General features: G+C 73.9%; 45 protein-coding genes and 1 rRNA gene. 20 read left to right on the top strand and 26 right to left on the bottom strand.

The genetic code is table 11. The features are described from left to right. Window positions 1–2,491: 2,491 nt before the first annotated feature. Window positions 2,492–2,926 (bottom strand): MarR family winged helix-turn-helix transcriptional regulator, encoded by a 435-nt coding sequence (locus FZ103_RS22640; RefSeq protein ID WP_156003997.1) that lies wholly within the window; start codon window positions 2,924–2,926, stop codon window positions 2,492–2,494. A gap of 85 nt (window positions 2,927–3,011) precedes the next feature. Here FZ103_RS22640 and FZ103_RS22635 point away from each other — a divergent pair, with 85 nt between their 5' ends. Further along, on the top strand, window positions 3,012–4,178 hold the full coding sequence (locus FZ103_RS22635) for an MFS transporter (RefSeq protein WP_156003995.1): 1,167 nt from the start codon (window positions 3,012–3,014) through the stop codon (window positions 4,176–4,178). A 36-nt stretch (window positions 4,179–4,214) separates the two neighbouring features. Here the strand turns inward: FZ103_RS22635 and FZ103_RS22630 are convergent, their stop codons facing one another. After that, window positions 4,215–4,622, bottom strand: a complete 408-nt coding sequence (locus FZ103_RS22630) for a RidA family protein (RefSeq protein WP_156003993.1) — start codon at window positions 4,620–4,622, stop codon at window positions 4,215–4,217. Window positions 4,623–4,727: 105 nt separating this feature from the next. Then, window positions 4,728–6,023, bottom strand: a complete 1,296-nt coding sequence (locus FZ103_RS22625) for an FAD-dependent oxidoreductase (RefSeq protein WP_156003991.1) — start codon at window positions 6,021–6,023, stop codon at window positions 4,728–4,730. Between the two features lie 200 nt (window positions 6,024–6,223). Between FZ103_RS22625 and FZ103_RS22620 the strand changes: the two genes are divergently transcribed. The 5 genes from FZ103_RS22620 to FZ103_RS25005 all read left to right on the top strand — a co-directional run bounded on the left by FZ103_RS22620 (window position 6,224) and on the right by FZ103_RS25005 (window position 12,405). Further along, window positions 6,224–7,804: a succinic semialdehyde dehydrogenase gene (locus tag FZ103_RS22620; protein ID WP_156003989.1), complete on the top strand. Its 1,581-nt coding sequence runs from the start codon at window positions 6,224–6,226 to the stop codon at window positions 7,802–7,804. Window positions 7,805–8,192: 388 nt separating this feature from the next. Further along, window positions 8,193–9,308 (top strand): PP2C family protein-serine/threonine phosphatase, encoded by a 1,116-nt coding sequence (locus tag FZ103_RS22615; RefSeq protein ID WP_186356712.1) that lies wholly within the window; start codon window positions 8,193–8,195, stop codon window positions 9,306–9,308. An 81-nt stretch (window positions 9,309–9,389) separates the two neighbouring features. Further along, entirely contained in the window at window positions 9,390–10,976 is a 1,587-nt protein-coding gene (guaA, locus tag FZ103_RS22610; protein ID WP_186356711.1) for a glutamine-hydrolyzing GMP synthase, read from the top strand. 211 nt (window positions 10,977–11,187) lie between these two features. Further along, entirely contained in the window at window positions 11,188–11,820 is a 633-nt protein-coding gene (locus FZ103_RS22605; RefSeq protein ID WP_156003985.1) for a hypothetical protein, read from the top strand. A gap of 27 nt (window positions 11,821–11,847) precedes the next feature. After that, window positions 11,848–12,405 carry a hypothetical protein gene (locus FZ103_RS25005; protein WP_186356710.1) on the top strand — a complete coding sequence of 186 codons (558 nt, stop codon included), beginning with the start codon at window positions 11,848–11,850 and terminating at the stop codon, window positions 12,403–12,405. A 303-nt stretch (window positions 12,406–12,708) separates the two neighbouring features. Here FZ103_RS25005 and FZ103_RS22595 read toward each other — a convergent pair whose 3' ends face one another. Then, window positions 12,709–13,548 (bottom strand): LLM class F420-dependent oxidoreductase, encoded by an 840-nt coding sequence (locus FZ103_RS22595; protein WP_156003983.1) that lies wholly within the window; start codon window positions 13,546–13,548, stop codon window positions 12,709–12,711. A 253-nt stretch (window positions 13,549–13,801) separates the two neighbouring features. On the opposite strand from FZ103_RS22595, the gene FZ103_RS22590 reads away from it, so the two are divergent. From FZ103_RS22590 to FZ103_RS22565, 6 genes are all read left to right on the top strand, one after another. After that, entirely contained in the window at window positions 13,802–14,167 is a 366-nt protein-coding gene (locus tag FZ103_RS22590) for a hypothetical protein (protein ID WP_186356709.1), read from the top strand. Then, on the top strand, window positions 14,160–14,576 hold the full coding sequence (locus tag FZ103_RS22585; RefSeq protein WP_186356708.1) for a hypothetical protein: 417 nt from the start codon (window positions 14,160–14,162) through the stop codon (window positions 14,574–14,576). The genes FZ103_RS22590 and FZ103_RS22585 overlap by 8 nt, the downstream gene beginning before the upstream one ends. Before the next feature lie 29 nt (window positions 14,577–14,605). Next, window positions 14,606–15,475: a sulfurtransferase gene (locus FZ103_RS22580; RefSeq protein ID WP_156003981.1), complete on the top strand. Its 870-nt coding sequence runs from the start codon at window positions 14,606–14,608 to the stop codon at window positions 15,473–15,475. 708 nt (window positions 15,476–16,183) lie between these two features. Further along, window positions 16,184–18,028, top strand: coding sequence for a S1C family serine protease (locus FZ103_RS22575; RefSeq protein WP_156003979.1), 1,845 nt, complete (start codon window positions 16,184–16,186; stop codon window positions 18,026–18,028). Window positions 18,029–18,409: 381 nt separating this feature from the next. After that, complete coding sequence (locus FZ103_RS22570; RefSeq protein WP_394350131.1) at window positions 18,410–19,579, top strand: glycosyltransferase; 1,170 nt, start codon at window positions 18,410–18,412, stop codon at window positions 19,577–19,579. A 174-nt stretch (window positions 19,580–19,753) separates the two neighbouring features. Continuing rightward, window positions 19,754–20,194 carry a hypothetical protein gene (locus FZ103_RS22565; protein WP_156003975.1) on the top strand — a complete coding sequence of 147 codons (441 nt, stop codon included), beginning with the start codon at window positions 19,754–19,756 and terminating at the stop codon, window positions 20,192–20,194. Window positions 20,195–20,215: 21 nt separating this feature from the next. On the opposite strand, the gene FZ103_RS22560 is transcribed toward FZ103_RS22565, so the two are convergent. The 7 genes from FZ103_RS22560 to FZ103_RS22530 form a co-directional block, all read right to left on the bottom strand. Continuing rightward, window positions 20,216–21,331, bottom strand: a complete 1,116-nt coding sequence (locus FZ103_RS22560; protein ID WP_156003973.1) for a DMT family transporter — start codon at window positions 21,329–21,331, stop codon at window positions 20,216–20,218. A 499-nt stretch (window positions 21,332–21,830) separates the two neighbouring features. Further along, the gene (locus FZ103_RS22555) at window positions 21,831–23,258 is read right to left on the bottom strand and encodes an ATP-binding protein (protein WP_156003971.1); all 1,428 of its coding nucleotides are present in this window, start codon (window positions 23,256–23,258) and stop codon (window positions 21,831–21,833) included. 7 nt (window positions 23,259–23,265) lie between these two features. Further along, window positions 23,266–23,973 carry a response regulator transcription factor gene (locus FZ103_RS22550; RefSeq protein ID WP_156003969.1) on the bottom strand — a complete coding sequence of 236 codons (708 nt, stop codon included), beginning with the start codon at window positions 23,971–23,973 and terminating at the stop codon, window positions 23,266–23,268. A 124-nt stretch (window positions 23,974–24,097) separates the two neighbouring features. Further along, window positions 24,098–24,724, bottom strand: a complete 627-nt coding sequence (locus tag FZ103_RS22545) for a hypothetical protein (RefSeq protein WP_222936835.1) — start codon at window positions 24,722–24,724, stop codon at window positions 24,098–24,100. 11 nt (window positions 24,725–24,735) lie between these two features. Continuing rightward, entirely contained in the window at window positions 24,736–24,954 is a 219-nt protein-coding gene (locus FZ103_RS22540; protein WP_156003967.1) for a hypothetical protein, read from the bottom strand. A 120-nt stretch (window positions 24,955–25,074) separates the two neighbouring features. Then, complete coding sequence (locus FZ103_RS22535; RefSeq protein ID WP_156003965.1) at window positions 25,075–26,061, bottom strand: helix-turn-helix domain-containing GNAT family N-acetyltransferase; 987 nt, start codon at window positions 26,059–26,061, stop codon at window positions 25,075–25,077. A gap of 514 nt (window positions 26,062–26,575) precedes the next feature. Further along, the gene (locus tag FZ103_RS22530; protein WP_156003963.1) at window positions 26,576–27,529 is read right to left on the bottom strand and encodes a CoA ester lyase; all 954 of its coding nucleotides are present in this window, start codon (window positions 27,527–27,529) and stop codon (window positions 26,576–26,578) included. 649 nt (window positions 27,530–28,178) lie between these two features. Here FZ103_RS22530 and FZ103_RS22525 point away from each other — a divergent pair. The 4 genes from FZ103_RS22525 to FZ103_RS22510 all read left to right on the top strand — a co-directional run bounded on the left by FZ103_RS22525 (window position 28,179) and on the right by FZ103_RS22510 (window position 33,779). Then, the gene (locus FZ103_RS22525) at window positions 28,179–30,503 is read left to right on the top strand and encodes a molybdopterin-dependent oxidoreductase (protein WP_156003961.1); all 2,325 of its coding nucleotides are present in this window, start codon (window positions 28,179–28,181) and stop codon (window positions 30,501–30,503) included. 153 nt (window positions 30,504–30,656) lie between these two features. Further along, window positions 30,657–31,763: an iron ABC transporter permease gene (locus FZ103_RS22520; RefSeq protein WP_156003959.1), complete on the top strand. Its 1,107-nt coding sequence runs from the start codon at window positions 30,657–30,659 to the stop codon at window positions 31,761–31,763. Then, window positions 31,760–32,881 (top strand): iron chelate uptake ABC transporter family permease subunit, encoded by a 1,122-nt coding sequence (locus FZ103_RS22515; RefSeq protein WP_156003957.1) that lies wholly within the window; start codon window positions 31,760–31,762, stop codon window positions 32,879–32,881. Before FZ103_RS22520 ends, FZ103_RS22515 begins: the two co-directional genes overlap by 4 nt. A 31-nt stretch (window positions 32,882–32,912) precedes the next feature. Then, window positions 32,913–33,779: an ABC transporter ATP-binding protein gene (locus FZ103_RS22510; protein WP_156003955.1), complete on the top strand. Its 867-nt coding sequence runs from the start codon at window positions 32,913–32,915 to the stop codon at window positions 33,777–33,779. 138 nt (window positions 33,780–33,917) lie between these two features. On the opposite strand, the gene FZ103_RS22505 is transcribed toward FZ103_RS22510, so the two are convergent. The 13 genes from FZ103_RS22505 to FZ103_RS22445 all read right to left on the bottom strand — a co-directional run bounded on the left by FZ103_RS22505 (window position 33,918) and on the right by FZ103_RS22445 (window position 50,211). Then, a complete protein-coding gene (locus FZ103_RS22505) occupies window positions 33,918–36,041 on the bottom strand; it encodes a hypothetical protein (RefSeq protein WP_156003953.1) in 2,124 nt (707 codons plus the stop codon). 573 nt (window positions 36,042–36,614) lie between these two features. Next, window positions 36,615–37,289 carry a response regulator transcription factor gene (locus tag FZ103_RS22500; protein ID WP_343233663.1) on the bottom strand — a complete coding sequence of 225 codons (675 nt, stop codon included), beginning with the start codon at window positions 37,287–37,289 and terminating at the stop codon, window positions 36,615–36,617. Beyond that, the gene (locus FZ103_RS22495) at window positions 37,283–38,482 is read right to left on the bottom strand and encodes a sensor histidine kinase (RefSeq protein WP_186356707.1); all 1,200 of its coding nucleotides are present in this window, start codon (window positions 38,480–38,482) and stop codon (window positions 37,283–37,285) included. The genes FZ103_RS22500 and FZ103_RS22495 overlap by 7 nt, the downstream gene beginning before the upstream one ends. A gap of 20 nt (window positions 38,483–38,502) precedes the next feature. Continuing rightward, complete coding sequence (locus FZ103_RS22490) at window positions 38,503–39,231, bottom strand: hypothetical protein (protein ID WP_156003949.1); 729 nt, start codon at window positions 39,229–39,231, stop codon at window positions 38,503–38,505. A 2-nt stretch (window positions 39,232–39,233) separates the two neighbouring features. Continuing rightward, window positions 39,234–40,163, bottom strand: a complete 930-nt coding sequence (locus tag FZ103_RS22485; RefSeq protein WP_394350130.1) for an ATP-binding cassette domain-containing protein — start codon at window positions 40,161–40,163, stop codon at window positions 39,234–39,236. Window positions 40,164–40,249: 86 nt separating this feature from the next. Further along, on the bottom strand, window positions 40,250–42,418 hold the full coding sequence (locus tag FZ103_RS22480; RefSeq protein ID WP_156003947.1) for a serine/threonine-protein kinase: 2,169 nt from the start codon (window positions 42,416–42,418) through the stop codon (window positions 40,250–40,252). Window positions 42,419–42,544: 126 nt separating this feature from the next. Further along, window positions 42,545–42,925, bottom strand: coding sequence for a peptidase inhibitor family I36 protein (locus FZ103_RS22475; RefSeq protein WP_156003945.1), 381 nt, complete (start codon window positions 42,923–42,925; stop codon window positions 42,545–42,547). A gap of 397 nt (window positions 42,926–43,322) precedes the next feature. After that, window positions 43,323–44,156, bottom strand: a complete 834-nt coding sequence (locus FZ103_RS22470; protein ID WP_156003943.1) for an SRPBCC family protein — start codon at window positions 44,154–44,156, stop codon at window positions 43,323–43,325. 220 nt (window positions 44,157–44,376) lie between these two features. Next, window positions 44,377–45,228 carry a xanthine dehydrogenase family protein subunit M gene (locus tag FZ103_RS22465; protein ID WP_156003940.1) on the bottom strand — a complete coding sequence of 284 codons (852 nt, stop codon included), beginning with the start codon at window positions 45,226–45,228 and terminating at the stop codon, window positions 44,377–44,379. After that, the gene (locus FZ103_RS22460) at window positions 45,225–47,627 is read right to left on the bottom strand and encodes a xanthine dehydrogenase family protein molybdopterin-binding subunit (protein ID WP_156003938.1); all 2,403 of its coding nucleotides are present in this window, start codon (window positions 47,625–47,627) and stop codon (window positions 45,225–45,227) included. The genes FZ103_RS22465 and FZ103_RS22460 overlap by 4 nt, the downstream gene beginning before the upstream one ends. Continuing rightward, window positions 47,624–48,193, bottom strand: coding sequence for a (2Fe-2S)-binding protein (locus tag FZ103_RS22455; protein WP_156003936.1), 570 nt, complete (start codon window positions 48,191–48,193; stop codon window positions 47,624–47,626). Before FZ103_RS22455 ends, FZ103_RS22460 begins: the two co-directional genes overlap by 4 nt. A gap of 232 nt (window positions 48,194–48,425) precedes the next feature. After that, window positions 48,426–48,647: a hypothetical protein gene (locus FZ103_RS22450; protein ID WP_186356706.1), complete on the bottom strand. Its 222-nt coding sequence runs from the start codon at window positions 48,645–48,647 to the stop codon at window positions 48,426–48,428. Next, a complete protein-coding gene (locus FZ103_RS22445) occupies window positions 48,634–50,211 on the bottom strand; it encodes a PspC domain-containing protein (RefSeq protein ID WP_343233662.1) in 1,578 nt (525 codons plus the stop codon). The genes FZ103_RS22450 and FZ103_RS22445 overlap by 14 nt, the downstream gene beginning before the upstream one ends. A gap of 278 nt (window positions 50,212–50,489) precedes the next feature. On the opposite strand from FZ103_RS22445, the gene FZ103_RS22440 reads away from it, so the two are divergent. Both FZ103_RS22440 and FZ103_RS22435 read left to right on the top strand, forming a co-directional pair. Further along, a complete protein-coding gene (locus tag FZ103_RS22440; RefSeq protein WP_186356705.1) occupies window positions 50,490–51,725 on the top strand; it encodes an ATP-binding protein in 1,236 nt (411 codons plus the stop codon). A gap of 190 nt (window positions 51,726–51,915) precedes the next feature. Next, on the top strand, window positions 51,916–52,536 hold the full coding sequence (locus FZ103_RS22435; protein WP_394350133.1) for a response regulator: 621 nt from the start codon (window positions 51,916–51,918) through the stop codon (window positions 52,534–52,536). A 93-nt stretch (window positions 52,537–52,629) separates the two neighbouring features. On the opposite strand, the gene FZ103_RS22430 is transcribed toward FZ103_RS22435, so the two are convergent. Together FZ103_RS22430 and FZ103_RS22425 are read right to left on the bottom strand one after the other, a co-directional pair. Beyond that, window positions 52,630–53,562, bottom strand: coding sequence for a nucleoside hydrolase (locus FZ103_RS22430; protein WP_186356704.1), 933 nt, complete (start codon window positions 53,560–53,562; stop codon window positions 52,630–52,632). A 117-nt stretch (window positions 53,563–53,679) separates the two neighbouring features. Continuing rightward, window positions 53,680–54,387 carry a Pr6Pr family membrane protein gene (locus tag FZ103_RS22425; RefSeq protein WP_156003930.1) on the bottom strand — a complete coding sequence of 236 codons (708 nt, stop codon included), beginning with the start codon at window positions 54,385–54,387 and terminating at the stop codon, window positions 53,680–53,682. Window positions 54,388–54,521: 134 nt separating this feature from the next. Between FZ103_RS22425 and FZ103_RS22420 the strand changes: the two genes are divergently transcribed. Both FZ103_RS22420 and FZ103_RS22415 read left to right on the top strand, forming a co-directional pair. Next, window positions 54,522–56,873 (top strand): UvrD-helicase domain-containing protein, encoded by a 2,352-nt coding sequence (locus FZ103_RS22420; protein ID WP_186356703.1) that lies wholly within the window; start codon window positions 54,522–54,524, stop codon window positions 56,871–56,873. 572 nt (window positions 56,874–57,445) lie between these two features. Continuing rightward, window positions 57,446–57,671, top strand: a 16S ribosomal RNA gene (locus tag FZ103_RS22415); the annotation flags it as partial.

Below are 57,671 nucleotides of genomic sequence, written 5' to 3'. Positions count from 1 at the left end.
GTGCTCCGGGTGCCCGCAGGCGCGGCGCCTGGCCGGGCGGGCGGTGGGAGGGGGTGGTTCAGTCGTGCCCATCGGTGCGGGTGCTCGCGGGTTGGGCGTGTGACGGGGGCGGCGAGGGCGGTAGGTGGTTGGGCCCGCGCGGATCGGTTCGGGTGCCCGCCGGTTGGGCGGGCGGCGAGGGGCAGCGACGGCCGACGACGGCTGGGCCGAGCGATCACCGGTTGCCGGCGGCGGACGGCTGATCCCCCGGCGGGGCGGCGAGGGCGGCACGGGGTGGAGCCCGTGCCCATCGGTGCGGGTGCCCGCCGGTTGGGCGAGCGACGAGGCGGCGAGGGCGGTGCGGGGCTGGGCCTGCGCGGATCGGTCCCGGTGCCCGCCGGTTGGGCGTGCGACGGGGCGGCGAGGTCGGCGGGGGGCGGGGCTGGGCGGTCATCGGTTGCCGGCAGCGGATGGCTGATCACCCGGCGGGGCGGCGAGGGCGGCACGGGTGGAGCCCGTGCCCATCGGTTCCGGTGCCCGTCGGTGGCGGCAGGCGACGGGGCGGCGAGGGCGGCGGGGGGTGCAGCCTGCGCGGATCGGTCCCGGTGCCCGCCGGTTGGGCGTGTGACGAGGGCGGCGAGGGCGGCGCGGGGTTGGGCCTGCGCCCACCGGTTCGGGTGCTCGCCGGTGCGGCAAGTGACGAGGGCGGCGAGGGCGGCGCGGGGTTGGGCCTGCGCCCACCGGTTCGGGTGCTCGCCGGTGCGGCAGGCGACGGGGCGGCGAGGGCCGCCGGGGGTTCGGCTCGGCGATCACCGGTTCGGGAGCGCGGTGGTTGCGCACGCGACGAGGCGGCGACGGCCGGTGGGGGGGGTTGGGCCGGGCGGTCGCCGGTTGCCGAAGGTGGGTGGCGGGCCGTGATGCGCGAAGCGCTGTGCGCCAGCTTGCCGCCGAGCGGCGGTGCACCTTTGCCTCGGGGGCCCGCCACCGGTGGTACGGCTCCACCTGGGACGGGCTGCGTGCGCTCGGCGGCAAGCTGTGACCGCGCTTCGCGAGGCGCACCCATTGCCGCAGCCCCGGTGGTGGCCGCCCCGGGTGGTGCCCGGTGGGTTCCTGCAAAGCGGCGTCCGCCGTTCTTAGACACGGCTCGGGCGGGATGTTTCGGGCATTTCGCCTCGCGTTGGGTCGACGATGCCCGCCGATGGTGCGCGGTGGGCATGTGCGGCGCACCGGAGCGCCGGTTCTTCCGTGATGCGGAAGGAAACCGGGGTGGTTTGCCCGGAATGCCCGGATGCGGCGGGGGGTGGGAGTGGCCGGTGTGCCACGCGGTGCGCGTTTGGATCGCTTCGGGTGCGGATCCCCGGTCCAAACGCCATGATCATCGCCGATCCGGGCCGTGCGGGCCGTCCCGGCGCCCCCGCATACCGGACATCGCGGGAGGATTCGACGCCGCGGGCGGCCCTCCGCGCGGCCGGACCCCGCCCGGGCGATCGCGCGGCGCTTCTCGTCACCCCATCGCCGCCCCGAAGGCGCCGAATGTCGGGGTTCCGTGCCCGGCTTCCGCGTCGAGGGTGTCGGTGGGGCCACACTCGGCGCCGAGTGTGGCCCCACCGACACCCTCGATGCAACCGGGGGGCGGTCCGGCAGCCGACCCGGCGGACGAACCGGGACATCGGAGGCAGACCTTCGCGGTCGGCGCTCCCAGTGGCGGCGATCTTGTACCCGTGGTCACTTGTTAACGCTCACAACGACCACAGGTACAAGATCGCCGATGGAGAGTTAGATTAATTCGGGCGTTCCGGGTTTCGGGTTGGGCGCGCAGGGTGGGTGGGGCGCACCGGAACGCCACCCAGACGCGCCGCCTCCGTCGCTCACCGCCACCGGCCCCCACCCGGACCGATCCATGCCGCCCGAGTCCACCGCGGCCGTCGCCGCCTCGTCGGGTGACCGGCCATCCGAGGGCGGCAACCGCTGATCGCCGACCCGAGTCCCGCGCTGTCCTCGCCGCCCTCGTTGCATGCTCAACCGGCGGGCACCGGGACCGATCCGTGCGGGCTGAGCCCTGCGCCGCCCTCGCCGCCCCGTCGGGTGATCAGCCATTCGCCGCCGGCAACCGGTGATCGCTCAGCCCGGCCCCCGCTGTCCTTGCTGCCCTCGTCGCCCACCGCCGCCGGCGGGCACCGGGTCCGATTCGCGCGGGTCGAGCCGTTCGCCGTCCTTGCTGCCCTCGTCACCGGCCGCCATCGACGAGCATCGGAACCGATCCGCGCAGGCCCCGCCCCTCCACCGCCTTCGCCGCCTCGTCGCCGACCGCCGCCGGCGGGCACCGGGACCGATTCGCGCGGGCCGAACCACCCACCGCCCTCTCCACCCCCGCCGCCTGCCCCCACCGCCGGGCACTTCAACCGATCCCCGCGGGCCCGGCCGTCCTCGGCCGACTCAGCTCCCAGGGGCTATCCGAACGTCATGACACCTGGACCGAGGCGCCTTCCCAGGACGGGCAGCCTCCCTGGAGTCACTGCGACGCCACGAGCTTCCGCAACAGGTCGCGGAAGGATTCCTGCTCGGCCGGAGTGAGCGGGGCCAGTGAGGAGTACGCGCTGAGCCGCTGGAGCACGTCGTCGCGCAGGCGCATGCCGTCCCCGGTGAGGACGATCCGTTTGGCGCGCCTGTCGCCCGGGTGGGGGCGGCGCTCGATCAGGCCGTGCTGTTCGAGCCGGTCGAGGACGAACGTGGCGTTGGACGCCTCGCAGTTCATCCGGGCGGCCAGCTCGCGCGCGGTGATCGGCTCGGACAGCTCCCGCAGGGCGACGACCTGGCTCGCGGTGATCCCCAGTTCCTCGGCGACGCGGCGGACCTGCACGTCGAGCGACTGGGTGAAGCGGTGCACCAGCTTGCACACGTCCCGGTCGAGCTGGGCGTCGGCCGAGAGGTCGGGCTGGCTAACCATGGCCCGAGTCTAGCGCCTGCGTTTCGAGTCATGATAGTTCTAGTTCGGATTATTCGAACTAGAACTATCTGGTGGTTCCTCGCCCATGCGACTCTCCGTCTTCTCCCTCATGCTCGTGGTCTTCAGCTTCACCACGGGCGAGTTCGTGATCGCCGGCATCCTGCCCGATGTGGCCGCCGGCCTCTCCGTGTCGATCCCCGCCGCCGGGCTGCTGATGAGCGCCTACGCGCTCGGCATGATCGTCGGCGGCCCGGTGGTCACCGTGCTGACAGCCCGGCTGGCCCGCAAACCGCTCATCGTCGGCCTCATCCTCGTCTCGGTCGGCGCGAACCTCGCCTCGGCGCTGGTGCCCGGCTACACCCTCCTGCTGGTGTCGCGGTTCGCGGCGGGTCTGGTCGTGGCCACGTTCTTCGCCGTCGCCATCACCGTGGCCGTCTCGACGGCCCCCGCGGGCAAGCAGGCCTCCACGGTGGCGAAGCTGACCCTGGGAATGAACCTGGGCATCGTGCTGGGCGCGCCCATCGGTACGTTCATCGGCCAGAACCTCGGCTGGCGGGCGACGTTCGCGGCGATCGCCGCCTTCAGCGCCGTCGCCCTCCTGCTGGTGCTGCGCTCGGTGCCCGCACAGCCGGCGGTGGCCGGCGGGTCGCCGCTGAGCGAGCTGCGCGTGTTCGCGAGCCGCGACGTCCAGCTCGCGATCGCGCTGACCGTCGTGGGCAACGTCGGCGTCGTCACGGTGTTCGCCTACATCGCGCCCCTGCTGACCGGTGTCAGCGGGTTCGGTGCCGCCGCGGTCCCCGCTCTGCTGCTGGTCTACGGCCTCGGCGCGATCGCGGGGAACCTCCTCGGCGGCCGGCTCGCCGACAAGGCCCTGATGCCCTCGCTGGCCGGCCTGCTCGCCGCGCTGGCGGGCGTCCTCGTGCTGTTCTGGCTGCTCGGCGGGTTCCAGGTGGCCGCTGTGGTCCTGACGTTCGCCCTCGGGTTCCTGGCCTTCGCGATCATCCCGGGCATGCAGACGCGCGTCATGACGACCGCGGCCGCCGCCCCCACGCTGGCCGTGGCGGTCAACGCGTCGGGATTCCAGATCGCCGCGGCCGCCGCGGGCTGGCTGGGCGGGCGGATCATCGACGGCGGGCTGGGCGCGCAGTCGATCTACCTCGCGGGCGCATTGCTCACCGCAGCGGGCCTGGGCATCGCGCTGTACTCGCTGCGCCGCGACCGCCGCCCGGTCCTGCACCCCTCCCGGGCGTGAGGCGGCCGCGCCCGGGGGCGGCGCTCGGCGTCGCGGCTACTCCAGCACCGCGGTGGCCTCGACCTCGACCAGGAGGTCGGGCTCGCCCAGCGCCGCGATGCCCAGCAGGGTGATCGGTTTGACCGGGTCGATGCCCAGCCGCTCCGCCGCCCGCTGCACCCCCTCGCCCAGCGCGGCCATCTTGTCCGGACTCCAGTCGACGACGTAGACGGTCAGCTTGGCCACGTCGTCGAAGGAGCCGCCGACCTCGGCCAGGGCGGTGGCGACGTTGAGGTAGGCCTGCTCGACCTGGGCGGCGAGATCCCCCTCGCCGACCGGCCGCCCATCGGCGTCGCGGGCGACCTGCCCCGCCAGGAACACCAGCTTGGAACCGGTGGCGATCGACAGCTGCCGGTAGACCTCGGGCTTGGGCAGGCCCTCGGGATTGACCAGCTTCACGGACATGGTTCCTCCACGGCGTCGCGGCACGGCCGTTCCACCTTAGACCGGTCGTGCCGCTCCCGCGGGGGGATCGCGGGCGCGCCGTGCACCCGGCCCGGACGCCGCCGCCTAAGCGGGCGGGCCCGCGCCGCCATGGGCGGGCGTGGCCACCGCGGCGCTGCGGACGTGTTCGGGGCGCAGGCCGTACATCATCACGCGGGCGATCACTGCCGACCACGGCCCGGTGCCGCCGATCGCGCGCAGCAGCAGCGGCAGCTCGGCGTCCGCGGCCAGCGCCCTGCTGATGACCTGTCGCTGCAGCAGCTGCTGCACCGCCTGGGTGCCGACCGTGGGCATCCGGCGGCGGCGCTGCACGCGGGCCAGCAGCTCGGGGTTGAGCGTCTTGGCGAACCGGTCGGGATCGCTCTGGGCCTCCAGCAGGGGGCGCGACAGCAGGTTGGCCGTCGCCACCGCGTCCTGGATCGCGAGGTTGATGCCCACGCCGCCCACCGGTGTCATGGCGTGCGCCGCGTCGCCGATCGCCAGCAGGCCCGGCCGGTACCAGCGCTCCAGCCGGTCCTGGGTCACGTTGAGGAAGGCGACCTTGGACCAGTCGTCGATCTCGCGCACGTTGTCGCCGAGGAACGGCAGCAGCCCCAGCAGCGTCTCCTGGAAGCTCGCGATCGGCTCGGCGCGGACCGCCTCGAAGCCGCCCTTGGGGATGAGGAACGCGATCTGCCAGTACTCGCCCCGGTCGATCGCCACTGCCATCGCGCCCTCGCCCAGGCTGCCGTTCAGGCCGCTGGGGTCGGCGGAGCCGCGGGGCACCCGCAGCCACAGCACGTCCATCGGCGCGCCCAGCTCGGTGGGGACCATGCCCGCGGCGTCGCGCAGCCCGGAGTCTCGGCCGTCGGCCGCGATGCTCAGCACGGCACGCAGTTCGTGCTCGCGGCCCCCGCCGTCCTCGCCCTCGGTCCGCTCCCGGTAGCGGATGCCGCGCACGGCGCTGTCCTCCTCGGCGATGCCCACGGCCTCGGCGTTCATCAGCAGCCGGAACCCGGGGTAGGCGCGGGCGTGGTCGGTGAGCATGTCGAGGAAGTCCCACTGCGGCATCATCGCGACATAAGGGAACCTCCCCGGCAGGGAGGCCAGGTCCGCCTGGACGATGGGGTCGCCGCTGCGGCCGACCGTCAGGGACGTGACCTTGCGGTGCGGGCGCTTCTCCAGCTCCTCGGCCAGGCCCAGCTCGTCGAGCACCTGCAGCGTGGAGGGGTGCACCGTGTCGCCGCGGAAGTCGCGCAGGAAGTCGCGGTGCTTCTCCAGCACGGTGACGTCCACCCCAGCCCGCGCCAGCAGCAGGCCGAGCATGATCCCGGCGGGACCGCCGCCCGCGATGGCGACGGTGGTCTTATCGGTGTGCGACATCGCAACCTCCAAGGAAAGGGCGATGCGGGAGCCTCCGAACGCCCCGGGAGCCGGCTGGGTCGGGTGCGATCCGGCTCCGCGCCCGGCAGCGCGTCAGCCGACCGCCAGTCCCTTCGTCCCCGGCACCGGGCCCGGTAACCGGCCCCTCGGTGGTTACCCGCGGGTAGCCAAGGCGGCGTGACGTGGATTACCCTCCCGCCATGGACACCGCTACGCAGACCTCCGGCAGCTCCGCGTCGCCGACGGAGCCGCGGGACGTCTCCCCCCGCCTCACCCGGCGTGTGGCCGCAGCGTCGGGCAAGACCGCGACCACCACGGCTCCGTTCACCGGCGCGCCCCTCGCCGAGCTGCCGGAGTCCACGGCCGACGACGTCGCCGCGGCGTTCGAGCGCGCCCGCACGGCGCAGCGCTCCTGGGCCGCGCTGTCGCCGCGCGAGCGCGCCGAGCCCTTCCTCAGATTCCACGACCTGGTCCTGGACCGCCAGCGCGAAATCCTCGACATCATCCAGTGGGAGACCGGCAAGGCCCGCCGGCACGCGTTCGAGGAGGTCTACGACGCCGCCGGCGGCACCCTGCACTACGCCCGGCGCGCGCCGCGCCTGCTGCGCCCGCAGCGCACCGCCGGGGCGGTCCCCGGAGCGACGCGCACCTACCACCGCCGCATGCCCAAGGGCGCCGTCAGCGTGATCACCCCCTGGAACTACCCGCTGGCGCTGCCCGTCGCCGAGGCCGTGCCCGCGCTGCTGGCCGGCAACGCCGTCGTCGCCAAGCCCGACACCCAGACGGCGCTGACCGCGCTGTGGGCCATGGACCTGGCCGTCGAGGCGGGGCTGCCCGAGGACCTGTGGATCCCCGTGCTCGGCACGCCCGGAGAGATCGGCGACGCGCTGATCGACCACGCCGACTACGTCTCGTTCACCGGGTCCTCGCCGAGGGGCGCCGAGATCGCCCAGCGCGCCGCGGGCCGCCTCATCGGCTTCTCCGCCGAGCTGGGCGGCAAGAACCCGGCCGTCGTCTGCTCCGACGCCGACCTCGACTGGACCGTGGAGGGCCTGCAGCGCGCCTGCTTCAGCAACGCCGGCCAGCTGTGCATCTCCATGGAGCGGATCTACGTGCACGACTCCGTCTACGACGAGTTCGCCGAGCGCTTCACCGATGCGGTGCGCGGCATGGAGCTCAACGCCCACTTCGACTACTCCGCCGACATGGGATCGCTGACCTACCCCCGGCAGCTGGAGCGCGTCGCCGCCCACGTCGACGACGCGCGCGAGAAGGGCGCCGAGGTGCTGGCCGGAGGGCGTGTCCGCGACGACCTCGGCCCCCTCTTCTACGAGCCCACCGTGCTGTCCGGAGTCGCCCCGGACATGGACGCCTGCGCGGCCGAGACCTTCGGCCCCGTCGTGTCTCTGTACCGCTTCTCCGAGGAGGACGAGGCCGTCGAGGCGGCCAACGCCACCGACTACGGCCTCAACGCCAGCGTGTGGACCCGCGACACGGCCCGCGGGCGGCGGCTGGCCGAGCGCATCCACTCCGGCACCGTCAACATCAACGAGGGCTACGGCGCCGCCTGGGCCAGCTACGGCGCCCCCATGGGCGGCATGAAGCGCTCCGGGGTGGGCCGGCGGCACGGCGCGGAGGGGCTGCTGCGCTACACCGAGTCCCAGACCGTCGCCAGCCAGCACTTCGTCGGGCTCGGCGGCACACCGGGGATGAGCGCCCAGACACTGTCGTCGGTGATGACCGCCAGCGCGCGGCTGATGAAGCGGTTCCGCATCCGCTGACCCGCGCTCCGCGCCGGCGCACCGCGCGCAGGCGGGGGTCGTGCCCCCGCCCCCGCCTGCGCGGATGACACGCGGTGACACCGTGCACGGCCGCGGGTGCACACGGTGAATTTCGACACTCCGTTCCGCTGCGGCAAAAAAGCGAAAACTCCTGCACCGGATGCCGCGTGGGCGTAACGTGCGCTTCATCCGTCCGCCGTACGCCCCCTCAAGCTCCCTCGAAGCGCGACGGCGGTTCCCGCGGAACCAACGGAGTGACCATGCGAGAAGCCGATGTCGGCATCCGGCTCGGCGGCGCCCGAGCGCGCCGCCCCGCCACCGGGACGGCACGGGTGCACCACGCGGCCGTCCAGGACCCGCCGCCGGGCGGCGCGGGCCGCGGTGAGCCGTGCTAGCCGGTGAGGTGTTCGGCTCGATCACCCGCGCCGTGAGCGAGCCGATGCTGCTGGTCGGGGTCTCCGGCGAGATCCTCGGCCGCAACGCGGCCATGCGGCGGCTGTTCCCGGCCGCCGCCACCGGGGCGAACCTCTACGGTCTCAGCTGCGACGGCCCCGACCGGGTGGGCGAAACCCTCCGGCGCTGGGCCCGCGCCGGCGAACCCATGGCCGGAACCCTCGCCCTCCTCGGCCCCGAAGGCCGGCCGCACCACTGCCACGGGTTCGGCAGCCGCGCCGCCTGGGCCGACACCGGCGAACCCGCCGTGCAGATCCGCCTCGTCTGCGCCTCATTCGACGGCGGGCTCGCGCCCGGCCCCGGCACAGGCCGCGAGCGCCCCCTGCGCGCCGGCCTGGAGCGCGAGCACGAGACCGCCCTCAGTCTCCAGCACGCCCTGCTGCCCGACCGCGTCGAGGGCACCCCGCTGAAAGTCGCCGCCCAGTACGTGCCCACCGCCTACGGCGCCGAGGTCGGCGGCGACTGGTACGACGTCCTGCCCATCCCCGCCACCGACCGCGTCGGCCTGGTGATCGGCGACGTCGCCGGGCACGGCCTCTCCGAGGCGACCGTCATGTCCCAGCTGCGCAGCGTGCTGCGCGCCGCCGCCCTGGAGGAGGGCGTCCGCCCCGACCGCATCACGGCCCGGCTCGACGCCTACGTCGACACCTACCTGCCGGAGAACATGGCGACCATGTGCTACGCGGTCTACGACCCCGCCGGCGACGAGCTGTCCTACGCCAACGCCGGCCACGTTCCGCCGATGCTGCTGCGCGCCGGCGGCACCTGCGAGCGGCTGGAGGAGGTCGTCGACCCGCCGCTGGGCTGCGCCCTGGGCAGCGCGCACCGCACCGCGCGCGTCGCGGTGCACCCCGGGGACATGCTGGTCTGCTACACCGACGGCGTGGTCGAGCAGCGGCGCGAGGCCCTGGACGCCGGGCTGGGCCGGTTGTCCGCGCTTCTCACCGGGTTCGAGGCGCCCACGCCCAAGGACGTGTGCACCACCGTCATGGCCTGGTCCGCGCCCAGCGGCCACGCCGACGACCGCGCGGTGCTCGTGGCCGGGTTCTGAGTCCGCCGCGAGGAAATAGACTGCGGGCAAGCGGTCCGATCCCCGTGCGCTGCACGCTTCTACCTGCGGGAAGGTTCCTCCGTGTCCCCTGCCGACGCCGGCGAAAGCTCCTTCGACACCGTCCTCGTCGTCGACTACGGCGCGCAATACGCCCAGCTCATCGCGCGGCGGGTACGCGAATGCCACGTCTACAGCGAGATCGTGCCCTCGACCATGCCCGTCGAGGAGATGCTCGCCAAGCGGCCCAAGGCCATCATCCTCTCCGGCGGGCCGTCGTCGGTCTACGCCGAGGGCGCTCCGCAGGCGCCCGCGAGCCTGTTCGAGACCGGCGTGCCGACCCTCGGCATCTGCTACGGCTACCAGGCCATGGTGCAGTCCCTGGGCGGCACCGTCTCCCGGACCGGCCGCAGCGAGTTCGGCCGCACCCGCATGGACGCGGGCACCGACACCGTGCTCTTCGCCGGCCTGCCCGCCGTCCAGACGGTGTGGATGTCCCACGGCGACTCCGTCTCCGCGGCCCCCGACGGCTTCCGCACCATCGGCAGCACCGACAGCACGCCGGTCGCCGCGATCGAGAACCCCCAGCGGGGCCTCTACGGCGTGCAGTTCCACCCCGAGGTGCTGCACACCGAGCACGGCCAGGCGGTGCTGCGCCACTTCCTCTACAACGGCGCCGGCTGCCGGCCCACCTGGACGATGGTCAACATCGTCGACGAACAGGTCGAGCGCATCCGCGCGCAGGTCGGCGGCAAGCGCGCCGTGTGCGGCCTCAGCGGCGGCGTGGACTCCGCGGTGGCCGGCGCCTTGGTCCAGCGCGCCATCGGCGACCGGCTCACGTGCGTGTTCGTCGACCACGGGCTGCTGCGCAAGGGCGAGGTCGAGCAGGTCGAGAAGGACTTCGTCGCGGCCACCGGCGCGGTGCTCAAGGTGGTCGACGCCCAGGAGCGCTTCCTCGACGCGCTGGCGGGCGTCAGCGACCCCGAGGAGAAGCGCAAGATCATCGGTCGGGAGTTCATCCGGGTCTTCGAGCAGGCGGCCCGCGAGGTCGTCGCCGAAGGCGGCAAGGACGGCGACGACGTCGAGTTCCTCGTGCAGGGCACGCTCTACCCGGACGTGGTCGAGTCGGGCGGCGGCACCGGCGCCGCCAACATCAAGTCGCACCACAACGTCGGCGGCCTGCCCGAGGACCTGCGGTTCTCGCTGGTCGAGCCGCTACGCGAGCTGTTCAAGGACGAGGTCCGCCGCGTCGGCGAGGAGCTGGGCCTGCCGCCGGAGATGGTGTGGCGCCAGCCCTTCCCCGGCCCCGGCCTGGCCATCCGCATCATCGGCGAGGTCACCCGCGAGCGCCTGGACGTGCTGCGCGAGGCCGACGCGATCGCCCGCGAGGAGCTTTCGCGCGCGGGTCTGGACCGCGACATCTGGCAGTGCCCGGTGGTGCTGCTCGCCGACGTGCGCTCGGTGGGCGTGCAGGGCGACGGCCGGACCTACGGCCACCCGGTGGTGCTGCGCCCGGTCAGCAGCGAGGACGCGATGACGGCCGACTGGTCGCGGCTGCCCTACGACGTGCTGGCCGCCATCTCCAACCGCATCACCAACGAGGTCCGCGAGATCAACCGCGTCACCCTCGACGTCACCAGCAAGCCGCCCGGCACGATCGAGTGGGAGTAGGGGCCTCCTGGGGCGTCGACGCAGACGCCGCGCGCCGCCTCCCGGCCGGCCGATGAGCGCACGCCGCATGCTTCCGGCGGCTCGCGATCGAGGCCGCTGCCGGCCGAGGCCGCCTGCGGCCATGCACGACCGGTGAGGCAGGGTTGGCGGTGCTCGGCCGGTTCCCCTAGGTTTGTCCGACGACGATCGCAGGGAAGAGTGGGAACCAGCCGTGGACCTCGTGCAGACGTTCATATGGAACGTGCCCTACATCCTGTTTCCCCTGCTGGCGTTCTTGGTCCTGTTCTTCGCCCCGGTGGGCCGCCGCCTGCTGCCGGCTCTGGGGCTCGTGCTGGTGCTGATCGACGGCGTGGGCGACCTGCTCCTCGGTATCAGCCTCCACGCGGGGCTCATGTGGGAGTTCCCCATGCTCGACCCGACCGCGTCGGCCGTCGCCAGATACGTGCTGAACTTCATCTACGCCGCCGGGCTCCTGTTGCTGGTCCTCGGCGTCGTCCGGCGCGTTCGCACCGGACCCGCCCGCGTCCCCGACCCCGCCTGGTCCGCGCCGCCGCCTACGGCACCGGGGCATCCGCAGCACCCGGGCGGCCACGGGGCCCACGCCGCTCCGCCGAACCACGCGGGACACCCCGGTCCGGGTGCCCGCCCCTCGGGCCCGAACCCGGGCATGGGGGCGCCGCCCGCCTCGGAGGGCCGCCCTCCGGGACACGGAGCCGTTCCGGGCGCGCCGCCGGCGGGCGGTGACAGCGGTCCGCATCCGTCGGCCGCGCCGCCGCCCTCGTCCCCCGGTTCCGGCGGTCCGCACCAGCCTCCGCCGGGCACCCCGCCGCAGACCAACGGTTGAGCCCCTCCCACTTCACGGAGCCCTGTGATGTTCTCCCCGGATCCCACGTCGCTGCTGATCAATCCGGCTGTCGCCGCGGTGTTCGCCGCGCTGCCGGCCGTCGTCGGCGTGATCGCACTCGTCCTGGGCGGACGCGCGCCTTCCGGCTCCACGCGGTGGATGACCCGGATCGCGGGCGCGGTCCTGATCCTGGACGGGATCGTCAACGGCGGCCTGATGCTGCTGATGTACAGCGGCGCCGTGGACGGCGAAGCCCTGGAGGCCCTCAACGTGGTGTGGAGCGTCCTCGACGCCGTCCTGATGATCGCCGGTCTCGGTCTGCTCCTGGTGGCCCTGGGACTCACCGGCAGGGCCGCGGCGGGAACGGGCGCGAACGCCTCCGCGCCGCCCCCCGGCCGACCGGGCGCCCCCGCGGCGCCGGGACCCGGCGGCCCGGGGTGGGGCGGCCCCGCCCGACCGGGCGGGTACGGCGAGCCGGGGGCACCCGGCGCTCCGAGCGGCCCCGGCGGTCCGGGCGGTACGCCTCCGCCGGACGGCTCGGCGGGCGGACCGCCGCAGCCGCCCGCGGGTCCGCCGCGGTCCTGATCCGCCTAGGCCGGGTGTAGGGGGGCGGAGGCGCCGCTTTCCAGGAACCCCCCGGTACCACCTGGGGCGGCCACCATCGAGGTTGCGGCAATGGGCGCGGTTCGCGTAGCGCGGTCGCAGCTTGCCGCCGAGTGCACGCTGCACCTGTCAGGCGGAGCCGTACCACTGGTGGCGGGCCTTTGCGGCAAAGTGCACTGCTGCTCGGCGGCAAGCCGGCTCTTTAAACAGGACGTAGGTCGTTGATGCCCTCCGGGCGGGCGGCACCTTCGGAGCACTCGGGGCGCCACTCGCCCCCGGCGGCCGTCAGCGGATCAGCTGCGCCAGCCGGTCCAGCTGCGGCAGCACGGTGTCGCGCCCGGCCGAGTCGACGCCGAAGAACACCCGGCCCACACCCGCCTCGGCGTAGGCGTCGATGGTCTTCTCGTCGGGCACGGCGTAGTACATCGACACGGGGATCGTCCCGCGCCCGGCGTCGGCCGCCAGCTGCTGCAGGCGCGTGACCCGCTCACCGAACTCGGCGACGTTGTCGAGCGTGATCCCCTGGGGCATCCACTCGTCGCCGAAGTCGACCACCCGCTCCTCGGCGGTGGGCCCGTTGCCGCCGACGATCACCGGCGGGTGCGGCTTCTGCACGGGCTTGGGCCAGGCCCAGCTCGTCTCGAAGTCGACGAACTCGCCGTGGAACTCCGCCTCGTCCTTCGTCCACAGCTCCTTCATCGCCTTGATGTTCTCGGCCATCCGCCGCATCCGCGTGCGCGCGTCGGTGCCGTGGTCGGCCATCTCCTCGCGGTTCCAGCCGGCGCCCACCCCGAACAGGAACCGGCCGCCGGAGAGGAAGTCCAGGCTCGCGACCTCCTTGGCGGTGTGGATGGGGTCGCGCTGGATCACCAGGCACACGCCGGTGCCGATGCGCAGCGACGTCGTCGCCGAGGCCGCGTAGCTCAGCGCGACGAACGGATCGAACGTGTGCACGTACATCCGCGGCAGCTCGCCGCCACCCGGGTAGGGGGACCGGCGGCTGACCGGGATGTGGCTGTGCTCGGGGAACACCAGCGACTCGAAGCCGCGGTCCTCGACCTCGCGGGCGAGCGTCGCCGGATCGACGGCGTCGTGCGTCGGGAACATCAGAATGCCGTACTTCATCGTCAGCCTCCGTCTCCTCGGTTCCTCTGGGGTCCACTGCCCATCAGCCGCGTCCGCCGACGGTTCATTCCCACGGCCGCGGCACCCTCGCGGCACGGCGGAGACCGGGCGCAGCCCTCGGCCGACGCCCGGATTACCGGCGCGCGGCAGTTGGTACTACAGTCTGTCGTAGACATCCGCGGTCCGCCGCCGACGCGCCCGACCGGCACCGGCGGAGCCGGCCGCACCGCACCAACCGGGGTGGAGGAGACCCGTGGTCGAAGCACTGACCACCACCATCCAGGTCGCATCGCTGATCCTGGCCGGATGGTGCCTGATCTCGACGTTCCGCGACCAGCCGATGGTCGTTCCCCACCTGGTGGCGGCCGCCGTCCTGTGGCTGCTCGTGATCGCGCAGGCGGTGGTCTCCGCGGTGCTGATGGCCCGCGGCGAACACCCCGCCGAGACGCTGGTCTTCATCAGCTACCTCGCCACGATCGTGCTGATCCCGCCGGCGTGCGCGGTGTGGGGCTTCATCGAGCGCAGCCGGTGGGGCCCCGCTGTCATCGCCTTCGCCTGCCTGATCCTGCCCGTGATGATGGTCCGCCTCGAACAGCTCTGGGATCCCGCCCGTGTCTGACCCCGCCGGCCGCAGCGGCCCCGGCCGCGTGCTCGTCGTCATCTACGCGATCTTCGCCATCGGGGCGACCTCCCGCGCCGCCGTGCAGATCCTCACCCGCTTCGACCAGGCGCCGCTGGCCTACACGCTCTCGGCGCTGGCCGGGGTCGTCTACATCGTCGCGACCGTCGGCCTGATCATGGGCGGCCGCACCTCCCTGCGGGTGGCCGCGGTCTCGTGCACCGTGGAACTGGTGGGAGTGCTGGTCGTGGGCGCGTTCAGCGTGCTGGATCCGGCGGCGTTCCCCGACGACACCGTGTGGTCGCGCTTCGGCAGCGGCTACCTGTTCATCCCCCTCGTCCTGCCGGTGCTGGGGCTGCTGTGGCTGCGCCGCATCACCCGGTCCCGCACGGCAGGGGAGCCCGTCTGACGCGCGCGGCGTCCGGGTAGCTTGCAGCCATGGCATCCGATGACAACAACCGCCCCGCGCTGCCCGTCGTCGTCGAACCGGAGTGGGCGGCCCGGCACCGCGGCGACGTCCTGTTCGCCGACGTCCGCTGGTACCTCGACGGCCGCTCGGGATATGCGGCCTACCTGGAGGGCCACCTGCCGGGCGCGGTGTTCGTCGACGTCGACACCGACCTCGCGGCGCCCGCGAGCGAGTCCGGCGGCCGCCACCCGCTGCCCGACCCGCGGGACTTGGCCGCTTCCCTGGCCCGGCTCGGGATCGGCGACGACACGTCCGTCGTCGCCTACGACGACAGCGGCGGCTCCACAGCGGCGCGGCTGGTGTGGATGCTGCGCGTGCTGGGCTCGCCCGCCGCGCTGCTCAACGGCGGGATCGACGCCTGGCCCGGCCCGCTGGAGCAGGGCGGGGTCGAGCCGGTGCACCGCGAACGCACCCCGGTGCCCTGGCCCCCCGACCGCATCGCCGACACCGCCGCCGTGCGCGCCGCGACCGGCGACCCGAACCGGCTGCTGCTCGACGCCCGCGCCCGTGAGCGCTACACCGGCGAGGCACCCGCTCCGGTCGACGCCCGGCCGGGCCACATCCCCGGGGCCCGCAGCGCCGCCTGGGCGGGCAATCTGACCGAGGACGGGCGAATCGCCGCGCCGGAGCGGCTGCGCGAGCGTTTCCGCGCCCTGGGCGCGGACTCCGCCGAGACGATCACCGCCTACTGCGGCTCCGGCGTCACCGCGTGCCACGATCTGCTCGCCCTGGAGTACGCGGGATACACCGGAGCGCGCCTCTACCCGGGGTCGTGGAGCGCGTGGGGGGCCGATGCGGGGCTGCCGGTGGAGACGGGGGAGGGCGGCGGATCCGCATGAACACCGCATGGCCGAAGGACCCGGGTCAGTGGGCGGCCACGCGGCTGACCAGGAGAGAGGGGCGAAGAGGGATCCAGGGCCGCACCGCAGTCCATGATGCGGCAACCTGCGGATATTCCGTGCGCGACGCGCCGATGTCGCCTTCCCGCGTGGAATGGGCAGCGGATACCACATGACCTCGTTCGCCGCTACGAGCCGCCCCGGCGTGTGTTCGGCGTCCGCCGCCACTTCCGGGTTCCGGTTCTCGGAAGGGTTGAGAGGAACCCTCCGGGAATCCTCTGCGGCGGCCACCCGAGAGGCTGCGGCAATGGGTGCGGTTCGCGTAGCGCGCCTCACTGCTTGCCGCCGGGCGCACGGAGCACCTTTGCGGTGGAGGGCTGCCGATGGTGCGGCTCCACCTGAGCGGCACAGCGTGCGCTCGGCGGCAAGCTGGCGCACAGCGCTGTGCGCATCACAGCCCCATTGCCGCAGCCTCCGTGGTTGCCGGCTCCGGTGGTTCTCGGAGGGTTCCTTTCAGCCCTCTCCACCTCAACCGAGCTCCGTCCACCACCCAACGGAAGACGCTTCGCGTCTGCCTTTTGCCCGCCCGTCGCCCACCGCCACCCTGACGGAAGACGCTTCGCGTCCCATTTTTTCGTCTGTCTCACCGCCTTCTAACCTCAGGCTCCGATCGTTGTCGGTAAGCAGGTCGAGTATCCGGAGGAGTAAATGAGTGCCAGTGACCCCAACAAGGGATTCCCCACCGGGGACCAGGACGGCGGTGGCCGTCCGGCGGAGCCGGCCGAGGCGTCCGCGGACCCCGCCCGGTCCGGCGCCGACCCCGCCTCCTCGGCCGAGCGTGCCGACCACGAGCCGCAGACCGGCGGCAACCCGCGCGATGCTGAAGGCGGAGAGCCTGTAGGCGGCGCCGCGGAGACCACCGCACGCTGGCGGTCGTCGGTGGCCAACCGCCCGGCGCGATCGACGCCCCAGGGCGCCGCGGAACAGGGCGGCGACGAGGCCCCCGCCGCGGACGAGAACCGGCCCGAGCCCCCTCAGGACCCCCGCGACGGAACCCCCTCTCAGGACGCCCCGTCTCCCTACGCGCCCGGCGCCCACCCCGCCGATGCGCGGCAGCCGGGCGGCCACGAGCAGCCAGGAGACCGCGCCCCCTACGGTCCGCCCCCCGGACCGGGCGGTCCCGGCCACCCCGGTCACCATGGTCACCACGCCGGTCCGGGCGGCTACGAGGCCGCGGCCTGGTCCGGAACAGGCGCCGGCGCCCCCGGCTCCTACGGCCCCGGACCCGAGCACGCCGGCTCCGCGCCCGGGGGCTGGCACCCCGGCTCGGGAGGCCGTCCCGGCGACCCCGGCTACGGCGGATACCCGCCGCCCCCGCCCGGTGAAGGCCACCCCGGCGGGCCCTACGGCGAGCAGCCGCGCAGGCCGTCGTTCCTCCGGCGGAACAAGGTCCTGCTCGTGGCCGCCGTGACGGCCCTGATCACCAGCCTGATCGTGGGCCCGGCCGCGGCCGCCGTCACCGCCTTCTTCGTCGAGGGCGCCGGCTCCACCTCGGCGCTGACCGGCGACTCGGAGGGCTCGGTCTCCAGCGGCGACGTCAGCAAGGTCGCCGACCGCGCGCTGCCGAGCGTGGTCTCCATCCAGGCGGGCCAGGGCGCCGGCAGCGGGGTGATCATCAGCTCCGACGGCAACATCCTCACCAACGCCCACGTCGTCGCCGCGGCCGAAGGCGACTCCGTCACCGTGTCCTTCCAGAACGGCGACGAGGCGCAGGCCGACATCCTCGGCTCGGACCCCGTCTCCGACCTCGCCGTCATCAAGGCCCAGGACGTGAGCGGGCTGAGCGTCGCCGACCTGGGCAACTCCGACAAGGTCGAGGTGGGCGCCGACGTCGTCGCGATCGGCTCGCCGCTGGGCCTGCAGGGAACGGTCACCTCGGGCGTGGTCAGCGCGCTCGACCGGCCGGTCAACACCGGCGCCAGCGCGCCGGAGCAGCAGCCGCAGAACCCCTTCGCGCCGCCCGAGCAGCAGCAGGAGCAGGAGCTGCAGACCTCCACGGTCATCAACGCGATCCAGACCGACGCCCCCATCAACCCGGGCAACTCCGGCGGACCGCTGATGAACATGAGCGGCGAGGTCATCGGCATCAACACCGCGATCGCCTCGACGGGGGCCTCGGGCCAGGCCGGCTCGATCGGACTCGGCTTCGCCATCCCGATCAACCAGGCCAAGCCCATCGCCCAGCAGCTCATCGAGGACGGCCAGGCCAGCTACGCCGCCATCCAGGCCACCATCACCGACCAGCGCCGCGCCGAGGGCGCCACGATCGTCGAGACCACCGACGGCGGTGCCGCGGCCAAGGCCGGGCTGGAGCGCGGCGACCGCATCACCCACGTCAACGGCAAGGAGGTCGAGGGCCCCAACGCACTCATCGCGGCCATCCGGGCCCACCAGCCCGGCGACACGATCACGATCGGCTACGTCCGCGACGGCGAGCACCACGAGACCGAGGTGACGCTCGCGGCCCAGTCCTCCGACAGCCTCAACGGCTGACGGCCCGCCGACGACGGCCTCCCGGAGCGGGGACCGGGAGGGGACGGGGGGACGGGACCCGGCGCTCGCGCCGGGTCCCGCGGGCTCGGCGGCCCGCCGCGGGCGCACGATGTGCGACACGACCGGCGCGCTCGGTGAATCGGGCGGGGCCGGGGTATCGTTCGCGGCACCGTGCGGCAACCGGCCGTACGCCGGCTGTAACGGCGCCGGCGGCGGCGACCGACGGAGAAGGCCACCGCAATCACGGCGCGGTCCCGCTCAGCCGCGCCTCGATCTGGAGACGTGACCATGGGCCACACCCTTCCCCCCGCACCCTCGGGCCGACATCGGCGGCAGGAGCCCCCACGGCGGAACGGCGGCGGACCGTCCGCGCGTCTGCGCGTGCTCATCGGCTCCGACACCTTCCCGCCGGACGTCAACGGCGCCGCGCTGTTCACCTCGCGCCTGGCGCGGGGACTCGCCGAGCGGGGCGGCGATGTGCACGTGCTGTGCCCCTCGGCGCAGGGGCCGCCGCATATCGCCGAGGCCGGCGGGGTCGTCGAGCACCGGCTGCGGTCCGTGCCGTCGGTGGTGCACGAAACCGTGCGCCTGGCGGTCCCGGCGGGCCTCACCGGCCACATCGACCGCCTGCTCGCCCGGCTGCGCCCCGACGCCGTGCACATCCAGAACCACTTCATCGTCGGCCGCCTGCTGCTGCGCGCGGCCCGCCGCCACGGCATCCCGGTGATCGCCACCAACCACTTCATGCCGGAGAACCTGTTCACCTACCTGCACTGCCCGCCGGCGCTGCGCTCGGCGATCGGCGACCGCGCCTGGCGCGACTTCGTGCGGGTCACCTCCGCGGCCGACCACGTCACGACCCCGACGGCCATCGCCGCCCGGTTGCTGCGCGACAAGGGCTTCCACCGGCCCGTCGAGGCGGTCTCCTGCGGCACCGACCTGGACCGGTTCCGGCCCCTGGCGGGCGGCGCCGCGCAACGCGCGCGGATCCGGCGGCGGCTGGGGGTGCCCGACCGGCCCACCCTCGCCTTCGTGGGGCGCCTGGACGCCGAGAAGAACATCGGCGACCTCGTCGAGGCACTGGCGCACATAACCGTTCCCGGCACCCAGCTCGTGGTGGCCGGCGCCGGACCGCAGCGGCCGCACCTGGAGGAGCTGGCGCGCAGCCGCGGCGTGGACGACCGCGTGCACCTGCTCGGGTTCGTGCCAGACGCGGACCTGCCGGACGTCTACCACGCCGCCGACGTGTTCGCCATCGCCGGCACCGCCGAGCTGCAGAGCATCGCCACCTTGGAGGCGATGGCCAGCGGGCTGCCGGTCGTCGCCGCCGACGCGCTGGCGCTGCCGCATCTGGTCCAGACGGGCCGCAACGGCTACCTCTACCCGCCGGGGGAGCCGGGCGATCTCGCCAAGTACGCCGCGGAGATCCTCTCCAGCGAACAGGAGCGCGACCGCATGGGCGAGGCCAGCCGCCGGCTCGTCTCCCAGCACGACCACCAGGCGTCCCTCGCCCGATACGAGGAGATCTACCGCGGCCTCGCGCCGCGCTGATCCCACTGGGCGGCCAAGATCGGCCGGCGGATGCGGAGGGCGCCGCCCGGCGGCCCCGTGCGTGGGAGGCTGGAGCCGCGGTGCACCGGCCGCGGGTGCCGGCCGTCAGACCGATGAGTTCGGGGCCCGCCCGCAGTCGACACCTCGACCACGATCGCGACTGCGGAGGCAGCGATGCGCAACCCGAGTGTGGAGAAGCTGGACGGTCTCATCGGCCGATGGACGCTGACGATGTCGGACGCCTGGTTCCTCGAACCCCCGGGCACCGAGGTGCACGGCTCGACGACGTTCGAGTGGATCGGCGACGCGTTCATCCTCCAGCGGTGCGACTTCGGCGGGGAATCGGCCTACGAACTCGCCATCGGGCACAGCGACGCCCGCGGCGGGTTCGCGGCGTTCTACCACGACGACCGCGGGGTCTCCCGGCTGTTCCACATGGCGTTCGACGGGACGGATTGGACGCTGACCCGCGAAGACCCCGACTTCCACCAGCGCTTCATCGCCGAGGTGGGCAAGGACGTGATCGCGGGCCGCTGGGAAGCCTCGGAGGACGAGGGGCGCACCTGGCGCAAGGACTTCGACCTCACCTTCGTGCGTACCACCGAGCGGCCCTGACGGCGTGCCGCGGCACCCGGATCACTCCAGCGCCGGCTTCGCGGGCCGAGTGCGGTGCCGGCCGGGCGGGGCGGCGCTCCTGCCGCGCTCGGCGACGTGCCCGGCCCGTCCCGGGGGCTCGGCGCCGGGTCTGACCTGATGGCCGGTCGAGTCCCGGTCGCGGTCGCGCCCGCCTGCGGTCCGCCGCTCCGGCGCCGTGCCGCGCGGCGGCCCTTCGGCCTCGGAGGCGGGATGCGGAACGTCGCGGCCGTCGGCCGGGCGCAGCCGCGCCGCGGTCGGCCGGGAGTCGGGCACCCCCGTATGCGGCGCCGGCTGGCTGGAGCGGGCGAGCATGATCACACCCGCGACGAGCAGGACGGCGGCAGCGGCGGCGATCGAGCCGTCCACCGGCCCGGTGGGGATGCGCTCGTCGAAGAAGGCCACGCCGATCACGGCGGCCGACAGCGGGTCGCTGATCAGCAGCGTCGCGTACGCGAGCGCGAAGTGCCCGCTGCGGTAGGCGTTCTGCACCACCACGGCGCCGGTCAGGCCGATCGCCAGGCCCACCAGCGTCAGCGGCTGCAGCACGGCCAGCAGATCGGTGGCCGCCTCCGACCCGATGACGCGCGCGTAGGCCGACGTCGCCCCGTAGGCCACACCTCCGGCCAGCGCCAGCGTCCAGGCCCGGGTGACCGCTCCGGTGAACCGGGCCGCCGCCACGCACACCACGATCACGCCCGCGCACACCACCGGCATGAGGATCGTCTCGGCGCGGGTGGGCACCGGCGCCCCTGCATGGCCCGGCAGCGTGGCCAACAGCCCGGCCAGCGCGATCGTCACCGCCAGCGAGCCCACCACCTGCGCTTTCGTCAAGCGCTGCCGGCGGAAGAAGGCGGAGAGCATCACCGCGAACAGCAGCCCGCTGACCCCGATCGGCTGGATGATGATCAGCGGCGCGTAACTCAGCGCCGCCATGTGCGCCACGACGCCCGTCACCGTGAGGAACGTGCCCAGGCACCAACCGCGGCTGCGCACCAGGAACGACAGCAGGCGCAGCTGGCCCAGCCGGGGCGCCCTGATGACCGACCGCTCCTGGAACGCGGCCCCCGCCGCGACAGCGAACGCACCCGCGATCGCGGCGACCACTGGCAAGGTCATGTGCTGCTGCGCCCTCCTTGCGGGGCACCCGCTGCGGCGGGTGCGGCTGGTACGTCGGGTACCTCGATGTGCGTGCGGGTCCGGCGGTGCGGTGCGGGACGGGCGCCGGCGAAACGGTGCCGGGTCGGGGACGGTTGCGCGCGCTGCGAAGGCGGAGAACCCGCCGGGCCCCCGACCGCCCGCCGCCGCGTACGGCCGAGGCGGCCGCTTTCGGGCATACCGGACGCCCCCGCCGAGTGTGACAGGTCGCACCGGTGACCGATGAACCGCGGGTGCGGTGTGTGCGTGGAGCCACGGTCCGACTACCGCCTGGGTCCGGCGCCGCCTGCGGAGCCGACCGAAGTGCGGCCTCCCGTGGACAACACTGTTGGCCTGGGAATTCTCCTAGAGAAAAGATCAAGATCCGATAAACATCGGACAAAGCCGACCGCAGGGCGGGGAGCCGCGCGGCCGCCGTCCGACCTGACTCCGGCCCACCCTCCGGGTGGCACCGCCCGCCCTACTGTATGTGCGGCGGCAGCCAGAAACCGACGACGGCTCCGCCGTCCGGACGGTTGCTCGCGAGCACGCGGCCGCCGTGGGCCGCGACGATGTCGTGGACCATCGACAGCCCCAGACCCGATCCGGGCATGCCGCGCGCCGAGGGCGCGCGGTAGAACCGCTCGAAGATGTGGGACAGCTCCTGCTCGTCGATGCCGGGACCGCGGTCGCGGACCTCGACCCGTCCCTCGCGTACGACGATCTCGATGGGCGCCTCGCCCTCGGGATCGAACTTCGCGGCGTTCTCCACCGGGTTGGACAGCGCCCGCTCCAAAGCGCCCGGCCGGCCGTGGACCACGGTGTCGTCGGCGTCGACGGTGACCTCGCGCCCCGTGCGCCGGCTGGTGCGCGCCGCCACCCGCTCGGCCAGCTCGCGCAGTCCCACGTCGGCGGGCTCCTCGTCCTCGCGGCTCTCGGTGGCCAGCTCCACCAGCTCGTCGACCAGGTCGGCCAGCTCCCGTGTCTCGCCCTGGAGGTCCTCGACGAGCTGACGGCGCCCCTCGGGCGGCAGCTCCTCGAAGCGCCGCATCACGCTGACGTTGGTGCGCAGGCTCGTCAGCGGCGTGCGCAGCTCGTGGGAGGCGTTCTGCACCAGGCGCCGCTGCTCCTCCTTCGCCCCGGCCAACCGGGCCAGCATCGCGCTGAACGCGCTGCCCAGCCGGTTGACCTCGTCGCCCGAGTGCTGCGGGCCGCTCCAGCCGCCGCCGGGCACCGGATAGTCCAGCCGACCGGTGGTGCTGACGTACTCGGCCGCCTCGGTCAGCCGGACCAGGCGCCCGGTGACGCGCCGGCCGATCAGCCAGCCGGCCGCCCCCGCGCCGATGAGCACCGCCACCCCGACGCCCAGCAACTGGGTGGCGAGCCGGTCCAGCATGTCCTCGGTGGGGGAGAGCCGCTGGCCGACCTGGATCGCGCCGCCGCCACTCCCGAAGGACACCGTGGCGATGCGGTACTCCTCGCCCTCGGCGCTGTCCTGGCGGGTGTGCACCACGCCGGCCTCCTGCGCCGCCGCGATCTCGTGGTCCTCGGGGGTGACCGGCAGCAGGCGGACCCGCTCCCCGCCGCGCACCTGCACCTGCACCCCGCCGTCGGGGGAGATGAGCTGGAAGGTGAACGACTCCGAGTGCAGCACCGCCGGTGTGCCGTCACCGTCGAACGGATCCAGGGGCGGGCCGCGCAGGTCCTGCACGAGGCTCTGCACCGTGGTCTCGAACTCCTGCTGCTCGTCGGCGCGGATGAGGAACGCCGCCGTGTTGTAGGCGAGGGAGCCCACCAGCGCGATCACCACGGCCGCCACCAGCGCGAACGACACGGCGAACCGGGTACCCAGCCGCCAGTCGCGCATCGGGGGGATGCGGCCCCGCAGCCGGGAGAGGGCGTCGGGCATCACCGGCTCACCTCGCCCCCTGCGGGCGGACGGTGTAGCCCACGCCCCGCACCGTATGGATGAGCTGCGGCGTCCCCTGCGGCTCCAGCTTGCGGCGCAGATAGCTGATGTAGACCGCGAGGTTCTTCGACTCGGGGCCGAAGTCGTAACCCCAGATGCGGTCGTAGATGGTCGAGTGGTCCAGGACGATCCCGGCGTTGCGCATGAGCAGCTCCAGCAGGTCGAACTCCGTCTTGGACAGCTCGACCTCCTGCCCGCTGCGCCACACCCGGCGCGAACCGGGGTCCAGCCGCAGGTCGCCCACCTGCAGCGGCGGTTCGGCGACGCCGTTCTCGTCGGTGGGGGCCGCGCGGCGCAGCAGCGCCCGCAGCCGCGCGAGCAGCTCCTCCAGCTCGAAGGGCTTGGGCAGGTAGTCGTCGGCGCCCGCGTCGAGGCCGGCCACCCGGTCGGAGGTCTCCACCCGGGCCGTCAGCATCAGGATCGGCGTGCGGTCGCCCTCCTTGCGCAGGACCCGGCAGACGCCCAGCCCGTCGACGCCGGGCATCATCACGTCGAGCACCAGCAGGTCCACCGGCTCGCTGTGCACCTCGGCCAGCGCTTCGACGCCGTCGGCCGCGGTGCGCACCTCATAGCCCTCCAGGCGCAGGGCCCGATCCAGGGAGTCGCGGATGGCCCGGTCGTCGTCGGCGATGAGGACGCTGCTGGGTCGGCTCATGGTCCCCATGGTGGCCCACGCGGGTTAGCCGCTGGTAAGAGAACCGGAGGCGGGTCGAAACGGCGTGGGGTGTTCCCGCGGGTGTGCGGGGCGCTTTGAGACGCCGCCTTCCCTCCTCGGGGGCTCAGGACCGGCGTGCCGCCGCCCACATCGCGGCCGTGGCGACCACTCCGCAGACCAGCAGGGTCACGCCGGAGAGCACGCCGCTGACCAGGGGGATGAGTGGCACCAGGGAGACGGCGGCCAGGGCGAAGCCCGCGACGCCCAGGAGCGTCAGCACCGCGCCGGGAACGAGGATGCGCGCGTCCTTCCAGACCCGTGCCAGCACGATGAAGTGCAGGCCCACGACGATCGCGATCCAGGCGACGTTGGTCTCGACGGGCGCGTCGAACACGCGGATGGCGCGGAGCCCGCCGATGATCAGCACCGCCTCGGTCAGGACGACGCCCAGAAACCCCCGGCCGAACATGGGCGGCCGCCGGCTTGTCCCGGGGCGGTTCGGCTTCGGAGCGGTCGAGGCGCCGGCGGGCGCGGTGCTTCGAGCGGCCAGGAGGCCCAGCACCGCCGTCGCCGCCAGGGCGGCCACCGCCGCGATGCGAGCGGCCGGCACCAGCTCCGCGGGCATCGGGTCGCCGGCGTTGACGAATACGAACACGGTGCCGAAGACCGAAGCGATCAGTACGCCCGCGAGCTGCTGCTTCACTGCCGAGGTCGCCGCCTTTTCATCGTTGGTGGGCGTCTGCGTTACCAAGCCGCGGATTCTCAGCCGTCGTCGCGGCCGCCGGTTTCGCGGCCGTTTCTCGGGGAGTCGGAGCCCCCGCCACCGCCCTTGCCGGCCTGCTGGAAGGCGAGACCGAAGGCGATGCCGATACCGATGCCGATCCCCACACCCGCGGCGATGTTGTCCATGGAGACGCCCAGTGCGACGCCGACCGCCACTCCCAGAACCAGCCCCGAGAGGGCGGATGCGTTCCACTTCATCGGCGTCGGCCTCCTTGTCGTATGCGACTGTGAGCGGTGCCGCTACCCACTCCGACGGGCGGCGCCACGCGGCCGTTCCCTCGCCTGCGCGTTGGGCGCCCCGCGCGCATCGCCGTGCCTTTACAGGTCCGTCTCCCACACCTGTGCGGTGAGGTCCCGGCCGAAGGCCCGCTCCGGCTCCGAGGAGACCAGGCGGAACCCCGCGGCCTGGTAGAGGCGGCGCGCGTCGGCCAGCACGGAGTAGGTGGACAGCACCATGGCGCGGTAGCCGGCCGAGCGGGCGAAGTCCAGGCACCGCTCGATCAGCGCCGTGCCGACGCCGCGGCCGCGCGCGCCGGGCTCGACCAGGAACAGCCGCAGCCGCGCGGTCCGCTCGTCCTCGCGGGAGCAGGCGATGCATCCTGCGCGGGCACCATCGGCCTCGGCGATCCAAAGCGCCTGGCCGGGCCGGTCGCTCGGCAGCCCGTAGTCGGCGACCAGGCGCGCCACCCACGCCTCGAACGCGGAGTCCCAGCCGTACTCGGCCGCGTAGAGTGCGCCGTGGCGCTCGACGACCCAGCCCAGGTCGCCGGGACGGGGTTCGCGCAGTACCGGGCCGGGCGGCGGAGCGGTCGCCGCCGGCGCCGCCTCCTGACCGTCGGCGGCGCGCGCCTCCGGAGCGTCGAAGAGCCGGCGCACGGTGGCCATGGCGTCGATGAGCCGGCTCCGCTCGGCGGCGGAGAGGTGCGAGACGAGGGCCGTGACCTGTTCGTTCGCACGGTCGTCCAGCGTCTGCGCCGCCCGCCGGCCCTCCTCGGTCAGCTCCACGATCTGCCTGCGCCCGTCCTCGGGAGAGGGGGAGCGGCCGATGAGCCCGTTGCGCTGGAGCCGGCTCAGCACGCGGCTGAGCTGCCCGGCGTCCATGTCCAGTTCGCGGCGCAGGTCCAGCGCCCGCACGGAGGCGCGGTGCCGCAGTTCGTACAGGATGCGGACCTCGGTCAGCGACCAGGGCGAGTCGAGCAGGCCGGGTTTGAGGACCCCGACGCGGCGGGTGAAGAAGCGGTTGAACGCGCGGATGGCGGAGACGTCTTCGGGCGGGATGCGGCTGGCGGATTCGGGCGTGCTCATGGTGTCCCCCACGGCCGTGCCGCTCCGGGCGCCCCCCGACCTGCGCTCGGAGCAGGAATGTTTGACTTAGACAAACAATTTACCGCGAGAACGGCCGATGCGGGAGGGGAACGGGCGAATCTGCCGGGCCGTGTTTAAGAGCGGCGGGCGCCGTAGGAACCCACCGGGAAGCCCCGGGGCGGCCACCATCGTTGTTGCGGCAATGGGCGCGGTTCGCGAAGCGCGGACGCAGCTTGCCGCCGAGCGCACGCAGTTCTTCCCCGGTGGAGCCGCACCACCGGTGGCGGGCCTCCGGTGCAAGGGTGCGCCGTGCGCTCGGCGGCAAGCCGGCTCTGAACAGGTACGTGGCGCGCAGCGCCTCCGTTGGGGCGGTGGCGGGTGACGGGCACGATGAGCTCGTGGCGCGTCAGCGCCTCCGTTAGGGGCGGTGGCGGGTGACGGGTGGGATTCGCGCATCTCAGCCCCATTGCCGCAGCCGCTGTGGTGACCGGCTGTCTTAAACAGGACGTAGCCGTCAGCCCCCGGCTCCGGACCCGGGACTGCGCCGCAGCCCGGCCGCCCGGCCCTTGCCCGCCACGGCCAGGGCCATCTTGCGCGACGCCTCGTCCAGCATCTCCTCGCCGAGCATGACCGCGCCCCGCCGCTCCACCGTCGTGGCGTGCTCGTAGGCCTCCAGAATCCGCTCGGCGTGGTCGTAGTCCTCCTGGCTGGGCGTGTAGACCTCGTTGGCGGCCTCCACCTGGAGCGGGTGCAGCACCCACTTGCCGTCGAAGCCGAGGGCGGCCGTGCGCCCCGCCGAGCGGCGGAACGCGTCGACGTCGCGGATCTGCAGGTAGGGGCCGTCGATCGCCTGAAGGCCGTTGGCGCGTGCGGCCAGCAGGATCCGCATCAGGATGTAGTGGTAGGCGTCGCCCGCGTCGTAGCCCGGCGGCTGCTCGCCGACCACCAGGGTGCGCATGTTGACCGACGCCATGAAGTCGGCGGGCCCGTAGACCAGGCTCTCCAGGCGCGGCGAGGCCGCCGCGATCTCGTCGGCGCGCGTGGCGCCGCGGGCATCCTCGATCTGGGCCTCGATCCCGATCCGGCCGGGTTGGAGCCCGTTGGCGGCCTCTATCTGGGTGAGCAGCGTGTCCAACCAGCGCACCTGGTCGGGACCGGTGACCTTGGGCAGTACCAGGCAGTCCAGCTCGGCGCCGGCGCCTTCCACGACCTCGATGACGTCGCGGTAGGTCCAGGGGGTCTCCAGGTCGTTCACCCGCACCGTGCGCACCTTGGCGCCCCAGCCGCCGGCGTTGAGCGCGGCGACGGCGCCGGCTCGGGCCGCCGCCTTCTCGGCCGGGGCCACGGCGTCCTCCAGGTCCAGGAAGAAGGCGTCGACCTCCAGGCCGCGCGCCTTCTCGATGAACCGCGGATTGGACGCCGGCACGGCCAGCACCGAGCGGCGCGACCGGGATGCCACCGCACTCATACAACCTCCCCTACCTCGACCGGACGACGGCGCTCCTTGGGCCCGCGGCAGCGGCGAGCTGCGAGGATCACCGCGGGCCATCTTTGCAAACGTCCACCCGTCACCCCCCGCCGCCCCGACGGTGACGCTGCGCGTCGCGTGCTCTCCCCGTGTCGCCCACCGCTGCCCCATGTCCGGGGTTAAGAAGCCGGTCACCACAGGAGGCTGCGGCAATGGGCGCGCTTCGCGTAGCGCGGTCGCAGCTTGCCGCCGAGCGCACGGCGCACCTTTGCACTGGAGGCCCGCCACCGGTGGTGCGGCTCCACCTCGAAAGAACCGCGTGCGCTCGGCGGCAAGCTGGCGCACAGCGCTTCGCGCAATCCAGCCCCATTGCCGCAGCCCCGATGGTGGCCGCCCCGGGTGGTGCCCTGTGGGTTCCTGGAAAGCGGCGCCCCGCCGTTCTTATACACGGACCAACGGTGACGTCGGCTTACCACGCCCCCGGCGGGGAAGACCGCGCACCCTCGGATCGTTGAAGACCTGCGGAAAGCCGGTGCACTCGAACGGCCGGGGATCCGTCAAACAGTGCATAGAGTGCGAAACGGACACGATTGAACGCAGAGCCGCGGCGCGACGGGCGGGGCGCCGCGGCCGGTGAGGGAGGGCGACGATGGACGGGCACGGCGAGCAGGCGGTCGGCGTCTCCACCAGCTCGCACTGGGGCGCCTACGACGTCCTGGTGTCGGGCGGGCGCGTCGTGGGCGTGCGTGCCGACGACCCCGACGCCGCGCCGCTCAGCGGCAACGTGCCCGACGCCCAGCACCACGCCACCCGCGTCGCCGCCCCGGCGGTGCGGCGGCGCTGGCTGGAGAACGGTCCCGGCTCCGACAGCCTGCGCGGCGCCCCCGGCGACGAATACGTGGAGCTGGACTGGGACACGGTGCTGGACCTCCTCGCCGCGGAGTTCGACCGCGTCCGCAGCGAGCACGGCAACGCCGCCATTTACGGGGGCTCCTACGGCTGGGCCAGCGCCGGCCGGTTCCACCACTCCCAGAGCCAGATCCACCGGTTCCTCAACACCATCGGCGGCTACACCCGCTCCCGCAACACCTACAGCCACGCCTGCGTCGAGGTCCTGCTGCCCCACGTGATGGGCCTGGGCGGCACCGCCGACCTGCTCGAACGCGCACCCACCTGGGATGCCGTCGCCCGCCACACCGACCTGATCGTCACCTTCGGCGGGTTGCGGCTGTCCAACACCTGGAACACCTCGGGCGGGCGGGCGCGCCAGAGCGCAGCCGCGGGCATGCGCGCCGCCGCCGAGAAGGGCGTGCAGACGGTTTCCATCAGTCCGCTGCGCGACGACACCGTCGACGAGATGGGCGCCCAATGGCTGCCGGCCGACCCCGGCACCGACACCGCGATCCAGCTCGCCCTCATCCACACCCTGTTCGACGAGGGACTGGCCGACTTCGACTTCCTCGACCGCTACACGGTCGGCGCCGACGTCCTGCGCCGCTACGTGCGGGGCGAGCACGACGGCGTCGCCAAGACCCCGGAATGGGCCGAGGGCCTGTGCCGCCTGCCCGCCGCGACGCTGCGCGACCTCGCCCGGCGCATGGCCGGCGGGCGCACGCTGGTCAACGTCGGCTGGTCGGTGCAGCGCACCCGCTTCGGCGAGCAGCCGCTGTGGGGCGGGGTGGCCCTGGCCGCGTGCCTGGGCCAGATCGGGCTGCCCGGCGGCGGGTTCGCCACCGGCTACGGGTCCACGGGCAACTACGCGGGCGGGTCCACCCCCTCGGGGCTGCCGCGCTTCCCCCAGGGGATCAACCCGGTGGACTCCGCCATCCCCGTCGCCCGGGTCGCCGACATGCTGCTGAACCCCGGCGAACCCTACGACTACAACGGCCGGCGCCACGCCTACCCCGACATCCGCCTGGTCGCCTGGTCCGGCGGCAACCCCTTCCACCACCATCAGGACCTCGCCCGGCTGACGCGCGCCTTCTCCCGGCCCGAGACCGTGCTGGTCGTCGAGACCCACTGGACGGCCACGGCCCGGCACGCCGACATCGTGCTGCCCTCCACCACCTCGCTGGAGCGCGACGACATCGGCGCCAGCCAGGGCGACCTGCGGGTGCGCGCCATGCCGCGCGCGGTCCCCGCCCACGGTTCCGCCCGCGACGAGTACGACGTCTACGCCGACCTGGCCGAGCGCCTGGGCGTGCGCGGGGAGTTCACCGAGGGCCGCACCTCGGCCCAATGGCTGCGGCACATGTACCGGCAGTGGCGCAACCGGTACCGCACCCCGCTGCCCGACTTCGACGCCTTCTGGGCCGCCGGCGGCGTGGACATCCCCGACCGCGTCGAGGACACCACCCTCTTCGGCGACTTCCGCGCCGACCCCGGCGCCCACCCGCTCGGCACGCCCAGCGGCCGGATCGAACTGTACTCGCAGACCATCGCCTCCTTCGGCTACGACGACTGCCCCGGCCACCCGGCGTGGCTGCCCGGTCCCGAGCGCATCGGAGGCGAGCGGGCGCGCCGGTGGCCGCTGCTGCTCATCGCCAACCAGCCGCGCGGCAGGCTGCACAGCCAGCAGGACATGGGCGCCTACAGCCGTTCGCAGAAGGTCGCCGACCGGGCGCGGCTGCGCATGCACCCCGACGACGCGCGGGCGCGCGGCATCGCCGACGGCGACGTCGTCCGGGTGCGCAACGACCGCGGCAGCCTGCTGGCGGGCGTGGAGACCAGCACCGCCGTGCGGCCCGACGTCGTGCAGCTCTCCACCGGCGCCTGGTACGACCCGTCCTCGTCCGAGGCGACCTGCGTCCACGGCAACCCCAACGTGCTCACCGCCGACACCGGCTCCTCGGCGCTGAGCCAGGGCACCACCGGCCAGCACGTCCTGGTCGAGGTGGCCCGCTACGAGGGCGAGCCGCCGCCGGTCCGCGCTTTCGAGCCGCCTCGGCTGGGCGCTCCCTGGATCCGGCGGTGACACGGCCCCACGGTCGGCGGTCCGGGGCCCACTTCCACCCGAACGGGGGATAGGTTAGCCTTTACTAAGTTTGAGTGGATTCGCGGACCCGACCGGAGGAACAGTGCCGCCCCTGCACACGCGCCGCACGGCCGCCCCCGCCGGTGGAGCGCGATGAGCCTGGAACGGCCCTCCGCCCCCGCGCTGCTCGGGGAGGACGCCGACACCGCCGACTCCGCGGTCGCCGCCCAGGAGCTCGATCACCGCACCAGTGCCACCGCGCGCACCCACGCCCTGCGCAGCGCCGGCCTGGTCGTGCTGCTCGCCCTGCTGGCCGGGTGCGCGGTGCTCAGCATCGCCGTCGGGGCCAAGGCCATCCCGCTTGGCACCGTGGTCGACGCGCTGCTCAACCCCGACGGCAGCTACAACTCCAGCGTCGTGTGGGAACTGCGCATGCCGCGCACCGTGCTCGGCGTCTTCGTCGGCGCGGCGCTCGGCCTGGCCGGAGCGCTCATGCAGGCCCTCACCCGCAACCCCATCGCCGAGCCCGGCATCCTCGGCATCAACTCCGGCGCCGCCGCCGCGGTGGTCACCGCGATCTTCGTCTTCGGCATGACGGGCCCCAGCGCCTACGTCTGGTTCGGGTTCATCGGCGCCGCGATCGCCGCCGTGCTCGTCTACGCGCTGGGCTCGCGCGGCCGCAGCGGCGCCACACCGGTGCGCCTGGCGCTGGCCGGTACCGCGCTGGCCGCGGTCCTGCAGGGCTTCGTCTACGGCATCACCGTCCTCGACGAGTTCGTCTTCGACCAGATCCGCTTCTGGCAGGTCGGCTCCCTCGTCGGCCGCGACCTGGAGATCTTCCTGCGCATCTGGCCCTTCCTCACCGCCGGCATCCTGCTGGCCGTGACGCTGGGCCCCGCGCTGAACGCCGTCGCCCTGGGCGAGGACCTCGCCGCGGCCCTCGGCGCCCGCGTCAACCGCACCCGCGCGCTGGTGGCGCTGGCGATCGTGCTGCTGTGCGGCGGCGCCACCGCCGCGGCCGGCCCCATCTGGTTCGTCGGCCTGATCGTGCCCCACCTCGCGCGCACGTTCACCGGTCCCGACCAGCGGTGGGTGCTGCCCTACTCCGCCGCCATCGGGGCGGTGCTGCTGACGCTGGCCGACACCGCGGGTCGCGTCATCACATCCGGCGGGGAGCTGGAGGTCGGCATCGTCACCGCGCTGATCGGCGCTCCCGTGTTCATCTTCCTCGTGCGGCGGAGAAGGATGGCCCAGCTATGACGCTCACCCCCGCGCGCTCCGGCACGAGTCCCGGCGCGCCGGCCGCGGGCGCTCCCGCGCCCGGCGGCGGGCGCGGCACCCGCTCGGCCCGCGTCCTGCGCCTGGCGGGCGGCCGCCTCAGCTTCGCGGTGCGCCCGCGGACGGCCGCCGTCTACGGCGCGCTGCTCGCCGCCACGGCCGCGGTCTTCGCCGTGTCGCTGTCGGTGGGCGAGTACACGATCCCGCTGCCGCGCGTGCTGTGGGCGCTGGCCGGCCAGGGCGAGCGGCTCGACCTGTTCTTCGTCCGCGACGTCCGGCTGCCGCGCGCCTGGGTGGCGGTGCTCGTGGGCGCGGGCCTGGGCGTCGCCGGCGGCGTGTTCCAGAGCATCTCGCGCAACCCGCTGGGCAGCCCCGACATCATCGGGTTCACCGGCGGGGCCTCCACCGGCGCGGTCGCGGTCATCCTCGTGCTCGGCGGCAGCATGGTGCAGGTCTCCATCGGCGCCATGGTCGGGGGCGTCGCCACCGCCGTGCTCGTCTACCTGCTCGCGCTCAAGCAGGGCGTGCAGGGCTACCGGCTCGTCCTGGTCGGGATCGGCATCAACGCGCTGCTGCTGGCGGTGCGCGACTACCTGATCACCCGGGCCGAGCTCACCGAGGCGATGACCGCCCACATCTGGATGATCGGCAGCCTCAACGCGAGCGGCTGGGGCGAGGTGATCGCGGTGGCGAGCGCCATGGCCGTGCTCCTGCCGGTCATCCTCGCCCTGGGGCCGCGGCTGCGCCTGATGGAGATGGGCGAGCAGGCGGCGCGCGGCCTGGGCGTGCCCGTCCAAGGCACCCAGGTCACGGCCATGCTCGCGGCGAGCGCGCTGACCGGTGCGGCCATCGCCGTCTCGGGCCCCATCGCCTTCATCGCCCTGGCCGCGCCCCAACTCGTCCGCCGCCTGGCCCGCACCGACGGCACCGCGCTGTTCGGCGCCGCCCTCATGGGCGCCCTGCTGCTTGCGGCGGCCGACCTGGCCGCCCAGCACGCGCTCGCGCCAACCCAGCTTCCGGTGGGCGTGGTCACCGCGGTCATCGGCGGGAGCTACCTGGTCTGGGTGCTATACCGGGAATGGCGCACCGGACATGCCTGATTCCGGCTACGCGACGCACCAAGGAGACACGATGCCCGAACCGTCCCGGCTGTGGGGAGAGGACCTCACCCTGGCCTACGACCAGAGCGTGGTCTCCCGCGACCTGCAGATCACCATTCCGGACAACTCCTTCACGGTGATCGTCGGGCCCAACGCCTGCGGCAAGTCGACTCTGCTGCGCGCGCTGTCGCGGATGCTCAAGCCCAGCACCGGCGCGGTGCACCTGGACGGGCGGCTGATCGGCTCCTACCCCTCCAAGGAGGTCGCGCGGCGCCTGGGGCTGCTGCCGCAGTCCTCCATCGCCCCCGACGGGATCACCGTCGCCGACCTGGTCGCGCGCGGGCGCTATCCGCACCAGAAGTTCCTCAAGCAGTGGTCGCGCGCCGACGAGAAGGTCATCAACGAGGCCATGGAGGCGACGGGGGTCCTGGATCTGGCCGGGCGCATGGTCGACGAGCTGTCGGGCGGGCAGCGTCAGCGGGTGTGGCTGGCCATGGTGCTGGCCCAGCAGACCCCGCTGCTGCTCCTCGACGAGCCCACGACCTACCTGGACATCGCCCACCAGATGGACGTGCTCGACCTGTGCGCCGAACTGCACCACGATCGGGCCTACACGCTGGTCGCGGTGCTGCACGACCTCAACCACGCCTGCCGGTACGCCACCCATCTCATCGCGATGAAGGACGGCCGGGTCGCCGCGGAGGGCGACCCCGCCGACATCGTCACCGAGGAGCTGGTGGAGGAGGTGTTCGGCATGCCGGTGCGCGTCATCCCCGACCCCGAGACGGGCACTCCGCTGGTCGTCCCCGTGGACCGCGGCGGCCGCATCGCCCGCCGCGCGGGTGCGGGAGGAGCGCAGTGGGGCGCCGCCGAGGGCGAGGAGGCCCGCAGCGCGTAGGACCGAGCGCCGGCGACCCGCGAGCCTTCGCCGGAGAATGCGTCCGGGGACGATGGCCGCGGGCCGGCGAAGCCGCGCGCTGATCCTCCGGCGGACATGCATCGGGGCGGAGCGCCCGATCCGGTTCCGCCCCCGGCCTCACTTCAGCCGCACGATGTCCACGCGCTCCGGCGCGCCGACGGCGCCGCGGTAGCAGGCGCCGAGGACGACGCGGTACGCCGGGTCCGACCACTCGTCCGCCACGACGGGCGGCATGCGGCACGTCCATTCCCCGACCTCGGCGACATGGCCCGCCAACCGGAGTTCGGCTTCGGGGATCGCGATGAACTCCTCCACCACGGGGCGGACCTCGGAGCAGGCCATGTCGGCGCGGGTCGGCACCAGAAAGGCGCGCCGCGCCTCCGCTCCGACGTCCGCGGTGCCGCAGACGCGGTTGTCGAGGCCCTCGAAGCCGGAGTACTCCCAGGTGTGCTCGATCCCCCCGACCGTGTAGGAGAACCGGAGGGGGCGGCCGTCGGCGGCCGTCCAGATGTCGAAGGGGGCGGAGACCGGTTCCTGCTCCTGCGCCTCGCCGAACTCGTGGAGGTAGGCGTTGGGCAGGTAGTCGAAGGAGCCGCTGACGTGCAGCGCGTCGGTCCCGTTCAGGTTCCCCTCGATCCGCTGGTCCACCCGCATCGACGTGTGGAGCTGATCGAGAGGGGCCTGCACCGCGGCGGGGTCGGTGACCGTGTCGGCGTATTCGGTCGACAGGTGGTGCAAGCTGTATTCGCCTTCGACACCGCCCCCGTACTCGCGGTAGATCATGCGGTCGCGGGAGATGTCCCCGTGCGCCGGCCGGTAGATCCAGTCGCTGCTTCCCGGAGCGGGGTCCTCGGTGTCGCCCATGAGGGTGACGGCCATGTAGTGCCGCTGCCCGTCCAGATTGGCCTTCACGTACTCCCTGCGCACCGGGATCCGGGGGCCGCCGCCGGAGAGGTCCTCGACCGCCCGGTAGGTCGGGGCGTCCTTCAGGGCTCCCACGGCGCGGGCGATCTCCTGCTTGGCCGAACCGAAGGGGGACGTGGGCGACTCGCTCGGCGCCGCCTGCGGCTCGCCGACGAAGGAGGCGGCGGCGACGAAGCTCCCGGCGCCGATGACGATCACCGCGGCCATACTCGCCGCCGTCACCACCGCGGTCGCCCGCGCCCCCGCCGGCGCGGTGGCGGGCGCGCCCGCGGGGCGGTCGCCCTCCGGCGCGCCGCCGGAACCGCCTGGGTGGGCCGGAGCGTCGGCGGGCGCCTCCTGCCGCGCGGCGGGGTCGGCGTCTCCGCCGCGCTCGGAGCCGACGCCGTCCCAGCCGGTCGCGAGGATCGCGCGCAGCCGATCGGCGAGGTCGCGGGTGGGGACCTGGGAGGTGTCGTCGGTGGAGGCGAAGGCCACCAGCCCCCGGTAGGCGCTCTCGGCGGTCGGCCGGGCGCCGGGCTCGGGAGCCAGGGCCAGCTTCACCAGCGGGACCAGTTCGGTGGGGATGCCGTCGAGATCGGGACCGGTCTCGCGGGCGCGGCGGCGCATCTCGGCGGTGGTGGATGCGCCACCGGTCGCGAAGGGGTGCCGCCCCGTCGCCGCGTAGGCGACGAGGCAGCCCCACGAGAACACGTCGCCGGGCGCGGCCGGCTCCGCGCCGTCGGCGGCCTCGGGGCTCGCCCACTCGGTGGCAGCGGCAGGCCGCGGGGCCGGGGCGAAGGCCGATCCGCCCGCACCGCCGACGGCGTCCAGGCCCAGGATCCGCGGCCCGTCGGGCGCCAGGACGACGTCGTCGGGCGAGATGGTGCCATACGCCAGCCCCGTCGGTTCGACGGCCGCGAGCGCCTCGGCCGTGCCGGCGGCCAGCGCGAAGAGGGCCTCGTGCGGCAGCGGCCCGTGGAGCTCGACCCGGGAGCGCAGCGTCGGCCCCGAAGGAAAGCCCGTGGCGATCCACGGTCTCTCGGCGTCGGAGTCGGCGGCCAGGACGGGCGTGGCGCAGACGCCCGCCACGTTGCGCAGGGCCGCGAGCCGGCGGGTGAAGGAGGAGCGGAACCATGAGTCGGCGGCGGTGCGCTCCCCGGCCACGCGTACGGCGACGGGGGCGCCGTGGGCGTCGAGCGCCTCGTAGAGGACGCCGGTCTCGTCCTCGGCCAGTCGGCCCGCGAGGGTGTAGGGGCCGATCGCCCCGGGGTCGTCGGCGGCCGGCTGTCGCGGGTGCGGGGAATCGGGCACGTCACCGGGCTCGGACTGCGCGCTCATGCTCTGCTTCTTTCTGCTCACAGACCGGCGTGCGGCCTGCTGCGGGGTTGCCCGGCGCCGCCGGCATGGACCGCGTGCTGCTCGCCGCGGCGGCGGGAACCCGCATCGGGGGTGGGGTGCGGTGGCCCGCGCGGAGACGCGGCTCCACGAGGGCAGGGGGAGCGGTACCGCGGCACCGCCGCAGGCGGTGCTCGGGCCGTGGGGGAGTCCGGTGCCGCCGCCGGCTGAGGATCCGCGCGCAGGTGATCGCGCAGGGGGTGCGGCTGTTCCGGCGGCCGATCCGCCCGCCGGCGGCTACGAGGGGAGCACCGGGGATTCCCTCCGGGGCAGCGTATTCGCTAACGCACACGCTCGGCGACCCCGGCCCCCGGTTCCGTGATCGCCCCTACCCCGCCGCAGACGGCGCCGCAGTCGGCGGCGGAGCCGGCAAGCGCCGCTCACGTGCGCGTTCGGGCCTGCGGTGAATCGCGCGGGGGGACGCGGGCGGATGCGGAATCGGGCCGGAACCGGCGGCAGGATCCGAGGCGGCGGGCGGAGCGCGGTCACCGGCGGGGCATGCGGGAACCGCGGCGCCTACCGCTCGCGCCAGCCGGCCTGCCAGGCGGCGAGTGCCGCCTCGACCCTGTTGCGCACACCCAGGCGCGCGAACAGCGCCGTGGTGTAGCCCTTGACCGTCGTCTCGGTCACCCGCAGGTCGCCGGCGATCTCGGCGTTGGACCGTCCGGCGGCGATCCCCCGCAGGACCGCCTGCTCGCGCGGGGGGAGGCCCGCCAGCCTGCCCTGCGCCGACTCCCGGTCCGCGTCGTCGTGCTGCCTGCTGCGGAGGTCGGAGACCACCATCGCGGCCACGCTGGGCGACAGGCAGGTGCCTCCGGCGGCGACGGCGCGGACGCCCTGCAGCAGCTCGTAGGGGTCGCCGGACTTGAGCAGGAAGCCGTTGGCGTCCAAGGCGACGGCGCGCAGGACGTAGTCCCGCTCGCCGTAGGTCGTCAGGATCACCACGCGCTGGGCGGGATCGCGGCGCCGCAGCTCGGCCAGGGCCGCGAGCCCGTCGAGCACGGGCATGCGGATGTCCAGCAGGACCACGCCGATCCGGTGGCGAGCGAGGAGGCCGAGGACCTCGCGGCCGTCGGCGGCCTCCGCGGCCACCTCGATGCCGGGATCGGCCGCGAGGACGGTGCGCAGCCCCGCGCGCACGCCGGGCTCGTCGTCGGCGAGGAGGACCCGCACCGGCGCCGGGGTCACCACAGCGGCACCCTGCGCAGGTCGGTGATCTCGACCACCGAGGCGCCGTCGTGGCAGATCCGGAAACTGGCCAATCCCAGCGGGAAGTTGCCGTCGGTGAAGTGCACGCACCGCGCTCCGGGCGGTTCGGGAACGCCGACCGCGAACCGCATCGGAGCCTCGCGCGCCGGCAGCAGCGGCCGCACCCGGTCGTAGGGCTGCCCCGGCGAGATGCGCTGGAAGTCGGCGGTCTCCAGGGTGCTGCCGTGGGTCGCCCACAGGTGGAAGCCCGCTGTGAGTACAGCCATCACCAGGGTGGGCAGCAGCGCCCAGCGCAGCGTGGCGGCCAGGGGGCGGGGCCGCGGACCGGGCTCGTCTCCGGCTCCGGGCGCGGCGGTGGCCGGCTCCCCCAGCGGGAGTTCGGCGCGGACCAGGTGCCGGCCGTCGCGGTCGCCGGCCTCGAAGGCGCCGCCGATCGCCTCGACCCGGCGCCGGAGCCCCGCCAGCCCGGTGCCGCCGCCTCCGGGGGCGCCGCCGTCGCCGCCGTCGCCGCCCGCACCGGCGGAGACGGCGATCTCGGCGCGGTCGCCGCGGACGCGGATCCGCACCTCGGCCCGCGTCTGGGGCGCGTGCCGCAGGGCGTTGGTCAGGCCCTCCTGGACGACGCGGTGGGCGGTCAGGCGGACCGGTGCCGGAAGGCCGGCATCGGAGTCGCCGTGCAGTTCGACCTCCAGCCCGGCGCCGCGCGCCCGCGCGACCAGGGCCGGGATATCGGCCGCGGCGGGCGGGGAAGCGGAGGCGGCCGTGCGGTCGTCGCCCAGGAGCACGACGGTCTGGCGGAGCTGGAGGACCGCCCGCTGCGCGTCGGCCCGCAGCGCGGCCGCCTCCTCGGCCTCCGCGCCGCTGCTGTGCACCTGGACGGCCCCGGCCCGGATGGCGAGCAGGCTGAGCTCGTGGCCGATGAGGTCGTGCAGGTCCTCGGCGAGCCGGGCGCGCTCGCGCATCCGCTCGCTGCGGGCGTACTCGGCCCACTGGCGGCGCCGTATGCGCAGGTAGCGGTCCCACACGACGGCGAGCACCGCGCCCGCGACCAGCAGAGTCTGGACCAGCAGGGCCAGTACGGCGGCCCCGGTGGCCAGCCACCCGCCTAGCAGGGCCAGTTCGGCCGCCGCCAGGACGGCGGCGGCCCACGGGAGGAAACCGTCCCGCACACGCATGGACATCATCGTAGGCCGCCTCATGCGTCGCGGCGCTGGATCGTCCACAGGGCCAGGCCGAGCAGGACCGCAGCCCATGCCGCCACCACCAGCAGGCCGACCGGAGCGGTGTAGGGATCGCCGTCGCCCGAGAGGAGCGTCGACGCGGCCTCGCCGGGGAACCACCGGCTCGCGCCCGCGGGAAGCACGAGCGTGCCCAGGAGCAGGACGAACGCCGCCGACAGGGTCGCCGCGGCGCTGCGGAGCAGAGTGCCGACGGCGACGACGAGGACGCCGGCGACCGCCAGCAGGGCCGCGGAGCGCAGCGCGACCTCCAGGTAGGGGGCCGGCGGTTCCGCGAGGGCGTCGCCGAGGACCAGCCGCGCCACCAGCGCGGCGCCGGCTCCCGATACCGCGCCGACCGCGGCTCCGGAGGCGGCGGCGATCGCGCCCTTGGCGGCGACCACCGTGCCGCGATCGGGGCGGGCCCGCAGCGTGGAGCGGATCTCCCCGGTGGAGTACTCGGAGGTGACGAGCAGCATCGCGAAGGCCGCGAAGCCGACCTGGCCGAGAAGCAGCGCGGGGCCCACCGCGTCCATCAGCGGCATCGTCGCGCCTTCGGGGACCTCCCCGATGGAGGCGCCGTGCAGGAAGTCGTTGGCCAGGCTCGACGCCGTGGCCAGGACCAGCACCACCGTCGCCGCCAGGCAGATCCAGGGGGCGCGCACCGACCAGGTCTTGCCCCATTCGCTGTGCAGGGTGCGCAGCATGTTCAGCTCCCCTCGGGTGCGCTCGGGCGGCCCGCGTACTCGATGTCGTCGCCGACGAGCCGGAGGTAGCCGGCCTCCAGAGTGCTCGGGCGCCGGGCGAGGTGGTGGACGACCACCCCGCGCCCGTGTGCGGCCTCGCCGACCTGCCGCTCGTCGGCACCGGTCACGTGCAGCTCGCCCGGATCGTGCCGCGCCGCGGTGACGGCGGCCGCGGGCAGCGCCGCGCGCAGCCGCTCCGCCGCGTCGGGATCGGGCGAGCGCAGGACCACCGTGTCGTCCGCCCGGTCCGCAAGCTCCTCGGTGGCGCAATCGGCCAGCTTGCGGCCCCTGCCGAGCACGACCACGTGGTCGGCGGTCTGGTGCATCTCGGCCATCAGGTGGCTGGAGACCAGCACGGTGCGCCCCTCGTCGGCGAGGCCGCGCAGGAGCCCGCGGATCCACCGCACGCCGTCGGTGTCCAGGCCGTTGACCGGTTCGTCGAAGACGAGGATCCCCGGATCGCCGAGCAGCGCGGCGGCGATGCCCAAGCGCTGGCCCATGCCCAGGGAATAGGTCCCGATCCGGCGGCGGGCGACCGCGGCGAGGCCGACCTGTTCGAGGACCTCGCCGACCCGGCGCGCGGCGATGCGGTTGCTGCGCGCGAGCGCCAGCAGGTGGTCGCGCGCCGAACGGCCCGGGTGGACGGAGCGGGCGTCCAGGTGGGCGCCCACGGTGTGCAGCGGATCGGCGAGGTCGGCGTAGCGGCGGCCGTCGACCAGCGCACAGCCGGAGGTGGGGCGGTCCAGCCCCAGCAGGACGCGCAGCGCGGTGGACTTCCCGGCGCCGTTGGGCCCCAGCAGCCCGGTGACGCGCCCGGGCCCGACCACGGCGCTCAGCCCGTCCACGGCGAGGGTGCCGCCGTAGCGTTTGGACATGCGGTTGAACTCGATCACGCCAGGAGTCTGGCCGCCCCGCCCGCTCGGCCGACACCTACGAAAGTGCGGACCCGCGCCGGTTCCGCCCGGGCCGGCGCCGCCCGTCAGTCCAGCCGGAGGAAGTCGACCCGCTCCGCGGCACCCAGTTCGCCGGCGTAGCAGGTCCCGGCGTTCTCGCTGCGCCGCTCCAGCACCTCCGCCGTGGTGCTCAGGCCGCAGGTCCAGCCCCCGCTGACCTCGGCGATGTAGCCGGTGCCCTCCTTCTGCTCATCGGGGATCGCCAGGTACTCCTCCACCGCGGCGCGCGCCTCGCCGCAGGCGATCTCGCCGACCGTGGGCACCAGCAGGGCGCGGTCGACGCGGGGGACGCCCTCGATCGCGCCGCAGAGGCGGGTCTCCAGCCCGCCGAATCCGCTGTAGGTCCAGCTCCGCGTGAATCCGGCCAGGGGGTCGTCCTCGGGGGCGTACTCGTAGTCGAGCCGCAGCGGCAGGCCGTCCAGGCCGGTCCACAGCTCGAACCCGACCCGCGGCGGACTTTGCGCGGCGGCCCCGGTGACGGGAAGGTCGAACGTCCCGGCGATGCGCACGGACGGCGTCCCGTCCAGATCGGTTTCGGTGCGCTCGGTCGCCTCCATCGAGTCGGCCAGGCCGGTGAACGGTGCGAGCACGGGGTCGCGCGAGTGCCGGGAGACGGTGTCCTCCTCCAGGGGCCCCGGAACGGCGGTGTGGGACGCGCTGCTGTCGCCCGCACCGCCGGTCCACGTGCGCTCGATCAGGCGCTGCAGCTCCGGGCGGTAGATCCGGTCCGTGGCGAACTCCGGGTCGTCGGGGGTGCCCGCGATCTCCACCGTCTGGAAAACCGGCTCGCCGCCCACCGCCGTGTGGACGTACTCGAAGGTGCCGGGGAGCCCGTCGTTGTACACCGTGGACTCGACGGCGCGGTAGCTGTCCGCGGATTCCAGGTTCTCGACGATCCCGGCGACGATCTCCGCGGGCGGGCCCAGCGTCGGCGAGGGGGACGGACTCGGCGACGGCTGGGGCGCGCCGGAATCGGCGAGCATCGGGGCGGCGAGGTAGGCGCCGGCGCTGACTCCGCCGACGACCAGGACCGCCGACGCCGCGACGGCGGCGATCTTGGTCCCGCCGGCGATGCCCGCGGCGGTGACGGCGCCCCCGGCACCCGCGCTGCCCGCCGCGGCGGCGCCCGCACCGCCGGCCGCCGCCGCGCCGCTGCCGGCCGTGCCGGCGCCGGCGAGCGCCGAGCCCGCCGCCAGACCCGTGCCCGCCGCGGCGACGACGGGAGCGGCGGCCACCCACAGCGCGGGGTCGTGCCAGCTGACGTCGATGCGGGGCCAGCTGCGGGCGACGATGCCGCGCAGCCGCCCGCCGAGGTCCCGCGTCTGCATCTGCGAGGTGTCTTCGGGCGTGGCGAAGTCGATCAGCCCGCGGTAGACGCTCTCCGCTGTCGGGCGCTGCGCGGGATCGGGGGCGACCGCCATTTCGACGATCGGCCGCAGTTCACCCGGTACGCCGTCGAGATCGGGCCCGGACTCCAGAACGCGGCGGCGCAGCAGGTCGGCGCCGCCCCTGCCGAACGGCGGACGTCCGGTGGCCGCGTAGGCGACGAGGCAGCCCCACGCGAACACGTCGGCCGGCGGTTCGGGCTCGGCGCCCCGGTAGCGCTCCGGGCTCACCCACCCCGGGGAGCCGAACGCCCGGCCGGCGGCGCGCCCGGCGGCGCTCCGGCTTGCCGGGCGCGCGATCCCGAAGTCCAGAAGCCGCGGCCCGTCCGGGGTCAGCATCACGTTGCCCGGCTTGACGTCGCAGTGCACGACCCCGGCCGCGTGGACGGCGGTGAGCGCTTCAGCGGTGCCGGCGGCGAACGAGAACAGCACGTCCGGAGCCAGCGGCCCATCGCGCTCCACGTGCGCGCGCAGCGTGACACCCGGCACGAAATCGGTGGCCACCCACGGCCGGGCCGCCTCGGTGTCGGCCGCGTGCACGGCGAGCGCGTAGACGCCCTGGATGCGGCGCATCAGCGCGACCTCTTGAGCGAAGGCCGCGCGGAACGCCTCGTCGTGGGCGTACTTGTCGTGGACGACCTTGACCGCGATGCATGCGCCGGTGTCGTCGAGGGCGCCGAAGACCGTCCCCATCCCGCCGGCGCCGAGCCGGCCGACGACGGTGTAGGGGCCGATCCGCCGTGGATCGGCGTCGTCCAGGGGCCGCAGTTCTGGGGGAAGGGGCGCACCGGCCCCGGACTGCGCACTCATCGATGGGGTCCATTCCGTTCGCCGACCGATCCGCGTGGCGATCCTAGTGCGCGGCGGGGATTCCGCGGATGCGGCCGTGGCCCGGGCGCAGGCCGCGCGCCCGGACCACGGGAGGCGGAGCGGTCGTCACCAGGCGAGCATGACGCTCTGGGCGTCCGGTATCAGGTAGGGGATGGCCTCTTCCTGGCCCGCGTTGTCGATGACGGAGCCCGTGCAGCCGGGCCCCGAGTAGAGCAGGGCCGCGGCGGGGATGCCGGGGCTGCCGTAGGTGTTGGCGATCGAGCGCAGCGGGGCCTTGGGGGTGACGCAGCCCGCACCCGCCGGCAGGTGGATCGTTTCGCCGGTGAAGCCGTAGCCGGTGTAGCCGCAGATGCTCCCCGGCTCGCAGTCCGGGGGCCGCTGTGTGAAGGAGTCGTCGGCCGAAGCGGTCAGCGGAGCGGCCGCGAGAGCGGCCGCGAGAGCGGCGGTGGCGGCGGCGAGGAGAGCCGCACGAAGGTGTCCGCGCATGGGGGTTGCCTTTCGCTCGGGCGGCCTCGCAGCCAGCGTGCCCCATGCGCGCGGCCGTGTCGACGGGTCAGCGGCCGAATGCCGGATCCGGTCACGGCGGCGCTTTCGGAGAGGGTTCCGTTCCCGTCTCCGCCGCCGCGGGCGCCACCGGGACCGCTATCGGCGCCGAGAGCGGGCCCGGCCCCTGGGAGCGGCCGGGGCACGATTCGGCGCGGACCGGCGGACGCATCGGGGCGTGGGAGCTGCGGGGGCCGGTACGGCTCTCCCGGCCGTCGCCGTCCTCATCGCCTGCCGGTCCCGGCGGGCACCGGAACCGAGCCGCGGGGTCCCGGCTCTTCCCGGCCGAACCCGCCGGAGGAGGGGCCCAACGGCGGCGGGCCCGGCCGAGACCGCCGTATCACCTGTTCCTTCGGCGCCTGCGCAGCCAGCTGAAGACGACGGCCAGCAGGGCCAGGACCCCGACCACCGGTAGCGCGCGCTTGAGGACCGGGATGCCCACGGTGGAGAACAGGTCGATGCTGTCGTCTCGCGGGCGCATCTCGGGGGCGTCCGATCGGGAGTCCGACCTCGACCCCTGGGACCGGTCGGCCTCCGCGGTGCCGCCGGACCGTGCGGCGCCGCTCGGCTCGCCCGCCTGCGGCGGCACGACCGCGTCGGCCGACGTGCCCGACTCGGCCCCGGACGCGCCCGCCGGTGCCTGCCCGGACGACGACCCGCCGCCGCCCTGGGCCGCGGCCCCCTCGGCGCCGGTGCGGCCCGCGGTCACCTGCTCGCGCTCGGGGCCGACCAGCTCGGCGGCGAGGTTCTCGGCGAACCTGTCCACCAGCTTCGCGCTGACGTCGGCCATGACACCGCGCCCGAACTGGGCCACGCGGCCGGTGACGGTGAAGTCGGTGTCGACAGTCACCTCCGTGGTGCCGTCCCCCTGGTCGTGCAGCCGGGCGGTCACCGTGGCCGACGCGGTGCCCGATCCGCGCGCCTCCTTGCCGCCCGCGTGCAGCTCCACCCGGCGCTCGTCGGCGTTGACCTCGGTGAAGTGGGCCTCGCCCCGGTACGTCACGGTGATCGGGCCGACCTTGACCCGGACCTTGCCCGTCATGCTGTCGCCCTCGACGGACTCGAGGGTGGCCCCCGGCATGCACGGTGCGACCCGCTCGACGTCCAACAGCACGTCCCAGGCCTGGTCCACAGGCACCGGTACCGTGAACCGGTTGTTCAACCGCGTGCTCATTCGCAGCGCCGCCTTCCTGCAGCGTTCGACGTCATCGGCTCCGCTCTCCATGTGCCCCGCGCGCGTGCGCCTCGAACGGGGTTACTACCCGCCCGCCCCGCCCCTAACGAAGGACGCGGGCGCGCCGCGTCCCCCAGGCCCGCAACCCGCACCGAACAGGGCGGGCCGACCGCCTGGGCGGTCGGCCCGGTCCGGCGGGCGGGCTTCGCCGCCCGCGGCGTCAGATTCCCGCCGCCTTGGCCAGCGCCCGGCCGGTGAGGACGCGCGCCAGGTGGCGCCGGTAGTCGGCCTGCGCGCTGAGGTCGTTGGGCGGATCGGTGCCGGCGTCGGCCGACTGCGCGGCCTCCCGCAGGGTTTCCAGCCGCGCCGGGACGCCCCGGCAGGCCGCCTCGACCTCGCTCGCCCGCACCGGCGTGCTGCCCATGTTCGTCAGCCCCACGCGCGCCTCGGTGACGGTGCCGTCGTCGCGCCGGACCGCCGCCGCGACGCCCACGACCGCCCACGCCTGCGCCGCCTGCGAGAACTTCTCGTAGTGGAAGCCCCAGCCGCCCATCTTGGGGAACCGCACCGCCGTCAGCACGTCGCCGACGTCCAGCGCCGTCGTCAGGTAGTCCAGGAAGAACTCCGACGCCGGCACTGTGCGCTCCCCGTCCTCACCGCTCACCAGGAACTCCGCGTCCAGGGCGAGGGCGACCGCGGGCAGGTCGCCCGCGGGGTCGGCGTGGGCCAGCGAGCCCCCGATCGTCCCGCGGTGGCGCACGGCCGGGTCGGCGACGGTGCGGGTGGCCAGGGACAGCAGCGCGCAGTGCGCCGCCACCATCGGGTTGTTCATGACCTCGTCGTGCGTGGTCATCGCGCCGATCCGCAGCCACTCGCCGTCGTCGGTGACGCCGCGCAGCTCGGTCAGCCCGCTCAGGTCCACCACCACGTCGGGGTAGGCCAGCCGGAACCGCAGCAGCGGTGTCAGGCTCTGCCCGCCCGCCATCACCTTGGGCTCGTCGCTGTCGGCGAGCACCCGCACCGCCTCGGCCACGTCGCCGGGCCGCACGTAGTCGAACTGTGCCGGGATCATCGCTGTCCTCCCTCGCTCCGGGCCGCCTCGCGCGCATCGGCGATGGCCCGCCACACCCGCTGCGGCGTGCACGGCATCCGCAGGTCCTGCACCCCGAAGGGCCGCAGCGCGTCGACGATCGCGCCCACCACCGCCGGCGTCGAGGCGATGGTGCCCGCCTCCCCGACGCCCTTGGCGCCCAGCGGGTTGGTCGTCGACGGGGTGACCGTGCGATCGGTGGTGAAGTCCGGCAGGTCCGCCGCAGTGGGCACCAGGTAGTCGGCCAGCGTCGAGGTCACCAGGTTGCCGTCGGCGTCGTGCACGGCCTCCTCGTACAGCGCCTGGGCGATGCCCTGCGCCAGCCCGCCGTGCACCTGCCCGTCCACGATCAGCGGGTTGACGACCGTGCCCACGTCGTCCACCGCCGTGTAGGCGCGCAGCCGCACCTCGCCGGTCTCGGTGTCGACCTCGACCGCGCACAGGTGCGTGCCGTGCGGGAAGGAGAAGTTCTCCGGATCGAACGTGGCGTCGGCGTCCAGCGACGCCTCGGCGCCCTCCGGCAGGTCGTGCGCGGCGAACGCCGCCAGTGCCACCTCCTGCACGCTGGTCGCGGGGCTCTGGGTGCCGCGGACGGTGAACCGCCCGTCGGTGAACTCCAGGTCGTCCTCGTCGGCCTCCATCATGTGCGCCGCCAGCTTGCGGGCCTTCTCCAGCACCCGGTCGCAGGCCTCGACCACGGCCGTGCCGCCCACCACGAGCGAACGCGAGCCGTAGGTGTCCATGCCCTTGGGCGAGACCCGGGTGTCGCCGTGCAGCACCTCGACGTCCTCGAAGGGCACCCCGAGCTTGTCGGCGACGATCTGGCTCCAGGCGGTGACGTGCCCCTGCCCGTGCGCGCTGGAACCCGTCACGACCTCGACCTTGCCGGTGGGCAGCATCCGCACCGATGCGTTCTCCCAGCCGCCGGCGCCGTAGGACAGCTGGCCCAGGACCCGCGAGGGGGCCAGGCCGCACATCTCGGTGTAGGTGGAGACGCCGATGCCCAGCTGCACCGGGTCGCCGCTCTCGCGGCGCCGGCGCTGCTCGGCGCGCAGGTCGTCGTAGCCGAACAGCTCCATCGCCCGGTCGGTCGCGGCCTCGTAGTTGCCGGAGTCGTAGGTGAGCCCGGCGACGCCGGTGTGCGGGAACTCCTCGTGGGTGATCCAGTTGCGCCGCCGCAGCTCGACCGGGTCCATCCCGATCTCGTCGGCGAGCTCGGTGACGATCCGCTCGATGGCGTAGGTCGCCTCGGGGCGCCCCGCGCCGCGGTAGGCGTCGGTGGGCATCTTCGTGGTGAACACTCCGGTGCAGCTGAAGGAGTAGGCGTCCATCTTGTAGATGCCCGGGAACATGAACGCGCCCAGCACCGGAACGCCCGGTGTCACCAGCATCATGTAGGCGCCCATGTCGGCCAGCAGGTCCACCTTGAGACCGCGGATGCGGCCGTCGGCGTCGGCCGCGATGGACACGTCCTGGATCTGGTCGCGCCCGTGGTGGGTGGTCTGGAACCCCTCCGTGCGGGTCTCGGTCCACTTGACGGGCTTGCGCAGCCGCCGGGCCAGCAGCAGCGCCAGCACCTCCTCCGCGGTCACCTGCAGCTTCGACCCGAAGCCGCCGCCCACGTCCGGCGCGATGACGCGGATCTTGTGCTCGGGGATCCCCGTGGTCATGGCCAGCATCAGCCGCAGGATGTGCGGGATCTGGGTGGCCGACCACAGCGTGAACGCGTCGCCGTCGGGACGGCAGACCACCGAGCGGGGCTCCATCGCCGCGGGGATCAGCCGCTGCTGGTGGTAGCGGCGGGTCAGGACGACGTCGGCGCCCTCGAACGCGGAGTCGACGTCGCCGGCGGTGAACGGCCACACGAACGCCTTGTTGCTGCCCTGCCCCTGGCCCGAGCCCTCGTGCACGAGCGGAGAGCCCTCGGCCAGTGCCGCCTCCATGTCGACGACGGCCGGCAGCGGTTCGTACTCGATGTCGATCGCTTCGAGCGCATCCGCCGCCGCGTAGGAGTCGCGGGCCACCACGCACGCCACGGCCTCGCCGACGTAGCGGACCTCGTCAACGGCCATGGGCGGGTGCTCGGGCAGCGCCATGTCCTCGGTGACCGGCCACGCGCACGGCAGGCTGCCCTGCTCGCCCGCGAAGTCGGCCCCGCTGAACGCCGCCACCACGCCGGGCTGCTGCCGCGCCGCCGAGGTGTCCACCGAGGTGATGCGGGCGTGGGCGTGCGGGCTGCGCAGGAACGCCACGTGCAGCATGCCCGTCTGCTGGATGTTGTCGGTCCAGTTGGTCTGCCCGGTGATCAGCCGGGCGTCCTCCTTGCGCAGGCGCGGACTGCCGACCTGGTCGGTGCCCGGGGCCTCCGGTGCCGTGGTCATGACGCAGCACCTCCGCTCGCGGTCTGCCGAGCCGGTTCCTGGTCGGGCGTCACCTGGGGCGGGACCCCGGCGCGCGGCTCGGACCCGGGCGCCGCGGCCTGGGCGCGCAGCACGGCCGCGGCGTCGCGCACCGCCCGCACGATGTTGACGTAACCGGTGCACCGGCACATGTTGCCTTCGAGGCCCTCGCGGATCTCGTCGTCGCTGGGATCGGGGTTGTCCCGCAGCAGGTCGAGCGCGGCGATCATCATGCCCGGCGTGCAGTAGCCGCACTGCAGGGCGTGGTTCTCGTGGAACGCCCGCTGCATCGGGTGCAGGTCGCCGTCGGAGGACAGCCCCTCGACGGTGGTGATGTCGTGGCCGTCGGCCTGGCAGGCGAGGACCGAGCAGCTCTTCACGGACCGCCCGTCCATCAGGACCGTGCAGGCTCCGCAGTTGGTGGTGTCGCACCCGACCGGGGTGCCCACCTTGCCCAGCTGCTCACGCAGATAGTGGACGAGGAGCCGGCGCGCTTCGACCTGATCGTCGTAGCTGACGCCGTCGACTGTTACGCGGATGTGTGGCATGGGGCCAAGACCTCCTCAAGTAGTGGCCTCATCAGAACTACTGGTCATGGGAGGTCCGACCACGGTAAAACACGGGGTCTGGGCTATCCAGGCCCCTTTCCGCAACTTCTTCGGAAAGGACTCCCGGGCCGCGCGCACGGCCGGGAGCGGGGGCGCGGCCCGGCGCCCCGGCGTGTCGGGGGCCGGCGCGCAGCGGTGTAGGAGGGCGGTCGAATGCGGCCGCAGGGGAGGATCAGTCGTCGGCGCCGCCGTGCTCGCGGAGCCGGCGGCGGTCGCGCGACGCCGACAGCGCGCGGGCGATCCCGGCGACACCGAGGCCCACGGCCAGCACCGGAATGAGCCAGACCGCGTCGAAGCCCCAGCGCGAGGGCCCGGCGACGATGAACGACGCCCCCAGGGCGACGAACAGGATTCCGGCGATCAGCGATCCCCAGTCGGTCCTACGACGGCGCACGCCGCACCTCCATGTCGCCAACACGGGAGACCAGATCGACCACGAGTACCGGCGGCTCACCCGCCTCCTGCTCCCGGTCCCCGCCCGAGGGCCGCTCCCGGCCGCCGTCCGCGCCGCGGTCGATCCGCTGCCCGCCGGCGCCGCTGCCCGCCGCCGCGGAGGCGCCCGCCGGTTCCAGCGTGCGGCGCACGTCCAGTCCCGTACCCCAGCGCACCGTGTCGCCGATGCGGATCTCCCCGAACGCGGCCCGGCCGCGCACCTCGACCCGGGCGTCGCGGGGAACCAGCACGGTCATCCCGCCGAAGGCGACCTCGGCGCCGACCTCCACCCGCTGCCCCGGCTCCAGCGGCAGCCGCGTCAGGTCCAGCCGCCCATGGCCGCCGGTCAGCGCATACGGGCCTGCGGCCGCCGCCGCGGAGTCCGGGCGCCAGTGCGTCGCACCCAGGCGCAGGCTCGACAGGTCCACCGCGGCCGAAGCCACCAGCAGCACCGCCGCCACCGTCCCGACGGCGATGAGGCCGCGCGGGTCGCCGACCCAGGTCCCCACTACGGCGGCGATCCCCACGATCACGACCACACTCCCGAGGAAGATCGGACCGGTGCTCGGGCCCAGCAGCGCCTCGACCACCGGGGTGGACGTCGCGCCGAGGGTGATCGCGGCCGCCGCGACGATCGCCCACCACACGAAGCCGAGCAGCCGCACCCCCCGTGCGGCCCGGCGCCGGTACCTGCGCTGCCGGCGGCGCTCCCGCGCGGCGAGCCTGCGCTCCAGCCGGCCGGTCCCGGCGAAGGGCGGACGGCAGGCGGCGCCCCCGCCGCCCGCGGTATCGGCCTCGGGCGGCGCGGCCTCCTGCCGCGGTGCCGCGTCCGCACCGCCCGCGCGCTCGCCGCCCGCCACCACCGCCAGGTCCACCGGACCCGGGGGAGCCTGCGCCCAGGGCTGGGCCGGGTTGTAGTAGGCGGGCTTGGGCTCGGGCGCCGGGGTGGCCGGCGGCGGCTCACCCGACTTCAGCAGCCCCGGGAGCTCCCGGTAGACGCGGCGCAGGTCGACGCCGCGGTTGTGGGCCACCAGTGCCCCCAGGATCAGCGGGGTCGCGAGCATGAGGGTCCCCCAGCCCACCCCGCCGATCAAACTCAGCGCCACGGCCCCGGCCACGCCCAGGCCCAGCAGGGCCGGCACCGCCCGGTCGTCGATGCGCCGGTTCAGCAGCTGCTCGAACATCGCCGGGCCGCGCTCGGAGTCGCGCATCGCCATCCACGCGCCCACATACAGCAGCACACCGGTGAACCCGGCCAGGCCGGTGATCGCGAAGCCCACCCGCCACACGACGGGGTCGATCCCGGTGTAGGCGCCCAGGCCGGCGCACACCCCGGTGACCAGGCCGCGCTCGTTGTCGCGGGCCAGCTCCCGGCGCACCGGCGCATCGCCGGGGCCCGGCGGCGGAGGCGGGCCCGCGGCGGGACCGACGGGCGCTTCCTCCGACGCAGGGGCGTCCGCCGCCGCGGAGTCCTCCGCACCGGAGGCGCGCGCCGCGCCGTCCTCTGCTCGCCCGCTCTCGTTCACCGCGCCCTTTCCGTCCCCGGCCGACAGGTCTGCCGCATGCTCCCATCTTCCCCGCTCACCTGCGTCGGCGCCCATCGGGAACGACCCTGACCCCACCCTGAGACGCCGCTCGGCAAGACCGGGGGCACGTCCCTGATGCCGCGCAGACGCCGGGAGAGGCATCCTGGAGTCGAACGGGCGCGCACGGCCGCGCCGCCTTCCGCAGGAGGCGCGGCCGGCACCGCCCCGAACGCGCGCGTCCGGCGCGCGCACGCTCGTAGGGGGAAGGCACGGACACGGTGACCGAGACGGCGAGCCGCCCAGCGCAGACGCCGCGGCTGGTGCGCCCGCGCCGCGGACGCCTGGTCGCCGGCGTTGGCGCGGGCCTGGCCCGGCACCTGGGCATCGACGCCGTCGTGACCCGGCTGGCGCTGCTGGCCCTGTGCTTCGGCGGGGTCGGCATCGCCGTCTACATCGTCCTGGTGCTGTTCGTCCCCGTCGAGGACGCCGAGGACGCCGATGCGCCGGCGGCCGGCGAGGACCCGCAAAGCGAGGCCGGGCGCAAGGGCCGCGACATCAGCCAGTTGATCGCCTACTGCGCACTCGCCGGCGGCCTGGGCATGCTCGCCCTGCTCTTCGGCGGCTGGTTCGAACCGGTCCTGTGGTTCATCATCTTCGGCGCGATCGGCGCCACCATCCTCTGGCAGCAGGCCAACCCGGCGCTGCGCGAGGAGTGGATGTCGACCTCGGTGCTGGCCCAGAGCAGCAAGAGCTGGGCCCGCACCGGCGCCGGAATCCTGCTCGTCGTCATCGGCGCCATCGGCTTCCTCGTCTTCCAGCAGCAGCTCAGCGAGGCCCGCGCCGGACTCACCTTCGCCGCCACCATCATCGCCGGGATCTCCCTGATCGCCGCGCCGTGGATCATCGGACTGGTGCGCGAGCGCGACAAGGAGCGCCGCGAGCGCATCCGCAGCCAGGAGCGCGCCGAACTGGCCGCCCACATCCACGACTCCGTGCTGCACACCCTCACCCTCATCCAGCGCCGCGCCGAGGATCCGCGCGAGGTGCAGCGCCTGGCCCGGGTGCAGGAGCGCGCCCTGCGCAGCTGGCTCTACCAGCGGCCCGCCGACGCCGAGACCACGGTCAAGGCGGCGCTGGAACGGGTGGCCGCCGAGGTCGAGGAGACGCACGGAGTACCCATCGAGGTGGTCTGCGTGGGCGACTGCCCCATCGACGACGGCATCCACGCCGAACTGCGCGCCGCCCGCGAGGCCATGGTCAACGCCTCCAAGTACGCCGGCAGCGACGCCATCTCGGTCTTCGGTGAGGTCGATCCCGAGGAGGTGCTCGTCTTCGTGCGCGACCGCGGCGCCGGATTCGACCTCGACGCCGTCCCCGAGGACCGCATGGGCGTGCGCGGCTCCATCCTCGGCCGCATGGAGCGCCACGGCGGCAGCGCCCGCATCCGCACCGCGCCCGGCGAGGGCACGGAGGTGCAGCTGCGGATGCCGCGCCGCCAGGAGCCGGCCGGGTAGCGGCGGGTAGCGGCCGCGCACGGCCGGGTGTGGCCGGACCCGGGCACGTGATGCCCGCGGCGGGGGCGCCGTGGGTAGAGTCCCTGGTGTGGCAGACGAGAGCACCGGCGAGAACATCGGCGAGAACATCGGCGAGAGCACGGGCGAGAACCCCCCTGGATTCGCCGAGTCCGGCACCCCGCCCCGCGTCGTGATCGTGGACGACCACCGGCTGTTCCGCAGCGGGGTCCGCGGCGAGCTCGGCGACGCCGTCGACGTCATCGGCGAGGCCGGCGACGTCGACAGCGCCGTCGAGGTCATCACCGAGAAGCGGCCGGACCTGGTGCTGCTGGACGTCCACCTGCCCGGCGGGGGCGGCAGCGAGGTCCTGCGCCGCATCCTGCCCCGCAACCCCGAGATCCGGTTCCTCGCGCTGTCGGTCTCCGACGCCGCCGAGGACGTCATCGGAGTCGTCCGGGGCGGGGCCCGCGGCTACGTCACCAAGACCATCTCCGGCCGCGAGCTCGCCGACGCCATCGTCCGCGTCGCCGACGGCGACGCCGTCTTCTCCCCGCGCCTGGCCGGATTCGTCCTCGACGCGTTCTCGGCCACCGACGCCCCGCCCATGGACCCCGAACTGGACCGGCTCACCCAGCGCGAACGCGAGGTGCTGCGGCTCATCGCCCGCGGCTACGCCTACAAGGAAGTCGCCAAGGAGCTGTTCATCTCGGTGAAGACGGTCGAGACCCACGTCTCCTCGGTCCTGCGCAAACTCCAGCTCTCCAACCGCCACGAACTCAGCCGCTGGGCCACGGCGCGCCGGCTGGTGTAGGCGGCCCCCCGATTCGGCGGCGATCCTGTACCTGGAGTCGCTTGCGATCGCTCACAATGACGCTGGGTACAAGACCGCCGCCAGGTAAGGGGCTCAGCGCAGGGCGTCGGTCATGCGTTTGAAGAACGCGTCGCCGTCGACGCCGCCCACCAGGGTCACCGCCGGGCGCTGGTCGCCGAGGTCGCGGTTGGGGCGCAGGTCGGCGATGGTCTGGCCGCGGGTGTACTCGCCCCGCAGCTCCACGCGCACCGGGATCTCCTCGGCGTCGGTCACCAGTTCGCGGTCGAGCAGGACCGCGGCGGCCAGCGGGTCGTGCATGGCGCACTGGCGCACCCCGAACACCCGCGTGTACCAGTCGGTGTAGAACCGCAGGAACTCCGCCGTCGTCTGCGCCCGGCGGCCGGCGATCCCCGACAGCCCGTCCAGCCAGGCGCCGGTCGCCACGGTGCGCATCGTGACGTCGAGCGCGACCAGTGCGGCGTCGAACCCGGCCCCCAGCACGGCCTCAGCGGCCTCCGGGTCGGCGGCGATGTTGGCCTCCGCCCAGGGCGTGGTGTTGCCGGGGTGGCGAACGGCCCCGCCCATGATCACCACGCGCCCCAGCAGCTCGGGCAGCGCCGGCTCGATGCTCAGCGCCAGGGCCAGATTGGTCAGCGGCCCCAGTGCCAGCACGTCGACGGTTCCCGGAGCCGACCGTGCGCGATCCACCAGCAGTTCGGCCGCCGACTGCTCCACCGGTGCGGCGGCGGGCTCGGGCAGCTCCACATCGCCCAGCCCGTTCTCGCCGTGCACGGCCTTGGCCGCCCGCGGCGGCTGGGCCAGCGCGCGCCCCGTGCCGCGCGCCACCGGCACCTCCGGGCGGCCGTAGAGTTCGAGCAGCCGCAGCGCGTTGTCCGTGGTCGTCTCCACGAAGTTGTTGCCGAAGACCGAACCCACGCCCACCAGCTCGACGTCGGACTCGGCCGTCAGGTAGGCCAGCGCCAACGCGTCGTCGATCCCCGGATCGCAGTCGACGTAGATTCGCACCCCTGTAACCCTTCTGCCGCGCGTCCCGCCGCGCCGGCCGTCACCCGATGCGCACGGCCGAAGCGGGCATTTGCACGGACAAGCCTAGACAACACCGGCGGCGGGCCGCGCCTGCGGTCAGCGGACACCCGATACGGCGGCGGCCGCCGTCTGCGCGGCCCGCTCACCGCGCACCCGCGCCAGGACCCGCTCGGGCGCCGGCGCGCCCAGCAGCCGGTCGAGGGCCACCAGCACCGCACCCAGCGCCAGGAACGCGGTGCCGTAAGCGAGCACGCTGCGCAGCAGCCCGGCGTAGCCCAGCAGCGATACGTCGACGAAGAAGTAGGGGTAGCCCGCTCCGGGGAGGAGGGCGCCCCGGAGCGTGGTGAACACGGCGTAGGCCAGCGGATAGGCCAGCCACACGGCCGCGTGGTACCAGCGCATCCGCCCGTGCCGGTCGAACAGCAGGAAGTCGGCGGCGGCCATGATGGGCGTCACCGCATGCAGCAGGTCGCTGGAGTCCACGGTCCACCACGACTCGCCGGCGATCCGCCCGGCGCCGGCGGGCGGCGCCTGCGTGGGCGCGTCGGCCAGGATCAGGTTGAAGACCAGGCCGGTGATGAGGATGTAGAGGGTGACCGCGCCCTTGAGGCCGCCGGGCGGGCCCGCCCGGCGGCGCCAGGCCGACCACGCGGCGAACGCGAAGCACACCGCCAGCAGGGCGTTGCTCTGCACGGTGAAGAAGACGAAGGGGTGCGGCGACTGGGAGCGGGCCAGCTCCAGCGCGATCCCGGCGGCGGCAGCGAGCACCGCGATGGCCCGGTACAGCCCGATGGCGGCCGGCATCGGCGCGTCCCCCTCTCCTCTCGCGCTCCCTCGCCCGACGCTACCGACGGCCCGGCGAGCGGCCGACCCGGCCCGGGAACCGGCGCACCCGGGAGCGGATACGGACACCGGTCGACCGCCGTAACCTGGGGGACGTGTCGTCCTCCCAAGAGCAGCTTCTCGAAGGTCTCAACGCCCCGCAGCGCGAAGCCGTCACCCACGCCGGCAGCCCGCTGCTGATCGTCGCGGGTGCGGGCTCCGGCAAGACGCGGGTGCTCACCCACCGCATCGCCTACCTCCTCGCCGCACGCGGAGCCCGTCCGGGCGAGGTCCTGGCGATCACCTTCACCAACAAGGCCGCCGCCGAGATGAAGGAGCGCATCGAGGCGCTGCTGGGCGGCCGGATCGCCGGTGCCATGTGGGTGATGACGTTCCACTCCGCGTGCGTGCGCATCCTGCGCCGCGAGGCCGGGCGGCTGGGCTACCCCAGCGGGTTCACCATCTACGACGCCGCGGACTCCCGGCGGCTGATGCAGCTCGTGTGCAAGGAGCTGGACCTCGACCCCAAGCGCTTCCCGCCCAAGTCCTTCTCCGCGCAGGTGTCCAACCTCAAGAACGAGCTCGTGGACTACGACACCTTCGCCGAGCAGGCGCAGAGCGAGCAGGAGAAGAAGCTCGCCGAGGCCTATGCGCTGTACCAGCAGCGCCTGCACGAGGCCGGTGCGATGGACTTCGACGACCTGATCATGGTCGCCGTCAACCTGCTGCAGATGTTCCCCGACGTCGCCGAGCACTACCGGCGGCGCTTCCGCCATGTCCTGGTCGACGAGTACCAGGACACCAACCACGCTCAATACGAGCTGGTGCGGCTGCTGGTGGGCGAGGACGACCCCGGCGCGGCCGTGCCGGCCTCGGAGCTGTGCGTGGTGGGCGACGCCGACCAGTCGATCTACGCCTTCCGCGGCGCCACCATCCGCAACATCCTGGAGTTCGAGCGCGACTACCCGCAGGCCCGGACCATCCTGCTGGAGCAGAACTACCGCTCGACGCAGAACATCCTCACCGCGGCCAACGCCGTGATCGAGCGCAACCCCGACCGCCCGGCCAAGAACCTGTGGTCGCAGCAGGGCGAGGGGCCGTCCATCGTCGGCTATGTCGCCGACAACGAACACGAAGAGGCGGCCTTCGTCGTCGAGGAGATCGACAAGCTGACCGACGAGGGCGCCGTCACGCCGGGCGAGGTGGCGGTGTTCTACCGGACCAACGCCCAGTCCCGCGTCTTCGAGGACGTGTTCATCCGCACGGGGCTGCCCTACAAGATCGTCGGCGGAGTGCGCTTCTACGAGCGCAAGGAGATCCGCGACATCCTGGCCTACCTGCGCGTACTGGCCAACCCGGAGGACACCGTCAGCCTGCGGCGGATCCTCAACGTGCCCAAGCGGGGCATCGGCGACCGCGCCGAGGAGACGATCGAGTTGTTCGCGGCGCGGGAGCGGATCTCCTTCGCGCGTGCACTGCGCCGGGCCGACGAGATCGGGATGGCCAAGCGCTCGCTGAACGCGGTCCAGGACTTCGTGGCGCTGCTGGAGGACCTGCGCGGCGTCGCCGCGGACGGCTCGCCTTCGGAGGTGGTCGAGGCGGTGCTGGAGCGCACCGGGTACCTCTCCGAACTGGCCAACTCCAAGGACCTGCAGGACGAGAGCCGGGCGGAGAACCTGGAGGAGTTCGTCGAGGTCGCGCGCGAGTTCGAGAACACCTTCACCGGGCCGCTGTACGAGGAGGAGCCCGCACCGCAGGAGGCCGCGGCAGACGACGAGCCCGGCGCGCCGGCGGGCGGCGCGGCCGGCGGCGAGGGCGCCCGGGAGGAGGGCGCCCAACAGCAGGCGGCGGTGCCCGAGCCCACGCTCGTCGACTTCCTGGAGCAGGTGTCGCTGGTGGCCGACACCGACCAGATCCCCGACGCGGACGACTCCGGCGGCGTCGTGACGCTGATGACGCTGCACGCCGCCAAGGGACTGGAGTTCCCCGTCGTGTTCCTGACCGGCATGGAGGACGGCGTCTTCCCCCACATGCGCACGCTGGGCGAAAAGGCGGAGCTGGAGGAGGAGCGGCGCCTGGCCTACGTGGGCATCACCCGCGCCCAGGAGCGGCTGTATCTGACCCGCTCCGCCGTGCGCAGCGCGTGGGGCGCACCGTCGTTCAACCCGCCGTCGCGCTTCCTCGACGAGGTCCCGGCCGAGCTCGTCGACTGGCGCCGGGCGGCGTCGGCGATGGCGGCGGCCGCGGCGCATCCGCGCGGGCGGGCCGCCCCGGCGCCCTCGCGCAAGGCGAAGAGCGAGGTGCCCTCGCTCAGTCCCGGCGACAAGGTCAACCACGACTCCTTCGGCATGGGCACCGTGCTGCTCGTCGACGGCGTGGGCGGGCAGACCCGGGCGCGCATCGACTTCGGCGCGGACATCGGCGAGAAGGACCTCGTGGTGAAGTACGCGCCGATCGAGCGGCTCTGAGGGCGCGGTTCGCAGGGCGTCGCACGGTTCCGCGCGGCTGTGCCCGGCGCGGCCCGGAGGCCGGGGGCGCGGCAGCCGGGAAGACCGGCCGCCGGCGGCCGGGTCGGGATCACGGAACGTACCGGGCACCGTCTCGGGGCCTGTACGATGGAAACACCGACGCAACGAACGCCGACAACGATCGGCGGGCGGGTCGGGCCTCCACTCGACTTCGCCGGAACGGTCACGAGCACTCGCGGCAGCCGGTAGAGTGGAGAAAGAACGCGGAACGGTCCGGTCTTCTCCACGGGGAAGGCGACGAAGACCGAAATCCGCGGGGAGATTCCGTCTCTTGGGAAGAGCCTGGGGAGCCTGCCGGTTGGCGGGTTCGGGCTTGTGCCGGATGAGCGGTTGCTTCTTGAGAACTCAACAGCGCGTGTTCAACTTTGTGCCAAGTTTGTTTTGGCCCCGTGGGACCAGCCCCCCTGTGTGGGGTGTGGTTCCGGGGTTCCTTTGATGGGCCCGGGTTCGCCTCTCGGTCGCGGTTTGCGCGGTCGGGTGGGTTTTTCCGGGTCGTGTCAGGGTTCAGACCTTTGATGGAGAGTTTGATCCTGGCTCAGGACGAACGCTGGCGGCGTGCTTAACACATGCAAGTCGAGCGGTAAGGCCCTTCGGGGTACACGAGCGGCGAACGGGTGAGTAACACGTGAGCAACCTGCCCCCGACTCCGGGATAAGCCGGGGAAACCCGGTCTAATACCGGATAGGACGCCCTGTCGCATGGCGGGGTGTGGAAAGGTTTCTTTCCGGTCGGGGAGGG

It is taken from the genome of Streptomonospora sp. PA3 (genome assembly GCF_009728995.1).
Lineage (GTDB): Bacteria > Actinomycetota > Actinomycetes > Streptosporangiales > Streptosporangiaceae > Streptomonospora.
Note: the sequence above shows the minus strand (reverse complement) of the source record. Positions and strands in the feature narration are given on the sequence as shown.

Excerpts from the sequence above, each read along its gene's own strand:
- FZ103_RS22640 (WP_156003997.1), bottom strand. The coding sequence starts at position 2,926 with ATGGTTAGCCAGCCCGACCTCTCGGCCGACGCCCAGCTCGACCGGGAC.
- FZ103_RS22635 (WP_156003995.1), top strand. The coding sequence starts at position 3,012 with ATGCGACTCTCCGTCTTCTCCCTCATGCTCGTGGTCTTCAGCTTCACC.
- FZ103_RS22630 (WP_156003993.1), bottom strand. The coding sequence starts at position 4,622 with ATGTCCGTGAAGCTGGTCAATCCCGAGGGCCTGCCCAAGCCCGAGGTC.
- FZ103_RS22625 (WP_156003991.1), bottom strand. The coding sequence starts at position 6,023 with ATGTCGCACACCGATAAGACCACCGTCGCCATCGCGGGCGGCGGTCCC.
- FZ103_RS22620 (WP_156003989.1), top strand. The coding sequence starts at position 6,224 with ATGGACACCGCTACGCAGACCTCCGGCAGCTCCGCGTCGCCGACGGAG.
- FZ103_RS25005 (WP_186356710.1), top strand. The coding sequence starts at position 11,848 with ATGTTCTCCCCGGATCCCACGTCGCTGCTGATCAATCCGGCTGTCGCC.
- FZ103_RS22595 (WP_156003983.1), bottom strand. The coding sequence starts at position 13,548 with ATGAAGTACGGCATTCTGATGTTCCCGACGCACGACGCCGTCGATCCG.
- FZ103_RS22580 (WP_156003981.1), top strand. The coding sequence starts at position 14,606 with ATGGCATCCGATGACAACAACCGCCCCGCGCTGCCCGTCGTCGTCGAA.
- FZ103_RS22575 (WP_156003979.1), top strand. The coding sequence starts at position 16,184 with ATGAGTGCCAGTGACCCCAACAAGGGATTCCCCACCGGGGACCAGGAC.
- FZ103_RS22565 (WP_156003975.1), top strand. The coding sequence starts at position 19,754 with ATGCGCAACCCGAGTGTGGAGAAGCTGGACGGTCTCATCGGCCGATGG.
- FZ103_RS22560 (WP_156003973.1), bottom strand. The coding sequence starts at position 21,331 with ATGACCTTGCCAGTGGTCGCCGCGATCGCGGGTGCGTTCGCTGTCGCG.
- FZ103_RS22555 (WP_156003971.1), bottom strand. The coding sequence starts at position 23,258 with ATGCCCGACGCCCTCTCCCGGCTGCGGGGCCGCATCCCCCCGATGCGC.
- FZ103_RS22550 (WP_156003969.1), bottom strand. The coding sequence starts at position 23,973 with ATGAGCCGACCCAGCAGCGTCCTCATCGCCGACGACGACCGGGCCATC.
- FZ103_RS22540 (WP_156003967.1), bottom strand. The coding sequence starts at position 24,954 with ATGAAGTGGAACGCATCCGCCCTCTCGGGGCTGGTTCTGGGAGTGGCG.
- FZ103_RS22535 (WP_156003965.1), bottom strand. The coding sequence starts at position 26,061 with ATGAGCACGCCCGAATCCGCCAGCCGCATCCCGCCCGAAGACGTCTCC.
- FZ103_RS22530 (WP_156003963.1), bottom strand. The coding sequence starts at position 27,529 with ATGAGTGCGGTGGCATCCCGGTCGCGCCGCTCGGTGCTGGCCGTGCCG.
- FZ103_RS22525 (WP_156003961.1), top strand. The coding sequence starts at position 28,179 with ATGGACGGGCACGGCGAGCAGGCGGTCGGCGTCTCCACCAGCTCGCAC.
- FZ103_RS22520 (WP_156003959.1), top strand. The coding sequence starts at position 30,657 with ATGAGCCTGGAACGGCCCTCCGCCCCCGCGCTGCTCGGGGAGGACGCC.
- FZ103_RS22515 (WP_156003957.1), top strand. The coding sequence starts at position 31,760 with ATGACGCTCACCCCCGCGCGCTCCGGCACGAGTCCCGGCGCGCCGGCC.
- FZ103_RS22510 (WP_156003955.1), top strand. The coding sequence starts at position 32,913 with ATGCCCGAACCGTCCCGGCTGTGGGGAGAGGACCTCACCCTGGCCTAC.
- FZ103_RS22505 (WP_156003953.1), bottom strand. The coding sequence starts at position 36,041 with ATGAGCGCGCAGTCCGAGCCCGGTGACGTGCCCGATTCCCCGCACCCG.
- FZ103_RS22495 (WP_186356707.1), bottom strand. The coding sequence starts at position 38,482 with ATGCGTGTGCGGGACGGTTTCCTCCCGTGGGCCGCCGCCGTCCTGGCG.
- FZ103_RS22490 (WP_156003949.1), bottom strand. The coding sequence starts at position 39,231 with ATGCTGCGCACCCTGCACAGCGAATGGGGCAAGACCTGGTCGGTGCGC.
- FZ103_RS22480 (WP_156003947.1), bottom strand. The coding sequence starts at position 42,418 with ATGAGTGCGCAGTCCGGGGCCGGTGCGCCCCTTCCCCCAGAACTGCGG.
- FZ103_RS22475 (WP_156003945.1), bottom strand. The coding sequence starts at position 42,925 with ATGCGCGGACACCTTCGTGCGGCTCTCCTCGCCGCCGCCACCGCCGCT.
- FZ103_RS22470 (WP_156003943.1), bottom strand. The coding sequence starts at position 44,156 with ATGAGCACGCGGTTGAACAACCGGTTCACGGTACCGGTGCCTGTGGAC.
- FZ103_RS22465 (WP_156003940.1), bottom strand. The coding sequence starts at position 45,228 with ATGATCCCGGCACAGTTCGACTACGTGCGGCCCGGCGACGTGGCCGAG.
- FZ103_RS22460 (WP_156003938.1), bottom strand. The coding sequence starts at position 47,627 with ATGACCACGGCACCGGAGGCCCCGGGCACCGACCAGGTCGGCAGTCCG.
- FZ103_RS22455 (WP_156003936.1), bottom strand. The coding sequence starts at position 48,193 with ATGCCACACATCCGCGTAACAGTCGACGGCGTCAGCTACGACGATCAG.
- FZ103_RS22425 (WP_156003930.1), bottom strand. The coding sequence starts at position 54,387 with ATGCCGGCCGCCATCGGGCTGTACCGGGCCATCGCGGTGCTCGCTGCC.